Genomic DNA, 57671 nt, shown 5'->3' with positions numbered 1-57671 from the left:
TCAGGGGAGTTCGCATGAAAGCCACCATTTCGACGAAAAAAAGGTCCGTGAAAAAGGGAGTTCTGTTAGCAATGGCGTTATCTTCCGTCATGATCTCCAGCGCTCATGCGCTGACCGTTTACACCGCAGGTCCGGGATCGCTTGCCAAAAATCTCGCCAGCGGATTCGAAAAGAAAACCGGCGTTAAAGTGGATATTTTCCAGGCGACCACCGGTAAAGTGATGGCGCGTCTGGAGGCGGAGCAGGCCAATCCACAGGCCGACATTCTGATTTCTGCTTCATGGGACACCGCTGAAGATCTGCACAACCGCGGCTGGCTGCTGCCGTATCAGAGCGGCAATGCCGCCCACGTCCCGGCCGATCTGAAGTCTGCCGATTTTGTCGCGCAGGGCGTCTCCGCCCTCGGGATTGTGTGGAACACCAAAAGCGGTACCCCGGAACCCAAAGAGTGGCAGGATCTGACGACCGACGCGTTTAAAGATAACGTCACCACGCCCGATCCGGCTCTGTCGGGCGCATCGCTGGATTTGCTGATCGGTCTGCAAAATGGCATGGGCGACAAGGCCTGGACGCTGTTCGATGCGCTGAAAAAGAACGGTATGGTGGTCAGCGGCCCGAACGCTCAGGCGGTAACGCCAGTGATGCAAGGGGCCAAAGCGGCGGTGTTTGGCGCGGTGGACTATGTCTCTTTCGGCAATATCCATCAGGGTGAATCCCTGAAAGTGATCTTCCCGGCCAGCGGAACGGTGATTGCTCCACGGCCAATGATGATTTTGAAATCGACACCGCACGCTGACGACGCCAAAGCCTTTGTTGACTATGTGCTGTCGCCGGAAGGCCAGGCGATGGTAGCCGACGCCTGGCTGATGCCCGCACGTGACGACGTTCAGGCCAGGCGACCGCTCCTCAATGAGCTGAAAATCCTCCCGACCAAAAGTGATGGCGCCAGCGAACGCAGCGCTATTCTCAAGCGCTTTAACACGCTTTTCTCTCTGTAATTCATCCGGCGGGGGCAACCCCGTCTTCAGGATCTTCTCGTGAAACAGCGATTGATTTCGGTTACGACGCTCGCCTTGCTCATTATCCTGGTGGCGCTGCCGCTCTCCTTTATTGTGCTGCAGGCCATATTCCCGCAGTTTAGCGCCGGTTCGTTTTCCGACCCGTTCGGGGGCGTCAGCGCGCTGTTTGCCGAGCCGCACTTGCCCGCGATGCTCGGCGGTACGTTGCAGATAGCGTTCGGGGTTGCCCTGGTAAGTGCGCTAATCGGATTTCCGCTGGGGGTGGCGAGGGGCTTATTGACGCTACCGCTGCCACGCCTGTGGGATCTGCTTTTCCTGATCCCGTTTTTAACGCCACCCTATATCGCGGCGCTCTCCTGGATGCTGGTGCTCCAGACCAACGGCTATTTGCAGCAGTTAACGGGTATTTCGCTAAACGATCTGCTGTTCAGTAAAACCGGGATTGTGCTGGTGATGGCGCTGAATATTTTCCCGGTGGTCTATTTTGCGGTCTCACGGAGCCTGCTCGCCAGCGGTCAGCGTCTGGCGCTGGTGGCCCGCGTCCACGGGGCCAGCGCGGGAAGGGCATTCTGGCACATTACGCTGCCCATGCTCTCGCCCGCGCTGGCAGCGGGGATGCTGCTGGCGTTTACGCTGGCGATTGAAGAGTTTGGCGTGCCCGCCGCGCTGGGAACCCGCGCCGGGGTGGTGATGCTCACAACCGACATCGAAAAGAAGCTGGCGGACTGGCCGATTGATCTCTCCGGCGCGTCCATGTTATCGGTGCTGCTGGTCGCCATCGCATTGTGCGCCTGGGGCGTGCAGAAAAAGCTGACCGGTCATCACGACGTCACCAGTATTACCGGCAAGCCAACGGAAAATATGGGGGCCAATGCGGGAGGGTGGACGTTTCCTGTGGTGGCCGGGATGGCGCTCACCGGTTTCGTCGCGGTAATTTTACCTGGCGCATCAATGGCGCTGTCCGGGGTGTTGGGTACGTTGTCCGCGGGTGTGACGCTTGAAAATGTGACGTTGTCACATTATGCGGCGCTCTTTAGCCAGCAGGGCGATGCGCTGTCTGCGCTGGGAACCAGTCTGTCTCTGGCGCTGGGGGCGGCATCTGTTACCGGGCTGCTCGGGTTGTTGGCCTCCTGGCTGGTTGTGGTGCAGAAGATCAACGGGCGAGCATGGATCGACGCGCTGTCACTGATGCCGGCAGCTCTGCCAGGGGTGGTCGTTGGGGTCGGTTTGATCCTGCTGTGGAACCGACCCTTCTGGTGGGTTTCGCCCTACAACAGCTGGGCGATTCTGCTACTTTCGTATTGCTGCTTACTGCTGCCCTGGCCGGTGCGCTATATCGGCAGCGCGTTACGCCAGCTTGGCGGTAATCTGGAACCCGCTGCCCGCGTACATGGCGCATCGGCATTACAGGCGCTGCGTTATATCGTGTTGCCGCTGGTTTCACCCGCCATGCTGGCGGCGATGCTGATGGTGTTTGCAATCGCATCGCGCGAGCTGGTGACGTCGCTGTTGCTTGCCCCGGCGGGAACGCAGACGGTTTCTGTGTTTATCTGGCGGCAGTTTGAACAGGGATCGGTTGGACAAGGCATGGCAATGGCGACGCTCACGCTGCTCACCGGACTGTTCCTGATGCTGACGGCGCTCAACATTATGCAGCGCAGCGCGCGTGGGTAAAAAAGCACATTTGCGCCAGTGGGACGGCCAAAATAGTTTATAAACAAGGAATATTTCAAACAGGAAGCCCACTATGTCCCCATTTCTGAGTGCGTATTTTGCCCGTATCGACTGGCAGCAGCCGGTGGCTGTAGACATCGACACGCTGCGGGCGCTGCATTTAAGCCACAACTGCGCGATCCCCTTTGAAAATATCGACGTCGTTTTGCCCCGGGAAATTCAGCTCGACGATCACAGCGTGGCGGATAAGCTGGTTTCCGCCCGCCGCGGTGGCTACTGCTTTGAGCAGAATGGTCTTTTCGAACGCGTCCTGCGTGAAATCGGCTTTAACGTCCGCAGCCTGCTGGGCCGCGTGGTGCTGGCGAACCCGCCGCAAATGCCGCCGCGAACCCATCGTCTGCTGCTGGTTGAACTCAACGGCGAGCGCTGGATCGCGGATGTCGGCTTTGGCGGACAGACGCTGACGGCGCCCATCCGTTTGAGTGCCGGTGAGGAGCAGGTCACGCCGCACGGCCGGTATCGCCTGCTCAACGAGGGCAATGAGTGGGTGTTACAGTTCAGCCATCATGAGCACTGGCAGTCGATGTACCATTTTGATCTGGCGACGCAATATTCCAGCGATTACGTGATGGGAAATTTCTGGTCAGCACACTGGCCGCAATCGCATTTCCGTCATCATCTGTTGATGTGTCGGCATCTGCCCGACGGCGGCAAACTGACGCTCACCAACTATCACTTTACCCACTGGCAGGGCACGCATGCCGTTGAAACACTGAATCTACCGGATGCCGCCGCGCTATACATTCTCATGCAGGAGCGATTTGGTTTAGGGGTAAATGATGCCAGGCATGGATTTACCCTGACGGAACTGACCGCGGTAATGGCCGGATTTGATACCCATCCCGACGCGGGAAAATAGGGGGGGAATGCCCGGTGGCGTTGCGCTCACCGGGCAAAAATCAGCGGCGCGATCTCACCACCTGATAACGGCGGGTTAAATACTCCACCGGCGCGCTCCAGACGTGCACCAGCCGGGTGAACGGGAACAGCAAGAAGATAGTCATGCCCAGCACCAGATGCACGCGGAAGACAGGCGCCACGCCGTCAAGATACGCAGATGCACCGCCGTGGAAGGTCACCACCGCCTGCGCCCAGTCCACCAGTTTCAGCATTTCACTGCCGTCGGGGTGTTGCGCGGAGAACGGAATCGTCGCCAGGCCAAGAATACACTGCACCAGCAGCACGCACAGAATCAGAATATCCGCGGTGGAAGAGGTTGCGCGGATACGCGGATTGGTTAACCGCCGCACCAGTAAACCCGCACCGCCCACCAGCGTCAGCACACCGCAGACGCCGCCGAGAATCATCGCCATCAGCTGTTTTTGCGACATTGGCAGGAACCACGAATAGACCCAGTGCGGCGTTAGCATCCCGAAGGCGTGGCCGAAAAAGATCCCCAGAATGCCGATATGGAACAGATTTGACCACAGCACCATACCGCGTTTATCGAGCATCTGGCTGGACGAGGCGCGCCAGGTATATTGCCCGTAATCGTAGCGCAGCCAGCTTCCGAGCAGGAAAACCGTCCCGCACAGATACGGGTAGATGTCGTAAAAAAAGACGTTGAGAAAGTGCATCATTTCGGGCCTCCGGCACTGACGTCCACGTACTGAGGCGCGACGTCCTGGCTAAAGCGTCGTTGATATTGCTGCATCGGCGAGCTGTCGCACGCCGTGGCGTTGTCTTCGATAAACTTCACCTGTTCCTCTTCCCATACCGCATCCAGCGCCTGGCGGGTATCATCGCGCGGTTCTGTCGCCACCTGTTTGGTGACACTGTCACTTGTCAGGGGGCTTGCGGCAAGCTGAAGCAGTGCGTCAAACAGTTGATAATGCTGCACACCGCGTTGCTTTAGCCGTCCGCCGATCAGCGCCAGAATAGGGGCAATGTTCTGTAACCCCTCGCGCGCCTCGGCGTCGGAGACAATACTCAGATACTCCAGGTACAGCGGCAGATAGTCCGGCAGCTCGCGGCAATCCAGCTGTAAGCCTGCTTTTTCATACTGACTCATCAGATCGACCATCGCCTGACCGCGATCGCGCGACTCGGCGTGAACATGCTCGAATAACAGCAACGATGTCGCGCGTCCGCGTTCAAAGACCTCGCACCACTGGGCCTGTTTGTCGAGTAGCGACTCGCCAAGATGCTGCTGCGCAAACGGCAGCAGCGACGGGGCATCGAGTGCTATCAGGGAAAGGGCTTCATCGCGGTTTTCCCATAGCGCGTCGTCAGGGTATTCAATCAGCAACGCAATGATTTTGAGGATCCGCATTACTCTCCCTCCCCGTGTTCACGCACCTCGGAGATATTGATGGCATCAATGCGATGGCTGTTGAAGAGGTTGAATTTGGTGTCCGAACCGTGGCAACCGTCGCCGAAGGTAAATCCGCAGCCATTTTTCTCCGGGAAGGCGTCACGCGCCATTTCGCGGTGGCTGGTGGGGATCACAAAGCGGTCTTCGTAGTTGGCAATCGCCAGGTAGCGGTACATCTCTTCCACCTGTTCCACGCTCAGACCCACTTCTTCGATGGCGCGCGTGTCGGTGACCCCTTCGACGGTTTGCGAGCGTTTGTAATGACGCATCGCCATCATGCGTTTCAGGGCGCGCAGCACCGGGCCGGTATCGCCCGCACTCAGCATATTCGCCAGATACTGAACCGGAATACGCAGGCTTTCGACGGCGGGCAGGATGCTGTCGGTTTGCGGCAGACCGCCGGCATCGGCGTAGGACTGGATCGGTGACAGCGGCGGCACATACCAGACCATCGGCAGGGTACGGTATTCCGGGTGCAGCGGCAGGGCCAGCTTCCAGTCCATCGCCATTTTATACACCGGCGAGCGCTGGGCGGCGTCGATCACGTTCTGCGGAATGCCCTGTTTCAGCGCTTCCTCAATCACCGCCGGATCGTTCGGATTCAGGAACACATCGCACTGACGTTCATACAGATCGGTTTCGTGCTCGGTGCTCGCCGCCTCTTCGATGCGATCCGCATCGTACAGCAGCACGCCCAGATAGCGAATACGGCCCACGCAGGTTTCCGAGCAGACGGTCGGCTGGCCGGATTCGATACGCGGGTAGCAGAAGATGCATTTTTCAGACTTGCCGCTCTTCCAGTTGAAGTAGATTTTTTTATACGGGCAGCCGCTGATGCACATCCGCCAGCCGCGGCATTTGTCCTGGTCGATCAGGACAATCCCGTCCTCTTCACGTTTGTAGATCGCGCCGCTCGGGCAGGTGGCGACACAGCTTGGATTCAGACAGTGCTCGCACAGCCGCGGGAGATACATCATGAAGGTGTTTTCGAACTGGCCGTACATCTCTTTTTGCATGTTTTCGAAATTACGGTCGCGGGCGCGTTTTTCGAACTCGCCGCCGAGCAACTCTTCCCAGTTGGGGCCGCCGACGATTTTATCCATCCGCTTACCGCTGATCAGCGATCGCGGGCGGGCGGTAGGGAGGTGATCGCTATCCTTGGCGCGGTGCAGATCCTGATAGTCAAAGGTGAAGGGTTCGTAATAGTCGTCAATACCCGGCAGCGACGGGTTGGCGAAGATTTTCGACAGCACGCCGATACGTCCGCCGAGCCGCGGGGTGAGTTTGCCGGTGATGCCGCGCACCCAGCCGCCTTGCCACTCCTCCTGATCTTCCCAGTTTTTCGGATAGCCGATGCCCGGCTTGGTTTCGACGTTGTTAAACCACGCGTATTCCATGCCTTCGCGCCCGGTCCAGACGTTTTTGCACGTCACCGAGCAGGTGTGACAGCCAATGCACTTATCGAGATTCAGTACCATTCCAACCTGTGAGCGTATTTTCATTTTTTCGCCTCCTGTACCTGATCCCGACCTTCGCCATCCAGCCAGTTGATGTTTTTCATCTTGCGGATCATGATGAACTCGTCGCGGTTCGAGCCGACGGTGCCGTAATAATTAAAGCTGTACGCCAGCTGGGCGTAGCCGCCAATCATGTGCGTCGGTTTTGGGCAGACGCGGGTGACCGAGTTATGAATACCGCCGCGTCGTCCGGTGACTTCGGAACCGGGAATATTCAGAATGCGCTCCTGCGCGTGGTACATCATGGTCATGCCCGGCGGCACGCGCTGGCTCACTACCGCGCGGGCGGTGAGGGCGCCGTTGGCGTTAAAGGCTTCGATCCAGTCGTTGTCCTCAATCCCCAGCTCCCGGGCGTCGGTTTCGCTGATCCAGACAATCGGTCCGCCGCGCGACAGGGTTTGCATCAGCAGGTTTTCGCTGTAGGTGGAGTGAATGCCCCATTTCTGGTGCGGCGTCAGGAAATTAAGCGCTTTCTCCGGGAAGCCGTTTGGCGGGATATCGCGCATATGCGTCACGCTGCGGGTATCAATCGGCGGACGATAGGCGACCAGGCTTTCGCCGAAGGCGCGCATCCACTGATGATCCTGATAAAGCTGCTGGCGTCCGGAGAGCGTGCGCCACGGGATCAGCTCGTGAACGTTGGTGTACCCGGCGTTATAAGAGACATGTTCACTCTCAATGCCGGACCAGGTCGGGCTGGAGATGATTTTGCGCGGCTGGGCCTGGATATCGCGAAAACGGATTTTCTCGTCTTCTTTGTTCAGCGCCAGATGGGTGTGATCTCGTCCGGTGAGCTGTCCGAGCGCCGCCCAGGCTTTGACCGCCACATGCCCGTTGGTTTCCGGCGCCAGGGCTAAAATCACCTCCGAGGCGTCAATGGCGGTATCAATCAGCGGGCGACCTTTTGCCGGGCCGTCGAGCTTGACGTAGTTGAGTTTGCCAAGAAAATCGACTTCGTCCTGGGTGTTCCATGAGATGCCTTTCCCGCCGTTACCGAGCTTGTCCATCAGCGGACCTAACGCGGTAAAACGCTCCCAGGTGTCCGGATAATGACGCTCCACCACGGCAATCGTGGGCGCGGTTTTACCGGGGATCAGATCGCATTCGCCTTTGCGCCAGTCCTGGATATCAAACGGCTGCGACAGCTCCGCCGGAGAGTCATGCTGCAAAGGTTGCAGCACCACGTCGGTTTCGGTGCCCAGATGACCGACGCACACTTGCGAAAAGACTTTGGCGATCCCTTTGTAGATTTCCCAGTCGCTGCGCGATTCCCACGCCGGATCGACGGCGGCAGAAAGTGGATGAATAAACGGATGCATGTCCGAGGTGTTCATGTCGTCTTTTTCGTACCAGGTGGCGGTCGGCAACACGATATCGGAAAACAGACAGGTACTGGACATGCGGAAATCGAGGGTCACCAGCAGATCAAGCTTGCCTTCGATGGCGGCGGTCTGCCATTCCACCTCTTCCGGTTTAACGTCATCCGTTGAGCCGAGATCGTCGCCCTGAATGCCGCTCTCGGTGCCGAGCAGGTATTTGAGCATGTATTCGTGGCCTTTCCCGGACGACCCCAGCAGGTTAGATCGCCAGACAAACAGATTGCGCGGATGGTTTTTGCCGTTGTCCGGCTGTTCGCAGGCGAAGCGTATATCGCCCGATTTTAGCGCCTGTACGGTGTACTCCTGCGGTGACATCCCGGCGGCGTCGGCCCGCGCTTTAATGTGCAGCGGATTGATATCGAGCTGCGGGGCGGAGGGCAGCCAGCCCATGCGTTCCGCGCGCACGTTGAAGTCGATCAGGTGGCCGGTAAATTTAGAGGTATCCGCCAGCGGGGAGAGCAGTTCGCGGGCGGTTAGTTTTTCATAACGCCACTGGCTGGCGTGATTGTAGAAATACGACGTGCTGTTCATCTGGCGCGGCGGGCGGTTCCAGTCGAGGGCAAAGGCCAGCGGCAGCCAGCCGGTTTGGGGCCGCAGCTTTTCCTGACCCACATAGTGCGACCAGCCGCCACCGCTTTTACCGACACAGCCGCAGAACACCAGCATGTTGATCATCCCACGGTAGTTCATGTCCATGTGATACCAGTGGTTAACGCCCGCGCCGAGAATGATCATCGACCGCCCGTGGGTTTTGTGGGCGGTATCGGCAAACTCTCGGGCAATTTGCTCAATATGCCGACGCGGAACGCCGGTGATCTGCTCGCCCCAGGCCGGAGAATAGGCTTTGATCTCGGCGTAATCTTTTACGGCATTGTCGTCTTCCAGACCGCGGTCCAGGCCATAGTTCGCCAGGATCAGATCGTAAACGCTGGCGACCTGCTGCTGGCGACCATCGGCAAGTGTCAGGGTTTTGGTCGGTACTTTACGCAGCAGCACCGGCTCTTGTTTGACGCTGCGAAAATGCGGATTTTCATTGCCGCCGAAATAGGGGAACGCCACATTCGCGACCTGATCGTGGGTGATGAGCAAAGAGAGCGTCAGCTCGGTTTCCTGACCGGCGGCCAGAGGCTCAAGGTTCCATTTGCCTTTTTCGCCCCAGCGGAAACCAATCGAGCCGTTCGGCGCCACCAGGCCCCCGGCGATATCGAAGGCGACCGTTTTCCACTCCGGATTATTCTCTTCGCCAAGGCCGTCCGCCAAATCGGAAGCACGCAGCATTCGTCCCGGCACCAGGCTGCCATTTTCGCCCGCATCCAGCATCACCAGCATCGGCATATCGGTGTAGCGACGGCAGTAGTTGAGGAAATAGTCGCTCGGGTTATCGAGGTGAAACTCTTTCAGGATTACATGGCCCATTGCCATCGCCAGCGCGCTGTCCGTGCCTTGCTTCGGTGCCAGCCACTGATCGCTCAGTTTGGCGACTTCCGAGAAGTCCGGCGTAATGGCGATGGTTTTGGTGCCTTTGTAGCGCACTTCGGTAAAGAAATGGGCGTCCGGGGTACGCGTCTGCGGCACGTTAGAGCCCCAGGCGATGATGTAGCTGGAGTTGTACCAGTCGGCCGATTCCGGCACATCGGTTTGCTCGCCCCAGGTCATCGGCGAGGCGGGCGGTAAATCGCAGTACCAGTCGTAAAAACTCAGACAGGTGCCGCCGAGCAGGGAAAGATAGCGCGTGCCCGCGGCGTAAGAGACCATCGACATCGCCGGGATCGGTGAAAAACCCGCAACCCGATCCGGGCCGAAATGTTTAATCGTCCAGACGTTAGCGGCCGCGATCAGCTGGTTGAGCTCTTTCCAGTTCGAGCGGACGAAGCCGCCATGGCCGCGGGCCTGTTTGTAGCTTTTGGTTTTTTGCGGATCGCTCATGATCGCGTTCCACGCCAGCACCGGGTCGCTATGCTGGCCCAGCGCTTCGCGCCACAGCTCGATCAATTTGCGGCGCACCAGCGGGTATTTCAGGCGGTTGGCGCTGTACAGATACCAGGAGTAACTCGCGCCGCGCGGGCATCCACGCGGTTCATGGTTGGGCAGATCGGGGCGGGTGCGCGGATAGTCTGTTTGCTGGGTTTCCCACGTCACCAGGCCGTTTTTGACATAAATCTTCCAGCTGCAGGAGCCGGTACAGTTCACGCCGTGAGTGGAACGCACAATTTTATCGAACTGCCAGCGCTGGCGATAGCTGTCTTCCCAGTCGCGGTTGGTGTGCATCACCTGTCCGTGCCCGTCGGCGAAGGTATCGCCTTTTTGTTTGAAATAGCGAAAGCGGTCCAACAGTTTACTCATGACGTTTCTCCTGACGGGGCGACGCCCACCCCGTGGTTACACTGCTCACAAAGTATCGAATACTCTTTCCCGGTCCTGCTTCAGCGGGTATGTACGGCGGCTGTCGCCCTGAAATATTCAGGGTCTGATTATGATTTGACGTGCTTCTGACGGCGGCCATAGACCAGCCAGGTGACAAACACGCAGACGATGTAGAACACTAAAAAGACTTTCATGGCGCCCACCGGCGAACCGGTCATCGCCAGCGAAGTGCCAAAGGCTTTAGGAATGAAGAATCCGCCGACGGCGCCAATGGCTGAGATAAAACCCAGCGCCGCCGCGGTATCGGTCACGGCTTCGTGCTGCGCCTGCTCATCCGTACCGCCGCGCATTTTCACTTTATAAAGCGTGATCTGCCGGAAAATTACGGCGATCATCTGGAACGTGGAGCCGCTACCCAAACCGGCGGTCAGGAACAGTCCCATAAAGACGAGGTAAAATGCGGTGAAGTTCCCGGAGCCGGAACCCGGCAGAGTCAGGAACAGCAGGGCGCTGAAAACCGCCATGAGGATAAAGTTCACCAGCGTCACGCGCACGCCGCCGAGCTTATCCGACACCACGCCACCCGCCGAGCGCGCCAGCGCCCCGATTAACGGGCCGAAAAAGGCGAGATGCAGAATATTCACGTCCGGGAACTGGGTTTTAGCCAGCATCGCAAAACCGGCGGAGAAGCCGATAAAAGAGCCAAATGTCGCCAGATAGAGCAGGCTCAGCAGCCACAGGTGCGGCTGTTTCAGCACGGGAAGCTGGCTGGCAATGGAGGCTTTGGAGCTGGCGATATCGTTCATGCCAAAAAAAGCGGCGATCGTGGCCAGCAGCAGCAGCGGTGCCCAGATCCAGGCCGCATTGGCAAGCGAAAGGGTGGAACCATCATCCTGCGGCACGCCGTGTACGCCGAGAAAAGCGAACATCGGCAGAAAAATGACAACCGGAGCCACCATTTGCATCACGCTGACGCCCAAATTCCCCAGGCCACCGTTAATCCCCAGCGCGCTGCCTTGTTTTGATTTGGGGAAGAAAAAGCTGATGTTACCCATGCTGGAGGCAAAGTTAGCGCCTGCAAAGCCGCACAATAGCGCGATGGTGATAAATACCCAATAAGGCGTGGCGGTATTCTGGACGGCAATCCCCAGCCAGACGCAGGGAATAATCAAAATAACGGTGCTTAATACGGTCCAGTAGCGTCCGCCGAATATGGGCACCATAAAGGAATAGGGGACACGCAATATTGCGCCGGAGAGAGAAGGTAACGCCGTTAACATGAAAAGCTGATCGGTGGTGAAATTAAATCCCACCTTATTAAGATTCACCGCAACAGCGCTAAATAACATCCACACGCAGAAGGCCAGAAGCAGGCACGCGACGGAGATCCATAGGTTTCGTCGGGCGATGTGTTTCCCTTTATTCTCCCAAAATGCGGCGTTTTCTGGTTTCCAGTTATTTAAAAGATAATGATTATTTTTCTCGTTTTGTTGTGACATATCGCCCTCGGACTTACCCGTAAATTACAGAAAAGTGAAGTGAAAACAGGCGGATGCCTGACGTTATGTATGAATATTTTATTGGGTGTTTTCGGATGCTTCTGAAAGGATAGATAAGAAAGCGAATCCCTGAAATTAAGAGGGGAAAGATGATTCGCTTAATGTGTTACTAATTGTAAAATGTTGCAGTTTTAAATACTCAGGAAGGAGTATTAAAACAATTCCAGCGTGATTAATTTATCCAGATGGTTATTAAACGCCGCATCGTCCATTTCTGGCATATTTAACACGTAGATACCGTCGAGACCGCAGACTAAACCAATCAAGCGCCAGGCAATATTTTCTGCGCTGTCTGTCAGCGTAAATGCATTTGCCGCCGCGCCGGCGCGAATAATCGCGACCGTTTCCTGATGCCACATTTCCATGGTCAGCACATAGGCGCTTTTCAGTTCGGGATCGCGGCTCGCCAGAATCTGGGCTTCGCGCCACAGGCGAATATAGGGTTCAAATGTGCCGCTGTCGCTGCCCAGCATAGAGTGCAATCGTTGCCGCCAGCCTGCGTTTTCCGCCTCGAGATCCGCATCAAGCAGGTCACGAATGAGCCGTACGAATGCCAGCGATTTTAACTCCCCGGCGCTGGCAAAGTGGTGGTGGACCTGGCCGGTGGCCACCCCGGCTTCGGCGGCGATATGCCTGACCGTCATCGCATTAAACCCCTCGTTTAATGCAATACGCATAGCCGCCTGAAGGATCTCTTCCCGACGCTGGTCCTTGCTTAAATAGCTCATGCTGACTCTCTCTCAATGGCGACGCAAAGAGTGTAACAAAGAGCTGGACATGCGTTCAACTTTCCGTAGGATCGCATTCTGGACACGTGTCCAGTTTAAAGTGAAAGGGAAATTTATGTTTCAAAGGTGGTTAGCCTTAGTGATTATCGTGCTGGTGTATATCCCGGTGGCGATAGACGCAACGGTGCTGCACGTCGCCGCGCCCACGTTGAGTATGACGCTCGGTGCCAGCGGCAACGAATTGCTGTGGATTATTGATATTTACTCGCTGGTGATGGCTGGCATGGTGTTACCGATGGGCGCGTTAGGCGATCGTATCGGTTTCAAACGCCTGTTAATCCTCGGCAGCGTTTTGTTTGGACTCTCTTCTCTGGCGGCCGCGTTTGCCCCTACGGCGGGCTGGCTGATTGCCGCGCGTGCGACGCTGGCGATTGGCGCGGCGATGATTATTCCGGCCACGCTTGCGGGGATTCGGACTCTGTTTGTCGAGGCGCGCCATCGAAATATCGCGCTGGGAGTCTGGGCCGCGGTAGGCTCGGGCGGTGCGGCTTTTGGTCCGCTGGTTGGGGGCCTGCTGCTGGAGCATTTTTACTGGGGATCGGTCTTTTTAATCAACGTGCCTGTCGTGCTGGTGGTTGTCGCGCTGGCGGCACGCTTTGTGCCAAAACAGCAGGGGCGGCCGGAACAGACGTTGAATATCACCCATGCGGTGATGTTGATCGTGGCGATTTTGCTGCTGGTGTACAGCGCCAAGACGGCGTTGAAGGGCGCTGTTTCACCGGTGTGGGTGGCAGGAACGCTGGTGATCGGGGCTGTACTGCTGCTGCTTTTTATTCGCATCCAGCTGCGAGCCGACAAGCCGATGATCGATATGCGTCTGTTCTGCCATCGCATTATTTTAAGCGGCGTGGTGATGGCGATGACCGCAATGATTGCGCTGGTTGGTTTTGAGCTGTTAATGGCGCAGGAACTGCAGTTTGTCCACGGTTTCACGCCCTTTGAGGCGGGAATGTTTATGCTGCCGCTGATGGTCGCCAGTGGATTTAGCGGCCCGATTGCCGGGGTGCTTGTCGGGCGGCTGGGGCTGCGAATTGTCGCCGCTGGCGGCATGGGGCTGAGTGCCGTCAGCTTCCTGGGACTGTCGATGCTCGACTTCAGCACACAGCAGTGGCAGGCGTGGGGTCTGATGGTATTGCTCGGCTTCAGTGCGGCAAGTGCGCTGCTGGCCTCCACGGCGGCCATTATGGCGGCGGCGCCCAAAGAAAAAGCCGCGGCGGCAGGGGCGATCGAAACCATGTCTTACGAGCTGGGAGCGGGACTCGGAATCGCTATTTTTGGTCTGTTGCTGACCCACAGTTTCTCCGCCTCGATCGTTCTGCCACAGGGTCTGAACGACACGCTGGCCGCAAAGGCGTCGTCCTCGATTGGCGAAGCGGTTAAGGCCGCGCAGGAACTGACGCCCGCGCTGGCTGAGTCTGTGATCGCTGCAGCCAGAACGGCGTTTACGGCGTCGCACAGCATCGCACTCGGCAGTGCCGGAGTGATGTTGCTGATTCTGGCCACCGGGATTTGGTTTAGCCTGGCGAATGTACTGACCCCAAAAAGTGAGACGGAATAGCCGAGAGATGAAAGAAAGAGCCCATGTGATGCACGGGCTCTTTTTTTTCCTGCACCTCTGAATAATCAATTCCGCGGGTTTCCTACTTCTCAGGGTCCGCCTGGAAAATGGAAAATATCCTACGTTAAGCCCGCTTTTTAATCAGGCATGACCGGCAGCCTCGAGCGAAAAGCAGACATTCGGCTCTCTGCTATATGCCATAATTAAGCGCACGCCTGAAATAAATGGATTGTGCTAGTGCGCCTTACTGTTTTGAAGAGATGTGACGTAAGTCATCGCTGCCGCCCCCAGCAGTAATAACCCACTCAAGCCGAAAGCACTTTGCCATCCCAGACTGTCGAATACCAATCCTCCTGCCGTTGAACCAAGTGCAATCGAAAGCTGGATCACCGCAACCATGAGACCACCACCCGCCTCTGCATCTTCAGGCAGCGCCCGTGCAATCCATGTCCACCATCCCGTTGGCGCCGCCGTGGCCAGTAACCCCCACAGGCTTAGCAAAACTGTAACCGCCCAGATGCTGTGTCCGAACAGCAATAATGTACCGGCTACCGTTGCCATAAGCAGGGGAATCATTATTAAAATTTGATACAACCTGGCATTCAGGAATATCGATACGGCTAATGTGCCGACAAAACCTGCTGCGCCTATTGCGAGCAAAATCAGTGAGAACCCAGCAGGACCTACGTTGGTCACGTTCTCAAGAAAGGGGCGCACATAGGTAAATAAGGCAAACTGCCCAATAAAGAAGAGCCCGCAGGCTAGCAGTCCTGTTAGTACAATGGCGTCGCTGAACAGACGAAGCAGAGTTCCCTCTAGCTTTTGTTTTTTATCGCTTTTCATAGTGGGCAGGCTGACCCATAGCCAGATGAACGCGGCTATCGCCAGGGGGACGATGCATAAAAAGGCCCCACGCCAGCCGACAGTTGTCCCCAGATAGCTACCAAGTGGCGCAGCCACAACGGTAGCCAGCGCGTTCCCACCATTAAAAATCGCCAGCGCACGGGGAACCTGATGCTGCGGTACGAGCCGAATGGCGGTTGCAGCTGAGAGTGACCAGAATCCACCGATGACGACGCCAATCAGGGCCCTACCCAGCATATAAACCGGATAGCTGGGTGCCACGGCGATAACCAATCCAGATATGGCCATCAGGACAGCTAGCCCCAGCAGAAGATATTTACGATTCAGATCTCCGGCGATATGGGAGATAGTCAGGCTGGTCAGTACCGCCAGCGCGCCAGATATTGCAATTCCCTGGCCTGCCAGGCCTTCCGTGATGTGCAGCTCGCGGGCAATAGGCGTCAGTAGGCTGACCGGCATAAATTCGGAAGCGATTAGTACAAAAACGCAGAGCGTCATGGCAAACACGCCACCCCAGTGCGCATCTGTTTTTTTAGGTGATCTTTTAAGACTTACTATGGACATTATCAGCATCTCTTTATATGGACGCGGCGAGATTCAGAACAGCCGGGACAGACGCTATTCAGAGAATAACGAGAACATGTGGATGAGAATGGGGAGCGAACGATTAAAACCGCCTGCAATTAGCAGGCGGTTTCAGGTCGTTATCTTAAATTAGCTTTGAAAAACTGCTCAAATTTATCGAAAGGGATCTTGCCCGCAACGTTATCGTACAAATCAACGTGGTTTGCCCCCGGAACAATCACCAGCTCTTTCTCTTTACTGCCAATGGCCTTAAAGGCATCTTCGGCAAAATAGCGTGAGTGGGCTTTTTCGCCGGTCACAATAAGTGTAGGGATAGTGACTTCATTGGCGTAACTCAGAAGCGGCATATTCATAAATGACAGCGGCATCGTCGCATTCCAGGCCCCGGTTGAATTGACCGAACGCGTATGGAAACCACGCGGCATGCGATAATAATCAAAGAACTCTTTCAAAACAGGATGAGGATTAGCAGGTAACGTTTCCGGCAAAACACGATCCGATGCACTGACGTTACCCTTCTCATCAACATTAATGTCATGGCCGCCGGGCGCGTAAGTGCCATTTTCCGCATCTTTCCAACGCTGTGCGTTCAGATACTGTAGTACTGCGCGACGATCTTTAGTTGAATAGCGGTCTTTACCATCACCCACACCATGCCCCATCGCACGGCTCATGTCATACATCACGCTGGTCGCCACCGCTTTCACGCGGGTATCCATTGCGGCGTCGTTTAAGGCCATGCCGCCCCAGCCGCAAATACCGAGCAGCCCGATACGGTCGCGATCAACCTCTTTTTGCAGACCTAAGAAGTCAACTGCCGCGCTGAAATCCTCGGTATTAATATCCGGAGAGGCGACATTACGTGGAGAGCCACCGCTTTCTCCCGTATACGAAGGGTCAAACGCCAGGGTAACAAACCCCTGTTCTGCCAGCGTTTGTGCATACAGTCCGCTAGATTGCTCTTTCACTGCGCCGAAAGGCCCACTGACGGCAATGGCCGCCAGCTTACGCTCACCACGATCCTTCGGGATGTAGAGATCCCCCACTAGAGTGATCCCATAACGGTTCTGGAAGGTCACTTTACGGTGATCCACTTTCTTGCTTTCAGGGAATGTTTTGTCCCATTTTTCGACCAACGAAACAGGCGCGTTCGGATTAGTTGTATCAGCATAACTCATGTTTGTGACTCCACTTAATGATGCACATAGCAGCATGGCGGGTATCGCAGTTGCCAGTTTTTGGGTGAAAACAGTCATCAAAACTCCCCTTATAAAACGTGATTGAAACAGGTTTCATACGGACAACACTGCTGTGCTTTGTAGCAATGCGCTCATTATAGTTAGCAGAAATAGTGCTGATTAGAGGGAGTTAAGTGCTAGGATTAATACCATATTGTTCTAAATTAAGATGCGATTTTGGGAGCGGAATGATGGCGAAACGGGAAAACTATAACGATTTGTACCTGTTTATGCAGGTGGTACGGGAAGGGAGCTTTACAGCAGCAGCACATCGCCTTGGCCTGGCACAATCAGGAATAAGCCGTTCAGTTCGGGAACTTGAAGAACGACTGGGAGTTCAGCTCCTGGTGCGCACCACGCGCAGATTATCGCTCACCCATGCCGGTGAAAAGCTCTACCGGACCATTGAAGCAGGATTCGACGCTTTAGATATGGGACTGGACACGCTGGCTCATTATCGCCAGTCCCCATCGGGGACGGTACGCATCAATGCCAGTCAGCATGCTATTGATAAATTGCTTCTGCCAAAGCTTGCGGTGTTTAAGAAGAGCTACCCGGATATCCGACTGGAACTCATTAGCGAAAGCCGATTTGTCGATATTATTGCCGAGAGGTTTGATGCGGGTGTTCGCCTGGGGCCTGAAGTAAGTAGTGGCATGGTTGCTGTGCGTATTTCCCCAGACATGGAGATGGCTGTTGTCGGCACGCCTGACCACTTTCGTCGCTATGGCTTTCCGCAAGCCCCCGCAGATTTAGCGGTTCATCCCTGCATAGCTTATCAGTTTGGCGACGGGAAACTGTACTCATGGGAACTTCACCATAACGGTAAAAAAATCACCCATCGGCCGCAGGGGCAGTGGGTTTTCGCGGACAGCTATATGGAGGCCAAAGCGGCCAGGCTGGGCCTGGGACTGGCTTATGTTCCGGAAGAGTTGGTATCTGAGGATTTAGAACAGGGTTCGCTCATCAGAGTTTTACAACGTTACAGCCAACGCCTGGAAGGCTCATTTCTATATTATCCGCACCGCAATGTGTCGCCTGCTCTACGAGCGGTTATCGATACATTGAGAATTTAGGACTGAGGACGAGCTTATACACATGTAAGGGTAAAAGGTCCGCTAATGGCACTTTGCAGACAAGAGATTACTTATACTGCTCGGGCCAAAACCCAGGCCCAATCGTTGCTACAGAGAACACGATAGAAAGGTTTCACGCGGCATTTCACAAAATCAAGAATGTCTGCTTCACTCATCGCTGAGGCCTTAGAGGGATAGTCGGGCCCCCAATCATCAAAGAGTTCATCGTATATGCCGTAAAGCTGCCAGCAGATGTTGCTGACGATACGGGAACCAAAAGATAGGTGAAAAGCAGGGATTTGGTGCAACCGTAACTCTATTTCTGTGGAAGAATCAGCTTGCATCAGATACCAAGCCTTAATCCTTAGCCACGTAATTGAACTAGTGCTGATGTCAGGGATAATCATGTTTTTTTCATGCATATAGGCATGAAGGTAGCGCTCAATCGCATCTGAGTCAGGATGTTTATCTAAGTTGAGGGAGGCTAAAATTAATAAGGTTTCAGAGCTATTGAGTGAGAGTAGCTCTCTTTCTGCCCATTCGGTGATCATTCTGTCGTAATCATCGACGCGATAAGCTTCGAAAGCTTCACCGAACGTTTTTAAACACAGAATCTCGTGTAAGTCATGCGTATATTTATTTTCCATAACACCATCCAGTCCATGTTGTTTAGTGGGGCAAAAGTCTGGCTTCATTGAAATGTTCCGACGCAAAATGAGCGTATCTCATTGCCGCCTTAATGTGTAGTGGTCGACAAAATTTGGCCACGGCATGAGATATTTCTAGAACGATTAAAAGTCCACTCCTGGCGGTGAGTTCAACGGGTCGAAGCAACGCTATCTTTATTCAAGGGGGACGTTGCTATGAAACGAAGAACTCGGATCAACTACACGCCAGAGCAGAAGGCGGTTATCTGGGACGGATATAAGCAAGGTAATTCCCTGCATGATATCGCCAGAATGTTCGACAGATATCATTCTTCTATTATGCCCACTATCCACCAGACTGGTGGCTACCGTCCTCCCGTGCGAAAGCGGCACCGATTAGCGCTTTCGCTTGATGAAAGAGAGGAGAGGAACACCCCCTTTTGCTGGCGAAAAGGGGGTTGTAGAAGGCAAAAAAGAGGGCTTAACGTTCCATCGCTGCGCTTAATACGCTGTGCAGTAATACGTTCGCGCCTTTCGCCGACCACGACGGCAAAATGTTTTCGGCTTCGTTATGGCTGATGCCTTTAACGCACGGAATAAAGATCATACTGGCCGGGGCGATTTTACTGACATAGCAGGTATCGTGCCCGGCACCGGAAACCATCGGTTTTGCTGAATAACCCAGCGCGTTGACCGCATTTTCACTTCGCGCCAGGCACGCAGCATCAAAGGCTATCGGCGCATAATCGAAAATACGCTCAACGTTTGCTGACACACCGCGGGTGGAGAGCCCCTGCGCGGCGTGATGCAGAGCCTCTTCCATGGCTTCCAGCACCTCGCTTTGTGGATGACGGAACTCCACGCTGCACACCACTCGCGATGGCACGACGTTGCGGGAGTTAGGGGTAATCTGTGCCATGCCAATCGTCGCCCGTCCGTCCGGCTGGTGCTGATAGCCAATCTCTTCCACCATCAGTGCCAGCTCGGCAAAGGCGGTTAACGCATCGCGGCGGCTATGCATGGGCGTGGTCCCGGCATGGGCGGCGAATCCGTCCAGCGTCAGCGTGAACCAGCGCTGACCCATCGCCGCACGCACCAGTCCGATATCAATCGCTTCATCTTCCAGAATCGGTCCCTGTTCGATATGCAATTCATAGCACGCGTGTATGGGAAACGCCTGAGCGGGCATCGCGCCGCGGTAACCGATAGCATCGAGCGCTTCGCCCACCGTGACACCGGCGCTGTCGGCGCGGGCATGCGCGTAGGCTTCGCTAAACTGTCCGGTCCAGACGCCTGAGGAGAGCATCGCTGGCGCAAAACGCGCGCCTTCTTCATTCGTCCAGTTGACCAGCACAATATCGCGCTCGGTTTCGATATGGTTATCGTTGAGGGTACGCAGGAGCTCCAGCCCGGCCAGCACGCCGTAAACACCGTCGTAATTCCCCCCCAGCGGCTGGGTATCCACATGCGATCCGGTCATGACCGGCGCGAGCGCGCGATGGCGACCCGCCCGACGGATAAACATGTTGCCCATGCTATCCACATCACAGCTGAATCCGGCCTCCAGCGCCCAGCTTTTCAGCAGATTGCGGGCGATCCGATCCTCCTCGCTCAGCGCCAGACGTGTGACACCCCCGGCAGGCGTCCCGCCGATTTGCGCCATCATCTCAAGCGTGGACCACAGACGCGGTGCGTCAACCCGGATCATGCTTTGTCCTTCCTGACGTGGTAGCGGAAATCGCAGCATTTGCCGCCCTGCATAATGGTGGTGGTGCGCGTCAGCTCAACGTCCGGCGCATAGCCGACGATGAATTTCTCATCCCGCGCGCAGGAGAGCAGGTGGCCGATCTCGCCCAGCCCCATTTCGTGGTACATCTCGGCGTAGCGACAGCGGGTCACGTCATAATTGTATTGCTGGTCGTCAGCGTCGATCACTTTGACGTCCAGCGCGTTGTCTTTTTCCCACAGATATTGCAGGGCGATAAAACTTTTCACATCCGCGCCATTCGGTTCCTGACGGGCAAAATGCGCGCCAGCGTCGATCGCCGCCTGCTCAATCGCCTCACCAATAACCGCCTGAGCGCGCGCTTTGCCTATCTCGCGCACCAGGATCTCGTAAATGGGCTTAATAATTTCTGCTTCAATTTTGCGGCGGGCAAGAATGCCCAGCTCGTTATTATCACTCATCACATTGCCTCACTGCGTTACTTCGTTTTTGCGCCGCCCAGAACGGTTTGCGGCTGCCATTTACCCTCGACAACTTTGTAGACGGTAAAGGTCGGTGATGTCAGGTTGCCCTGCTTATCAAAGGCGATCTGTCCGGTGACGCCGGAATAACTGATGGCGCGCAGCGCAGGCAGATACTCTGACGGATCGACCGAGTCGGCTTTTTCCATCGCCGCAACCAGCACGCGGGTTGCGTCATAGGCGAACGGGGCATGCAGCTCGATATGGGTGTGGTAACGCGACTGGTACGCCTGCTCGAACGCTTTCCCGCCCGGCATCTGGTCGACCGGCAGACCCGGCTCCAGCGCGACAACGCCATCGCCTTCTTTCTGAGCCAGCTGCAGGAAGGTCTGGCTGACAAAACCGCCTGCGCCCATCAGTGTGGCATTCATGCCCAGCTGTTTGATACGACGCGCCAGCGGTGCCGCCTGGCTATCGACGCCGCCGAAGAAAATCAGGTCGGCGTTTTTGCTGCGAATAGCGGTTAACACCGCGCTGAAGTCGACGGTTTTGTCGTCAACGTACTGGCGGTCGACGATCTTCACGCCTTGCGCTTCCAGCGATTTGATAAATTCGTCTGCCAGACCCTGACCGAAAGCGGTACGGTCGTCGATCACCGCAATGCGTTTGGCTTTCAGCGTTTTGACCGCGTATTCACCGGCAAACTGACCGCCGTCATCGTCGTGGCCCATCACGCGAAAGCTGGTATCAAAACCCTGTTTGGTATAGGCATGACCGGTGGCGACGGGCGCAACCTGCGCGATCCCCGCGTCGTGATAAACACGGGCCGCCGGGATGCTGGTGCCGGTGTTCCAGTGGCCAACAACGCCAGCCACACCGCTGTCAACCAGACGCTGTGCGACGGCAACGGCGGTACGCGGATCGGACTGATCATCTTCGGACTGCAGTTTGAAGGTCACTGCTTTGCCGCCGATGGTCGGGTGTTGTTTATTGATGTCGTCAATGGCCAGCTGCGCGCCGTTTTCGAGATCTTTGCCGATACGTGCGGACGGGCCGGTCAACGGGCCTGCGAGGCCAATGATCACGGTTTCGCTGTCGGCAGACCACGCGGCGGTGGAGGCCAGGCCACTGAGCAGAATAGCGGCGCTAAGCGCACTGATTTTTAACGTTTTCATGATGTTCCCTGGTATTGGTTGGTGTGTTAAACGGGCATCTCACCCAAATAAATTTGTGCAATCTGGTCGTCGTTCAGCAGAGCTTTTGATTCGCCATGATGAACAATACTGCCGCTGTCCATGACCCAGGCCCGATCGGTGACTTCCAGCGCCAGCCGGGCATTCTGTTCAATCAGCAGCAGAGCCACGCCGCTTTCGCGCAGCCCTTTAATCACCTGAAAAATGTTCTCGACCATCTTTGGCGCCAGCCCCATTGAGGGTTCATCAAGGATCAGCAGGCGCGGGCGACTGAGCAGGGCGCGGTTAAGCGCCAGCAGCTGTTGCTCGCCGCCGGAGAGCAGTCCGGCAAGCTGATGTTGACGCTCACCGAGGCGCGGGAAACGGTCGAAAATTTCGTCCATTTCAGTTTTAACGGTGACAGTGTCACGCCGAAGCCAGGCGCCCATCTGTAAATTTTCCAGCACGGTCATGCGCGCGAAAATTCCGCGCCCCTCCGGGACCATCACCAGTCCGTCGCGCAGCAGGGCTTCTGCTTTGCGCTTACGTACCGGATGGCCGTTAAACACAATGTTGCCGCCGAAGCTTTCCAGCCCGGTGATGGCGCGCACCGTTGAGCTTTTGCCCGCGCCGTTCGCGCCTATCAGCGTCGCCTGTTCGCCTTCTTGCAGGGTGAACGAAACGTCGCGCACCGCCTGAATGCCGCCGTAGTGAACGTCAAGACGTTCCACTTTCAGTAACTCAGACATGAACGTTCCCTCCCAGCCAGGCGGCGATCACCGCCGGATCCCGACGCACGGTATCGGGTGTACCGGTCGCCAGCGTTTTGCCGTAATCCAGCACCGTCAGGCGGTCGCAGATGCCCATCACCAGTTTGACGTCGTGCTCGATCATCAGCAGGGTTTTCCCGTCATCGCGGATCCGCATCAGCAGTTCTCCGAGCGCGTTTTTTTCCGCGGCATTCATACCGGCGGCGGGTTCGTCCAGAGCCAGCAGCAGCGGGTCGGTCGCCAGCGCGCGGGCGATTTCCAGGCGGCGCTGATGCCCGTAAGCCAGATCGCAGGCGCGATAGTGGGCGAATTTCGCAATCCCGGTGTATTCCAGCCAGTGCCAGGCCTGCTCGCGAGTTTGCGCTTCTTCTTCGCGGGCGCGTCGGTGGCGGGTCAGCGCCGCCCACAGCCCATTACGGGTGCGGACGTGGCGGCCCACCATCACATTTTCCAGCACCGACATCTCATTAAACAGGCGTACGTTCTGGAACGTGCGGGCAATCCCTGCGGCGGTGACTTTCTCGATCTGCTTTGGAAAATAGGGTTGATCGGCGATCGAAAACTCGCCGCTGTCCGCCGGGTAAAGCCCGGTAATCAGGTTAAAGCAGGTGGTTTTCCCGGCGCCGTTTGGCCCGATCAGGCCATAAATTTCTCCGGCGTTGATCGACAGCGAGACATCGTCAACGGCGGTCAGGCCGCCGAAGCGTTTGGACATGTTGCGGACGCTTAACAGGCTCATGCTTTGACCTCCTTGTGGCGAACCGGCCAGATCCCGGAAGGGCGCAGCAGCATCACCAGCACCAGAGCCAGGCCGTAGAACAGCTGACGCAGAATTTCCGGATCAATCAGGACTGTGCCAAACAGCGCCTGCTGGACCGGGGCCGCCTGGCTGCGCAGGATTTCCGGCAGCGCGGTCAGCAGCACCGCGCCGAGGATCACCCCGGGGATGTGCCCCATACCGCCCAGAACCACCATCGCCAGCACGGCAATGGATTCCTGAAGAGTGAAGGATTCCGGCGATACGAAGCCCTGGAACGCGCCGAACAGCGCCCCCGCGACGCCGCCAAATGAAGCGCCCATCGCAAACGCCAGCAGCTTGTAGTTGCGCACATTGATACCCATCGCCCGCGCCACGTCTTCATCTTCACGAATGGCGTGCCACGCGCGGCCAATGCGCGAGTGTTGCAGACGCAGGCAGACAAAAATAATGGCGACGATGACCAGCATCAGCAGGTAATACCAAAGCCACAGAGCCGGCACTTTGACGCCGAACCAGTGATAAACACCGCTGAACTTGAGGCCGAACAGATTCAGCGTATCCACGCCGGTAATGCCTTTCGCGCCGTTGGTGATGTTTACCGGGCGATCGAGATTACGCATCAGAATACGGATGATCTCGCCAAAACCGAGGGTAACTATCGCCAGATAATCGCCCCGCAGTTTCAGCGTCGGCGCGCCAAGCACAATGCCGCACACCGCAGCGACCAGCGCGGCAATCGGGATAATCAGCAGATAAGAGGTGTGCAGCCCGTCCGGGAACCAGGCGGCGAGGATCGGAAACGTCTCCAGCAGATGCGGCGACGCCAGCAGGGCCGCCAGATACGCCCCGACGGCGTAGAAGGCAATAAATCCCATATCCAGCAGGCCGGTGTAGCCCACGACAATGTTCAGCCCGAGCGCCAGCATGATGTAGAGCAGGGCGAAGTCGATGACCCGCACCCAGTAGTTGCCGCCAAGCTGGCTCGCCACGACGGGGGCGATCAGCAGTGCGAGGACAAATAGGGTCATGCCGGACCAGAACCGCCGTGTGGTGGCAGGCGCCTGTAGTTGTGCCGTTGTCATAGTTTCTCCTAGGCCCTGTGCGCCACGCGTTCGCCCAGCAGACCTGCCGGACGGAAAACCAATACCAGGATCAGCACGATGAATGCGAAGACATCCTGATAGTTGCTGCCAAACACCCCGTTGGTCAGCTCGCCAAGATAGCCAGCGCCGAGGGCTTCGATAATGCCGAGCAGGATCCCGCCAATCATTGCGCCGCGAATATTGCCAATTCCGCCCAGCACCGCGGCGGTGAAGGCTTTAATTCCGGGTAAAAAACCCATTGAGAAGCTGGCGTTGCCGTAGTTGCTGGCCATCATGACGCCCGCGAGTGCGGCAAAAATGCCTCCGATGGCAAAGGTCAGGGTGATGATGGCGTTCGGGTTGACGCCCATCAGCGTGGCGACACGCGGATTTTCCGCCACCGCGCGCATCCCGCGCCCGAGACGGGTGTACTCCACCAACAGCCAGAGCGCGGTCATCACAATCAGCGCCAGCGCCACGGTCACGATGCCGGTGACGGTCACAATGGCCGGCGGGTGTGCCTCGCTGCCGGAGGTCACGGCAATCGGGTCCATAGGCAGGATTTGCGGGAACATCAGCGGATTGCGGGTCCAGATAATCATCGCCACGGTCTGCAGTAACACCGATACGCCGATGCCGGAGATCAGCGGTGCCAGACGTGGCGCGTTGCGCAGCCGACGATAGGCGAAGCGTTCGACCGCCATCGCCAGCAGCGCACAGACCGCCATCGCGATCGCCAGTGCGAAGCCCAGCTGTAACAGCAGCGGCATGTGCGGAAACGTGTTGTTGAGGGCGTTAATCGCCGACAGCGTGGTGAGCGCGCCGACCATCAGAATATCGCCGTGGGCAAAGTTAATAATGCGCAAAATGCCATACACCATGGTATAGCCCAGCGCGATCAGGGCGTAGATGCTGCCCAGCATGACGCCATTGATCAGTTGTTGTATGAGAGTGTCCAACGTTCCTACCCGACTAATTGCTCTTTCAGCGGGTAACATCCAATAATTGAATTAAATTGTAAAATACGCATATATTATTTCTTATGATATTTAGAGATTGATTTATCGCGATGATTTTAAAGAGAATAGTGAAAATGCCGTTGTGCGCTAACACACCAATGAAATCAACATATGAATAAAACAGAACAATTACCAGGGCTGCCGGCGTATGCCGAGAGCCGTCTGGCGAACGATCCTCCGTTGCGGGCGGTGCGCGCTTTCGAGGCGATAGCGCGATTAGGCAGCGTGACACAGGCGGCGCAGGAGATGGCGATTTCGCCTTCGGCGGTCAGTCATCAGCTCAAGGTGCTGGAAGGTTATCTGCAAATGCCGCTCACTGAGCGCCAGGGACGCAGGCTGATCCTGAGCCAGCAGGGGCGAGACTATTACCGCTCCATCCGCGCGGCGTTTAACGTCCTGCGTCAGGCGACGGAGCATCTGGTGGAGCAGGCCCAGACCCGGCAGGTGACGATCAGCCTGATCCCGCTGTTTGGGATGGGATGGTTTATTCCACGTCTGCCGGCTTTTATGCGGGCTAACCCGCAAACCGAGATCAATGTGGTGTATGCCAACCACCGCAACTACCTGAGCGACGCGTCAGATATGTCGATTCGCTTTGGTAACGGTCAGTGGGCGGGCTATCAAAGCGAAAAGCTGATTTCCGGTCAGATGGTGCCGGTGTGTAGCCGCGCATTTTTACGCGTACACGGACATATTGATACCCCGGAACAGCTGCTGCAAATGCCGCTACTGCACGATGAAGAACGCAGCACCTGGCAGCAGTGGTTTATCCAGCAGGGCGTTAAACGACCGCCGCGCCGCAGCGGGCCGATGTTTGAGGACGGTTTGCTGACGCTGGCAGGCGTGCAGGCCGGGCTGGGATGTGCGCTGATGCGCGAGCCGTTGATCGCGCCGTATCTTGAAAACGGCGAACTGGTCAAAATCTTTGATGCGGCCATCGAGGACGGGCGCGACTATTACCTGTGCGTCCGTCAGGATTCCGAGATGACGCAGGACGGCAAGCTGCTGCAATCCTGGATGCGCCGCGCGGCGGGCAGCAGTGAGGCTACGACGTAAATGAGCAGATCTTGTCCAGCGCTTCGATCTCGGTACCGCTGAATCGGGCGTATTGGCCGGTGAGTCGCCAGAAGGCCGGTTGTGTTTCCGTGTAAATTTCGGCGGCCAGCACCAGCCGACGGCGCTCGTCTTCGTTCAACTCCAGCAGCGTCCACGGCACAAAATAGCGACCGGTTGGGGTGAGCTCAAACCATAGCGGGCAGCCGCAGCCGGGACAAAACCAGCGTTCACCGCGAGCGGAAGAGGAAAAGTGTGACGGGGCTATCGAGCCTTGTTCCACGTCGGGTTTGCCCTGAGTTTCCAGATACATGGCAATTCCACCCGACCATTTCTGGCACAGGGTGCAGTGGCAGGCATACACATCGAGGGCGTCGATGTTCACGCTGAAATGGCTCATCCCACATAAACAGCGTCCAGTATAACGTTGCATGGCGTACTCCTTTATCACGCCAGGTGACCGCGACAAAAAAAGCCAGCCGCAAGGGCTGGCCTCTTTAACAGACAAATTCTTAGAACTGGTAGGTCAGACCCAGTGCAACGATGTTGTCGGTCGCGATTTTCGCATCGTTGGTGAATTTGTTGTCGTCCAGCAGGTTGATTTTGTAATCAACGTAGGTAGACATGTTTTTGTTGAAGTAGTAGGTTGCGCCCACTTCGATGTATTCAACCAGATCCTGGTCGCCGTAATTTTCGATGTCTTTACCTTTGGATTTCAGGTAAGCCACGGACGGACGCAGACCGAAGTCGAACTGGTACTGAGCCACCATTTCGAAGTTCTGTGCTTTGTTCGAAATGTAGTCTTTACCGAACGTCGTCATGTTACGCGTTTCGGAATAGGTGGTCGCCAGGTAGATGTTGTTCGCATCGTATTTCAGACCCGCAGCCCACACTTCTGCATTGTCACCGGACGCATTCAGAGAGTTGACTGCCGCTGCGCGAACCTGCGCATCAGTACGGTCAGATTTTGCATAGGTCGCACCTGCTGCAAAACCGTCGAATTCATAAGTTGAGGACAGACCCCAGCCATCGCCGTTCGCTTTGCTGATGTCAGCGCCGTAGTCATTGTCGTTGGTACGATCGTTTTTACCCTGGTACTGGGCCGCAAAGTTCAGACCGTCAACCAGACCGAAGAAGTCGTTGTTACGGTAAGTTGCCACGCCGGTAGTACGGCCGGTCATGAAGACGTCAGTCTGAGTCCAGGTGTCACCGCCGAATTCTGGCAGTACGTCGGTCCATGCGCCGATGTCGTATGCCACACCGTAGTTACGACCGTAGTCGAAAGAGCCGAATTCGTTGAATTTCAGACCCGCGAACGCCAGACGCGTTTTGTTGCCATCATCGCCGTTGGATTCGTCGTTATTGCCTTTGAACTCATATTCCCACTGACCGTAACCGATCAGCTGATCGTTGATCTGAGTTTCACCTTTGAAGCCCAGACGCACGTAAGTTTTGTCGCCGTCGTTGCTGGTGTCGTCAGAGAAATAGTGCAGACCTGTTACTTTACCGTACAGATCCAGCTTGTTACCGTCTTTGTTAAATACTTCGGCAGCGTTTACCGCACCGGCCGCCAACAGGGTAGTCACTGCCACTGCAACTAATTTAAGTTTCATTTTAATAATCCTTATAATTTTCTTTGGGTATTTCCTGAGCCATTCATAAACGTTTTCTAAACGAAGTCGTTCGTCAATGGCAGGCTATTTTTAAAAATCTTGTCGCCTCCTTTCAATAATAAGTTTCAAATCATTACTTATAATTTCAAAGAGTGTGATGCAGATCGGATTAAACAACCGGAATAACGCAAAATTGTTTATTTATTATTCTCATAAATATTATTTCCGGTTAATTATCATTAACCTCTATATAGTTTTGTTGAGTTTTAATTGTGGCGGGTGATTATCAGTGATAACGGATGCATCAGGCTGATTTGATTAATTTCATTGCGTTAAAACAGCAGGTTATGAAACAGGAGGGTGGGGAACAGGCAGGGTTTCGTGAAATGTTTAGTGATAAACTATTGCGCGCCTGGTTATATATGGCGGGCTTATTTTAAGGTTATTAATTCCCGTGCGTTGTCAGTTTGTGTCAGTAACAATGTAAGAAGACGTTACAGCAGGGAGAATATAAACAGATTTTAAATGTAAACACGATGTAATAAATGAATATTCTGACGCACGATCACATTTTAAGGCGCGGCTGAATAAAACTGCGGAGGGTAATCCTCCGCCGGCAGATTATTGGCGCTTATTTCGCGTGGCATACCAGCACAGCAGGGAACCCGCACACACCATCAGCGCCCCTTGCCAGAACGTGAAGGAGAGCGGGGCGTTGAGCAGAACAGCGGCCAGCGCGGCCGAGAGGACAGGGGTGAAATAGGAGGTGGTGGCCAGCACCGAAACATTGCCATGCAGAATGCCAATATTCCACGACGCGTAGCCGAAGCCCAGCGCAATACCGCACATCAACAGCTTAATCACCACCGGTAAACTAAACACCATTTCAGGCTGATCGCTGAACGCAAATTTCAGCCACAGCGCCAGCGCGGTGAGCAATACAAACAGCGTGATGCCGTTCTGGCCTTTGGCATATTTAGTGGTTACCGTGCAGTAAATCGCCCAAATAAATGCCCCCGCAAATGCCAGCCCATAGCTCAGGGGATTTGAAACAATATTGCTGATAATCTCATCAATATGCAGTCCTTGTTCACCGCCGACGACCCAGGCCACGCCCACGAGCGAAATCAATAATCCGTGGACCACCCACAGGTTCGATTTTTGACCATTAAACAGAATGGCAAACACAATCGTCAGGCTTGGCCACAGATAATTGACCATTCCCACTTCTATTGCCTGATGCCGGGTGTTGGCATAACCCAGCGAAAGGGCGAGGCATATTTCATAGCTGACAAACAACACGCTACCGGCAATAAGATAGCCCTTTGAGAAGCGTCTGATATCGGGAAATCCGACGGTCAATAAACAGAGTAAACCACTCAGGGTATAAATCATGGCCGCACCGCCTACCGGGCCAAGTCCTTCGCTCACCCCACGAATCAGCCCCACCATTGTGCTCCATAATACAATCGCAGCCAGGCCAATCAGTGTTGCTCTTTTTTTGTCCATTACGGTTTCCACAGGCATCTCAATTCAGGGGCAAATTTATAGCACTCTTTCGGGCGGGGCGGCGAATGAATCTGCCGGTGGCTAACTCAAAAGGATTAATCAAATCCGCCAGGGCTGACTATTAAGGGGGCGATGATTGATGAGATTGATTTGACGCAAAAAAAACAGGGGCTTTGCTGATAGTTTGCGGCGCGAAGTCTTATTTATATAACGAGGACAACAATGGACGTCAGCCGCAGAAAGTTTTTTAAAATCTGCGCGGGCGGTATGGCCGGAACAACAGCTGCTGCACTGGGATTTATGCCCAAAATGGCGCTGGCTCAATCGCGCAACTATAAACTGCTGCGTGCCAAAGAGATCCGTAACACCTGCACATACTGCTCCGTGGGATGCGGGCTACTAATGTATAGCCTGGGCGATGGCGCGAAGAACGCCAAAGAAGCGATTTATCATATCGAAGGGGATGCGGATCATCCGGTGAGCCGCGGGGCGCTCTGCCCGAAAGGCGCGGGCCTGCTGGATTATGTCCACAGCGACAACCGTCTGCGTTACCCGGAATATCGTGCGCCGGGCTCTGATAAATGGCAGCGAATTTCCTGGAATGATGCCTTCACCCGCATCGCTAAATTAATGAAAGATGACCGCGACGCCAACTTCGTTGAGAAGAATGAGCAGGGCGTTACGGTCAATCGCTGGCTCTCCACCGGGATGCTTTGTGCCTCTGCGGCGAGTAATGAAACCGGCATGCTGACGCAAAAATTTGTGCGCTCCCTCGGCATGCTGGCGGTTGATAACCAGGCGCGCGTCTGACACGGACCAACGGTAGCAAGTCTTGCTCCAACATTTGGTCGCGGTGCGATGACCAACCACTGGGTTGATATCAAAAACGCTAACGTCGTGGTGGTGATGGGCGGTAACGCTGCCGAAGCCCATCCGGTGGGATTCCGCTGGGCGATGGAAGCCAAAAATAATAACGACGCCACGCTGATCGTCGTCGATCCGCGTTTTACACGTACGGCTTCGGTGGCGGATATCTATGCGCCGATTCGCTCCGGTACGGACATTACTTTCCTGTCCGGCGTACTGCTGTATCTGATTGAAAACGACAAAATCAACGCCGAGTACGTTAAACACTACACCAACGCCAATCTGCTGGTGCGGGACGATTTTGCCTTTGATGACGGGCTGTTCAGCGGCTATGACGAGAACAAACGCCAGTATGATAAATCGAGCTGGAACTATCAGTTCGATGAAAATGGCTATGCCAAACGCGATGAAACCCTGACCGATCCGCGCTGCGTATGGAACCTGCTGAAACAGCACGTTTCCCGTTATACGCCGGACGTCGTGGAAAACATTTGCGGTACGCCAAAAGCCGATTTCCTGAAAGTGTGTGAAGTGCTGGCCTCGACCAGTGCGGCGGACAGAACCACCACGTTCCTGTATGCGCTGGGCTGGACGCAGCACACGGTGGGTGCGCAGAACATCCGTACCATGGCGATGATCCAGCTGTTGCTGGGGAATATGGGGATGGCCGGCGGCGGCGTGAATGCGCTGCGTGGTCACTCGAATATTCAGGGCCTGACCGATCTCGGCCTGCTCTCCACCAGTCTGACCGGTTATCTGACGCTGCCTTCGGAAAAACAGACCGATCTCCAGAGCTACCTGGCGGCTAACACGCCAAAAGCGACGTTGCCCGATCAGGTGAACTACTGGAGCAACTATCCGAAGTTCTTTGTCAGCCTGATGAAATCTTTCTACGGCGATGCGGCGCAGAAAGAGAATGACTGGGGATATGAGTGGTTGCCGAAATGGGACCAGGCTTACGACGTTATTAAGTATTTCAACATGATGGATAAGGGTAACGTCACCGGCTATATCTGCCAGGGTTTTAACCCGGTCGCCTCCTTCCCGGATAAAAACAAAGTTGTCCGCAGTTTAAGCAAGCTGAAATACATGGTGGTGATTGATCCGCTGGTGACAGAAACCTCTAACTTCTGGCAGAACCACGGTGAAATGAACGATGTGGATACGGCGTCGATTCAGACTGAAGTATTCCGTCTGCCATCGACCTGTTTTGCGGAAGAAGACGGGTCTATCGCTAACTCCGGTCGCTGGCTGCAGTGGCACTGGAAAGGGCAAGATGCACCGGGTGAAGCGCGCAATGACGGCGAAATTCTTGCCGGTATTTACCATCGCCTGCGCGAGATGTATCGCAACGAAGGCGGCAAAGGCGCTGAGCCTCTGCTGAAAATGAGCTGGGATTATAAGCGCCCGGATCATCCGGAGTCGGAGGAAGTGGCCAAAGAGAACAACGGCTATGCGCTGGCAGATCTCTTTGACGCGAACGGCACGCTGCTGGCGAAGAAAGGCCAGCTGCTGAACAGCTTTGCGCTGCTGCGTGATGACGGCTCGACGGCATCATCCTGCTGGATCTACGCCGGAAGCTGGACCGAGCAGGGCAACCAGATGGCCAACCGCGATAACGCCGATCCATCCGGATTAGGCAATACGCTGGGCTGGGCCTGGGCGTGGCCGATGAACCGACGGGTGCTGTATAACCGCGCTTCTGCGGATATTAACGGTAAGCCGTGGGATCCGAAGCGAATGCTGATCGCGTGGAACGGGACGAAATGGACCGGGAACGATATCCCGGACTTTAATACCGCCGCGCCGGGCAGCGCCACCGGGCCATTTATCATGCAGCCAGAAGGGTTGGGTCGTCTGTTTGCCCTCGATAAGCTGGCGGAAGGGCCCTTCCCGGAACATTACGAACCGATGGAAACGCCGCTGGGAACTAACCCGCTGCATCCGAATGTGGTGTCAAGCCCGGTCGTTCGCCTGTATGAAGACGATGCGTTGCGTTTAGGTAAGAAAGATAAGTTCCCGTACGTCGGGACCACTTATCGTCTGACTGAACATTTCCACACCTGGACCAAGCACGCGCGGCTTAATGCCATTGCGCAGCCGGAACAGTTTGTCGAAATCAGCGAGACGCTGGCCAGTGCGAAGGGGATCGCTAATGGCGATCGCGTGAAGGTGAGCAGTAAACGCGGCTTTATTCGCGCCGTGGCGGTGGTGACCCGTCGCCTGCAAACGCTTCAGGTGAATGGTCAGCAGGTGGAAACCGTGGGGATCCCGCTGCACTGGGGCTTTGAAGGGGTGGCGCAAAAAGGTTATCTCGCCAATACCCTGACGCCCAACGTCGGCGATTCCAACTCGCAAACGCCGGAATATAAGGCGTTTCTGGTTAACATCGAGAAAGCGTAAGGAGCGATACAATGGCAATGGAAACACAAGACATTATCAAACGCTCCGCGACCAACGCCATGACTCCCGCGCCTCGTGCGCGGGATTACAAGGCGGAAGTGGCCAAGCTGATTGATGTCTCTTCCTGCGTGGGCTGCAAAGCCTGCCAGGTCGCCTGTTCAGAGTGGAATGATATTCGCGATGAGGTCGGGCACTGCGTTGGCGTTTACGATAATCCGGCGGATTTAAGCGCTAAATCCTGGACGGTCATGCGTTTTAGCGAAACCGATCAAAACGGCAAGCTTGAGTGGCTGATCCGTAAAGATGGTTGCATGCACTGCGAAGACCCTGGCTGTCTGAAAGCCTGCCCGTCGGCCGGTGCAATTATTCAGTATGCCAATGGTATCGTCGATTTTCAGCAGGACAACTGCATCGGGTGCGGCTACTGCATCGCCGGTTGCCCGTTCAATGTTCCGCGGCTGAATAAAGAGGATAACCGGGTCTACAAATGCACGCTGTGCGTGGATCGTGTCAGCGTCGGGCAGGAGCCTGCCTGCGTGAAAACCTGTCCGACCGGGGCTATTCATTTCGGTACCAAAAAAGAGATGCTTGAGGTGGCCCAGGAGCGTGTCGACAAGCTGAAAGCGCGCGGCTACGAGCATGCCGGGATTTACAACCCGCAGGGGGTAGGCGGAACCCATGTGATGTATGTCTTGCATCATAATGACCAGCCGGAGCTGTATCACAACCTGCCAAAAGATCCGGCGATTGATACGTCGATTAGTCTGTGGAAAGGGGCCTTAAAACCACTGGCCGCAGCGGGCTTTATCGCCACCTTTGCCGGGCTTATCTATCACTACATTGGCATCGGACCCAATAAAGAGGTGGATGACGACGAGGAGGAACATCATGAGTAAGTCATGGATTGTGCGCACGAAGTTTATCGACCGCGCCTGTCACTGGACGGTGGTGATCTGCTTCTTCCTGGTGGCGGTCTCGGGTATTTCGTTCTTCTTCCCGACGCTGCAATGGCTGACCGAGACCTTCGGGACGCCGCAGATGGGGCGGATCCTGCATCCTTTCTTTGGGGTGCTGATATTCGTGGCGCTGATGTTTATGTTTGTCCGCTTTGTGCATCACAACATTCCGGACAAGCAGGATATTCCGTGGGTGAAGGGCATTGTTGAAATCCTGAAAGGGAACGAACATAAAGTCGCGAAAGTCGGTAAATATAATGCCGGACAAAAGATGATGTTCTGGACCATCATGAGCATGATTTTTGTTTTGCTGGTGTCGGGCGTGATTATCTGGCGTCCGTACTTTGCTCATTATTTCCCGATTCAGGTAATTCGCTACAGCCTGCTGATCCATGCCACGTCAGCCATTATTTTGATCCATGCCATCCTGATCCATATGTATATGGCGTTCTGGGTTAAAGGGTCGATTAAAGGGATGATTGAAGGGAAGGTGAGCCGTCGTTGGGCGCAGAAACACCATCCTCGCTGGTATCGTGATGTCGAGCGCATGGAAGCGAAGAACGAGAGTACCAAAGGAATGAAGTAAATCGCTTTCAGCGATACATCAAGCGTATCCCCCGCAGCGGAAAACTATCCACTGCGGGGGATAAAAGAAAAGGGCGGCTCTTCAGTAATACGGAATGAGGGTTGTCTGTCCGCAAGTCAGGACTATTATTAATAGTCATGCATTAACAAAAATGGACAGTGTTGAATAAGAAACCATTGATATAGAAAATGAATTGATGCGCTTTAAGACAAATCTACATCAGCGGAACCTGTTAGTATTTAGCAGGTAGATTGATAATTTCTTTTAAAACTCCATTATTTAACACAATGTAGCCACCCGCTTTTAACTGGGCAAGAATGCGCATAATGCCGCTGCGTGAAAGCTGGGTTTTACTGCGAATGTATTTCTCAGCCGTAATATTGTCGCGAATCGCGGGTGACAGGCTCATTAGCTCAATCAGCTGAAAACGAATCGCTTCGTAGGCGCTGGGCGAGGTGATATGCGTCATATGCACGAAAAGCGAGCTGGCAAGCACCTGCATGTGCTTAGCGAAAATTTCCCATAAGTTATTATCTTCAATGATTTTTAGCAGATCTGGATAGCTAATGTATGCAATCTCGGAGACCGCGGCAACCCGGAAGGAAAGCTCCAGACTGCCGGTTTCCGGGACCAAACCTCTGATACTGGGTGCTTCAAATACGCCAATAAGCACATCTTCCGGCTGGCGGTAAAGATGGATAACCCCCGTGCGAACGAGGTAGCAGTGACGGACTTCGGGAGATTTCATACGTAACCATGTTCCCACAGGATACGTTTTGTAGGTTACATAAGATTCGAGCTTCTCGAAAAATATATCCGTGTAAGGAGACCTTAACATGCTTAATGGTTCAGATGGATTCATATTTTTTTTCATGGTCGCCAATTAGAGTAACCTGTTTTTCCTGTATTGTAGCATAGTCCCCAGATTGCACCAATGCCGTGCTATAGCTGGATAATCACGTGATTATTTATCATGTAAAGAGAGTTTTCAACTAGTCCGGGGGTGAAGCATTACTCTTGAGATTTAGCTTATTTCACGATAAAAACCCTTTAATTACGCTAAGATTGAAAAAATATAGTTACTGGAATTTTTTAGAACATTATATGTTTTAACGCAACATTACCACCTTTGATAAAATGATGGTGAAATGATTGATTACGTTTCCAGGGGTACGTCTTTTTAAATGAAACTGCGATTTTAAAAAAAACAATCCGAATAATTAATCGTTTTAATTGAAATAATATCCAAATCACATTAGTCCACTTGGGTATGGACGTAAGTCATTACTGTCGCTATGCCCTTCTTTAAACTATTGTCCTTAACGACGCTCTTGCCACAACCGAGGGAGCAGGTGGATATGTCACTCTGTCCCTCTTTCCGAAGCCACCTAAACGCTAGCTTTTGCATGCGTAACGATTAGCAGGCCTGCCTTTTTGTGCGCACACCCTATTAGCGCCAGAATATTCACCACACGGGCTGAAGCCATGGACAGAACGGGCAAATCAATCATTAGAACTGGCTCACCATACCAGTTTGTTTAATAATGCTTGTTGCAAAATTTTAACAAATGGCTGTGGTATGAAAAAAACCGTTTTTTCGTTGGCGCTGGGGACGTTCGGTCTCGGCATGGCTGAATTTGGCATTATGGGTGTGTTAACCGAGCTGGCCCGGGACACGAGGATCTCCATCCCCTCAGCCGGGAGCATGATCTCTTACTACGCCTTCGGCGTGGTGATGGGGGCGCCAGTCATTGCGTTATTTTCAAATAAGTTCTCGTTAAAAACCGTGCTGCTTTTTCTGGTTGCCTTGTGCGTTGTCGGCAATGCCATTTTTACCTTCTCGACGTCCTACCTCTGGCTGGCAATAGGGCGCCTGGTCTCCGGATTTCCTCACGGGGCCTTTTTTGGCGTCGGGGCCGTGATCCTGTCTAAAATCGCACCGCCCGGAAAAGTGACGCTGGCTGTTGCGGGAATGATTGCCGGGATGACGGTGGCGAATCTGGTCGGGGTTCCGCTGGGTACCTGGCTTGGACACGAATATAACTGGCGCTACACCTTTTTCCTGATCGCCGCGTTTGATGCGCTGGTTATCCTGTCGATTATTCTTTGGGTGCCCAAACTGTACGACAAATCAGAAACCAGGCTGACGGAACAATTCCACTTCTTAAAGAAACCCGAGCCGTGGCTCATTTTTGCCGCCACCATGTTCGGCAACGCGGGGGTATTTGCGTGGTTCAGCTTTGTGAAACCGTTTATGGTCAACGTCTCCGGTTTTTCCGAGGGCTTTATGACCGTGATCATGATGCTGATGGGGCTGGGCATGGTGCTGGGTAATCTGATGAGCGGTAAATTATCCGGTCGCTACAGTCCGCTGCGTATTGCTGCTACCACGGACCTGGTGATTGTTCTGTCTCTGGTGCTGCTGTTTGTCTTTGGTGAAAATAAGTCGGCATCGCTGGTGATGGGCTTTATCTGCTGCGCAGGTCTGTTTGCGCTGTCGGCCCCTCTGCAAATTATGCTGCTACAAAATGCCCGGGGTGGCGAGCTGTTAGGCGCGGCGGGTGGGCAGGTCGCGTTTAATCTCGGGAGCGCGATTGGGGCGTATTTTGGCGGCCTGATGATCACGCTCGGCTACAGCTGGAGCTATGTCACTTTGCCTGCGGCGATCCTCTCGTTCGCCGCGATGTCGTCGCTGCTGCTGTATGGCCGTCAGAAAGCAAAACGCGATCAGGCCAACGCCAGCGCGTTAGCCTGATGGGTTTTAAGGCAGGTACGGTTCGCCCAGCGAAGCACGGCTGATGGCAACCGTAACGTACCTCCAGCTCCCGTTAAGAACGGAAATCAATCACCATACGGCCACGGATCTGGCCCTGTTCCATCTCTTTGAAGATGGCATTGATGTCGCCGATTGGACGCATGGTGACTTTCGGCACGACTTTACCTTCTGCCGCGAACTGGAAGGCTTCAGTCAAATCCTGACGCGTCCCGACCAGCGAACCGACCACCTGAATGCCATCCAGCACCAGACGAGGAATATCGAGGCTCATCGCTTCTGGCGGTAGACCTACTGCCACCACGCGGCCACCGGCGCGAACTGCATCGACAGCGGAGTTAAACGCCGCTTTCGCGACCGCAGTGACGACAGCGGCGTGGGCGCCACCGGTTTTCTCCTGAACAATTTTAGCGGCATCTTTGTTACGGGAGTTAATGGTCAGATCGGCGCCCATCTCTTCAGCCAGCTTCAACTGTCCATCATTGACATCGATGGCGATAACTTTGGCGTTGAAGACGTTTTTCGCGTATTGCAGCGCCAGATTGCCCAGCCCGCCCAGACCGTAAATCGCGATCCACTGGCCCGGTTTAATATGGGAAATTTTTACCGCTTTATAGGTGGTGACGCCCGCGCAGGTGATACTGCTGGCGGCAGCGGATTCCAGTCCATCCGGGACTTTAACCGCATAGTCAGCGGTGACAATGCACTCTTCAGCCATCCCGCCATCAACAGAATAACCGGCATTTTTCACTTCGCGGCATAAGGTTTCATTGCCACTGTTACAATATTCACAGTGACCGCAACCCTGGAAGAACCACGCGACGCTGGCACGATCGCCCACTTTCAGCGAGCTGACACCAGGGCCAATCTCTTTGACGATACCAATCCCTTCGTGACCGAGGATCACCCCGGTTTTATCACCGAAATCACCATTCTTAACGTGAAGATCGGTATGGCAAACGCCACAGCATTCCATCTTCAGCAGGGCTTCGCCGTGCTGCAATGAGCGTAATGTTTTTTCGGTGACATCAATCTGATGGTCTTTCGTGACAACAGCAGCCTTCATATGTTTCTCCTTGTTCATGTTCAGTATCTGCGTAGTGTGTAAGATAAATGAGAACCGTTCTTACTCCCTAAGGATTAATGCTTTGGCAGAGATATACAAGGGCGGGGCAACATAATGTCATAATTTAGTGGCAATTTTGCGCATTAATCCGGCGAAAATCCGTTTTACCCCTTATAAACAGGGGGGAGATAAAATCTGCCAAAAAAACGTCATGGTTCTGTCATCTGCAAAACGTAACGTGTTGTCTTCTAATAACCAAAGAGTTAACGACAATGCATCTGGTAAAAAAAATCATCGCCGTCACTGTTCTTCTGTCCGCTTCCGTGCAGGCACAAAATATTCTCGAATTCCCGCAGCCGGAAAATAACCCGGAAGAGTTTTATGCGGTCACCGAAATCCCGGCGGGCGGCATCATCAAATACGAAACCGACGCTAAAACGGGTTTTATTATTGCGGACCGTTTCCAGTCGATGCCGGTGGCGTATCCGGCGAACTACGGTTCACTGACGCAGTCGCTGGCGGGCGATGGCGATCCGCTGGACGTGATCTTCTACACCCGCGCGCCAATGGCGCCCGGGACGCTGATCAAGCTGCGCGCCATTGGCGTGCTGAAGATGGTGGATGGCGGCGAGAAAGACGATAAAATCGTTGCCGTGCCGGCAAGCAAAATCGACCCGACTTATGACGATATTAAAGAGCTTAGCGATTTACCGAAGATTGAAGTTCAGCGTCTTGAATCGTTCTTCCGCGTCTACAAACAGCTGCCAGAAGGGCGCAAATCTGTAGAACTGAGCGGTTTTAACGATGCGGCGACCGCTAAGCAAGAGATCAAACAGGCATGGGATGCCTGGAAAGAGAAAAAACCACAGTAACATCAGTCGCCCGGCGGAGAGTGCCGCCGGGCGTAGCCAGATAAGCGGATGATAAACCTCGCTTATATTCAATCGAAACAGGGGTTAATTATTCAAGATGCAAACGACGCTGGCTCAATAATTATAGATAACGGAAACTAATAGCGCTTTAGGACTGTCCAGTTCGCTGATGGTGATAATTTCTTGCGGATCGTTACCCCGCCAACACACGGCTTGAATATGACAATTATCCTGTTTGTTATATCCCATTGATTCGAGATAGGCATTGATTTTGCCAGAATCGACAGCATCATAATATCTGATAGCATGTACGAGTGATGCTGGCCCCGTGATATTGACAAAGTCGAAATCATAATGAAGTGAAACTCTCGGCATATTTTTTAGAACATCGGGAGTATAAAACGCATACTCACGTTTATCCTGTTCGGTATAGTGAGCGCTACCGGCGAATTCCATTGTAACGTAGGGCCAGGCGAAACATAGCGCAATGGCGGCAATGAGAAGTGCACCACTGAGTACCTGCAGTGACTTACGCATTGAAAAGACCGACATGAATCGTTCTTACGGACACCCAACCCCATTTATTCATCCCTGAATCTCCATTTTATTAGAAATAATATTTTACTCGCCTTTCAAACGGTACATCGAAAGGATTGCTTCTTTACTGGCGATATACAAGATCACGGCAACACAATGTCATCATTTCGCGATAAATTTACGTATTCCCGTGAAGAAATCTTATTTCTCTTTTGAAAATGGGGCATGAATATGACAAGAAGAAAAGTACGCATCAGTCAGAAATACATGACATACGGGTTGATAACCGAAAAGATAATGCAAAACGCAGCTGGAAAGAGATAACCACGCTAAAATGAGTCGCCCGGCGGAGGGTGCCGCCGGGCGTAGCGTTACAGCAGGGCTTCTATACTGTCGATCTCCTTACGCCATTGTTCCTGTAGCTGAGGTTTTTGATGCTTCGGTTTCCTCGCCAAATCCTCTGCAAGCAGGTTTTCCAGCATCACCAGTCTTTCAAGCAAATCGTCACTGTCAGAGGGCTGATAGGCGGGGGCTAACGTTGAAGCGGGCGATGAGGTTAGTCCACCGCTTTGGCGCAGCCGTTCAAATACCGCTTCAGCGTCGTGCCACTCGCTGAGTCTGCCGTGTTCGATAAGCCAGAAACGGTTGCAGCTTTGGCTGATTAATTGCCGGTCGTGGCTAACCAGCAGCACACCGCCTTCAAACTGTTGCAATGTACCGGCCAGCGCCTCTTTACCTTCCATGTCCAGATGGTTCGTCGGCTCGTCAAGCATCAGCAAGCTATAGCGGGCGAGCGTCAGGCCGACAAACAGCAACCGCGATCGTTCACCTCCGCTCAGCGTACTGACTTTTTGTCCGTGACGGGCCCATGCAAAACCTGAACTTATTAGCGCCATTTTGCGATCCTGCGGGGCAGGCGCAAATGGCTCCAGGGCATCAAGCAGCGAGGCATCATCGGGCAGTTGGTGAAGCGTCTGATCGTAATAACCGAGCGTCAGACGCGGGTGTATTTTGAGCGTTTCTGCCGTTTGAGCGGCGCTAAACTGCTGCCAGATAAGCCTCATCAGGGAAGATTTTCCGCAGCCGTTACGGCCAACAATCGCCACCCGATCGCTGCTTTTAAGCCTGACGATCTCCACATTAAATAGCGTCGGCAGGCCTGGCGCGGGTGAGACATCAAGCCCCTCCAGCTCCAGCAGACGATCCGCACGAAGCGCATCGCCGCGCAGAGTTAACGTCCACTGATTGCCCGCAGTGAGCTCAGTCTGGCTCTCTTTCAGGCGGTCGACCTGTTTTTCCATCTGTTTTGCCTTGCGGGCGAGATCTTCGTTGTCGTAGACCTTGCCCCAGGTCGCGAGCCGTTTCGCGCTGGCGGCGACGCGGTCGATCTCTTTTTGCTCGGCCTTGTGCCGCAGGGCATCGGTTTCATCTTTTGCGGCCAGCGCCGCGCGTGCGGCGGTGCAGGGGAGCGCGAAGCTGTGCAAGGTTTTATCGCGCAATATCCAGCTGCCGTTGGTGACGGTATCCAGCAGTTGTCTGTCGTGCGAAACCAGCACAAAGCTACCGCACCAGTTTTGCAAAAACTGCTCCAGCCACAGCATGGTCGGAAGATCGAGGTGGTTGCTGGGTTCGTCCAGCAGCAACAAATCCGGATCGCCGATCAGCGCGCGGGCCAGCAGCAGGCGCGTGTGTTGACCGCCGCTGAGCGTTGCTGAGGGTAAATCCATATCCTGCGGCGTGAATCCCATATTTGCTAACAGTGATTCAGCTCGCCAGCGCAGGCTGTCACGCTCTGTGCCAGGCAGTTGCGCCAGTACGGCATCGAGCATCGTCAGGGGATAGATCTCATCTGGCAAATGCTGTTCCACGCGCGCCATCAGGCAATGCCCGGCCAGCGCCACGTTCCCCGTTGCAGGTGAGTCTGTGCCGTCGAGGATCTTCAACAGGGTGCTTTTGCCGCAGCCGTTATCGCCCAGCAGACCAATGCGGTCGCCTTTCTTCAGCGTAAAGGAGAGGGAGTCGAAAAGGGTGGTGAACGCCGTATCAACACGTAAAGATTGTGCAGTAAGTAATGTGCTCATTGTTGCTTACTCAAGAGTTACAGGCATGAAAATGCCTCGTCAAACATCGCTGACGATAACTCGGTAAGCCCGAGGGAAGGGATTTAGTAGCAGGTGTCTTCGCTCAAGCAGAAGTTATCGCAGCACGATACCGATAACGCTTGAGCTGGTGCGATCACCAAATGTATGTGAAAAATTGAAAATTTCACAGTACAGCATAATTGGCCTCCTTATATATTCAGTGGGTTAATGGATAAAGGGAGTGTAACGGGAGAACCCGAATTTGGCTAGTGGGTGAGGTGAGACTGTACAGCCTGATGCCCTCACCCCGACCCTCTCCCACAGGGAGAGGGAGCAGACATTAAAAAAGGCAACTTAACGTTGCCTTTTTGCTTTTGCCTTGTGCGGTCTGATGCCCTCACCCCGGCCCTCTCCCACGGGGAGAGGGAGCAGACATTAAAAAAGGCAACTTGACGTTGCCTTTTTGCTTTTGCCTTGTGCGGTCTGATGCCCTCACCCCGGCCCTCTCCCACGGGGAGAGGGAGCAGACATTAAAAAGGCAACTTAACGTTGCCTTTTTGCTTTTGCCTTGTGCGGCCTGATGCCCTCATCCCGACCCTCTCCAACAGGAAGAGGGAGCAGACATTAAAAAAGGCAACTTAACGTTGCCTTTTTGCTTTTATATGGACGTCCGGCGATAGCTCCGGTATTCCGGCATCCAGAAGTTTTCATCAATCGCCTGTTGTAGCGCGTCGGCGGACGTTTTAACCGCCACGCCCTGTTGCTGCGCCATTTTGCCAACGGCAAAGGCGATGGCACGAGAGACCTGGTGAATATCCTTCAGTTCGGGCAGAACCAGCCCTTCGCCGTTATTGACCAGCGGAGAGTGCTTCGCCAGGGTTTCACTGGCTGACATTAACATTTCATCCGTAATGCGCGACGCGCCGGAGGCAATGACGCCCAAACCAATTCCCGGGAAAATATAGGAGTTGTTACATTGGGCGATAGGATAGGTTTTGTCTTTCCAGACGACCGGATCAAATGGACTGCCGGTGGCGACCAGCGCGTTACCTTCGGTCCAGGCGATGATGTCCTGCGGGGTGGCTTCGACGCGCGAGGTCGGGTTGGAAAGCGGCATCACGATCGGGCGCGGGCAGTGCTTATGCATTTCACGGATGATCTCTTCGGTGAACAGCCCGGTCTGGCCCGACACGCCGATCAGAATATCCGGCTTAACGTTGCGCACTACGTCCAGCAGAGAGAGCACTTCGTTATCGGTATCCCAGTTTTTCAGGTTTTCGCGCTTTTGCACCAGTTTGGTCTGGAACGGCAGCAGGTTAGGCATGCCATCGGTCAGCAGGCCGAAGCGGTCCACCATGAAGACGCGTGAACGGGCCAGCTCTTCGCTTAAGCCTTCGCGCTGGGTTTGCGCAATGATCTGCTCGGCAATCCCGCAACCGGCGGAACCCGCGCCGAGGAAGACAATTTTCTGATAGCTGAGCTGGCTTCCCGCCGCGCGGCTGGCAGCGATCAACGTTCCCACGGTCACGGCGGCAGTACCCTGAATATCGTCATTGAAGGAACAGATATCATCGCGATAACGGTTCAGCAATGGCATGGCGTTTTTCTGGGCGAAGTCTTCAAACTGCAACAGCACGTTCGGCCAGCGCTGTTTGACGGCCTGGATGAAATCATCAACGAACTGATAATACTCGTCGTCAGTGATACGCGGATGACGCCAGCCCATATACAGCGGGTCGTTCAGCAACTGCTGATTATTAGTGCCGACATCCAGCACCACCGGCAGCGTGTACGCCGGGCTGATACCCCCACAGGCGGTATACAAGGAGAGTTTTCCAATAGGAATCCCCATCCCGCCGATACCCTGATCCCCCAGACCCAAAATACGCTCGCCGTCAGTCACCACGATCACTTTGATATTGTGGTTTGGCACGTTCTGCAGAATATCGTCCATGTTGTGACGGTTCTGATAAGAGATAAACACGCCGCGAGAACGACGATAAATCTCGGAGAAACGCTCACAGGCCGCGCCGACGGTCGGGGTATAAATGACGGGCATCATCTCTTCGAGGTGATTCTGGACCAGGCGGTAGAAGAGGGTTTCGTTGGTGTCCTGGATGTTGCGCAGATAAATGTGTTTATCAATTTCGGTTTTGAAGCCCTGGTACTGGATCCAGGCGCGCTCGGCTTGTTCTTCGATGGTTTCGACCACTTCCGGCAGCAGGCCGAGAAGATTGAAGTTGCTGCGCTCTTCCATGCTAAAGGCGCTGCCTTTGTTCAGCAGGGGAAATTCCAGCAGAACCGGTCCTGCGTAGGGGATATAAAGGGAACGATGCTGTTTTGCTTTGTTGTCCATGTCACTCACTCGATTTTTTTTGAATATCCGTCCCTGGCACTGCGCGGTTGTCATCTTTCTGGCTTGCTGGCAGGGGCCGACTGTCGCCAGGTATTATAGAGGAGGTGAATGCGAATTACCGCACCCCACAAACAAAAACACCATCGGTTCTCCCGATGGTGTCGTCAGTCTGTAGCGAGTATTTATTTGTCTGCGTGACGTTTTCTGCCGGTCGCATGGGAAACTACGGTTTCATTGCTGCCCTCGATCACCACTTTACGCTGGTTAGAGAGCTTGTAGTTCAGTCCCAAAATGTGACGTGCCTGACGGTTCGATTTCATCTTTACTCCTCAATCCTGTTGATAGTTTTAAGGACAAGTTCGCCGTGGCGAACGAAATGTAACCCCTTAGGTTGCAGATCCAGCATAGCAGGTTTTTACAGGGGGGTATGTTGACCACTGACCACATAGTTAATGGTCTGCTGGTAAATATCACTGAGGATGTCATTATCCGAGGCTTCGACCCAACGGGTCAGTTCCATCAAAATGTCATCTTCAGTGACCGCACCATGTTCCGCGCGCAGCCCTTGTTCAATGGCATGTACCAGCGCGGGTTGTGCGGAATGAGTCTTTGCTGCGTAGTGAGTAAACATGTCGCCTCCGTGTCGTTATCTGTTTTTATCTGTTTAATGGTTCGGCTCGCAAAACATAATTCACATTCAGAATGGCAAATAATATTGCCGCTGTGGTTCAGATTCATCCTGGAAATAAAAATATCATCATTAACGCTTTTTTCGCCATTTTAAGGTTTCCAGCGACGTCGCGAGGTATATTTTTCATAGGGCATGGGAGTGGGCCAGGATATCAATTCCACCACACTTCCCCAGGGGGTTTTACCGTAGCAAAACGCATTGCCTTCACCGCGTTCAGCAGGGAATGTGAGAGGTTTGGGTTCGGTAAACATTTCGCCACCCGCCGCGGTGAAACGGTCAATGACCTCTTTAAAGTCATCGACATAGACGGCAAAGTGTTGCAGGCCAAAATCGCTGGGACGCGCGGGAGAGTGCTGCTCGGGGCCATGCATTTCGAAGAGTTCAATGCCCGGACCGTGGGGCATCGCCAGCATTCTGATGGCACGAATTTTGGTTCCTGGAAATAAACGCAAGGTATTTTGCTGCGCTTCATCGTCGATATTTTCACTGTCTGGCTCAACCGAACGATATATTATCTGCGCCGAAAAAACAGTCTCAAAAAATAGCGTTGCCTGTTCGATGTCAGGAACCGTAATACCAATGTGGTCAATCCCTCTGACTGGGGTTTGCATAATCATCTCCTGCTATAAAAAAAGTAAATATAGCAGGAGATAGTTAGCCTGTTACCACTTCATCTCGCCGGTATTCACTTTGGCACTGAGCTCAAGCGAACTCTCTTCCGCCAGATTCGGCCACTGCTTTTTCATCGCCGTCACCACGCTTGCAGAGTCTTTGTGGGCTGAGAGTGCCTGCTCAACGTGCTGTAAATAGTCGCGGGTAAAGCGGATGGCTTCTGTACCGGCAGGCGGCGTCCCGAGATAGTGGCCAGGAATCACACGTTCAGGCTGATGCGCGGTCATGTCGTCGAGCGTGGCCTGCCACTGCTGGCGGCTCGCTTTGGTCTGCGTATCCGCGGTCCAGACGTGAATTCCCCACGACACGCCCGTTCCGCCGAGGATCGCTTTGGCTGACGGGATCCACACATACGCGGCGTAGTTTTCTGGCTGCTCAATATCAATTTTTTCGCCATCAACCAGGAAGGTCGTGGAGGCAATCACCTGCGGCACAATCAGTTCCGATGGCGCGCCGTCCTTCATCTGCGGACCCCAGAAGGCCAGTTTGGCATCTTTGGTGGCTTTGATGTGGTCAACAACCTGCTGCGTGGCCACCACTGTTGCATTCGGGAAGGCTTTTACCAGCGGCTGGAGGCCAAAGTAAAAATCCGGATCGCCCGAGGTGATCACGATTTTGGTCAGCTTTTTGCCACTCTGACGCACTTTTTCGACCAGCTGTTCGCCATCTTTTACGCTGAACTGGGCGTCAAACAGCACGGCTTCTGTCGGGCCGGACACCAGCGTTGAGGAGACCGCAAAAATCCCTTTGTCCTGCGGGTTATAGGTATCGAGCGTTAAAGGCGCGGCAAACACCGCAGGAGTGAAAAGGGCGCACAGCAGGGCAAGGCGATCAAGCTTCATCATAATGTCTCTGTTCTGGAGGAAAGTCTCTATTGTACGGATCTCTTCATTTGCCAGAATTCCTGAAACAAGACATGCTTAGTTTCATAAATCGAGCAGATGGAGCCGCAACAATGGATCGTGTTATCGCCGCCCAGGTCTATAACCGCATTTGTGAACTGGGGAGTTTGAGCGCCGCCGCCCGCGCGCTGGGCATTTCGCGCCCGATGGTCAGCCGCTATCTTGAGCAAATGGAAAAATGGGCGGGCACCCGACTGGTGCACCGGTCAACGCGTAAACTGACGCTCACGCCAGCCGGGGAAAAAGTGTTGCAGAAAACCCGCAATCTCACCCGCCTGTCGCAGGAAATTGAAGACCAGTCCGCAAAAGATCAGCCTGCGGGCACGCTGCGCGTGGCCTGCGCCCATTTCACCGCCATGCAGATTGTCGCGCCGCTGTTAGCGGATTTTCTGGCGGGTTATCCGCAGCTGCGTATCGAGATGGACGTCAATAACCATCCGGTGAGTCTGGTTGGAGAACGCATCGACGTGGCGATCCGCATTACCGATACTCCGGAGCCGGGCATGATCGCCCGCCGTTTGGGTGAGTGTCGGTCGGTACTTTGCGCATCTCCTGACTATCTTGCGTCCCGAGGCCACCCGTCCACTCTTGAGGATCTGGCTCGCCATAATTGTTTGCACTACAGCTTCTTTGCCGGGCAGTCGTGGAATTTTATCTCGCCAGAAGGGGACGCGGTGTCCGTCGCGGTGAGCGGAAATCTCAGCGCCAGTATCTCGTCGCTGCTGATGGACGCGGCAATCAACCACTGCGGTATCGCTATGCTACCGGAGCGGGAGGCTCAGTCTACGCTCGACAGCGGCGCGCTGGTGCCGGTACTGAAGGCCTTTTCGCCAAAACCGATTGGCATTTTTGGGATCTATCAGTCGCGGGATTATCAGCCAGCGGCGCTGCGCCTGTTTTTAGATGCGCTGGCCGACCGGTTGCGCTAAATATGCACAAATGGCTAAGACTGTTCTGGCTTCCTCTCAGATCTCAATCAACGATCTATACTTAACCCTTTGTAAGCCAAAAGGAGAGCAAGCATGACGATTCATAAGCACGGTTCGGCACACTGGTCTGGCGATATTAAACGCGGTAAAGGGACGGTTTCGACGGAGAGCGGCGTCCTGAATCAGCAACCCTACGGCTTTAACACCCGCTTCGAAGGCGCAAAAGGGACGAACCCGGAAGAGTTGATTGGCGCAGCGCATGCGGCCTGTTTCTCCATGGCCCTGTCGCTGATGCTGGGCGAGGCCGGATACACTGCCGATTCGATCGATACCACCGCGGATGTGTCGCTGGATAAAACAGACAGCGGTTTTGCCATCAGCAAAATTGCGCTGCAAAGCAAGGTCACCGTGCCAGGCATAGAACCCCAGCAGTTCGACGGCATTATTCAGAAAGCGAAAGCGGGTTGCCCGGTGTCGCAGGTCTTAAAAGCTGAAATTACGCTGGACTATACGCTGAACTAATCCTCAATCAGCACAGAGCCGGGCGCTGCCCGGCTTACTGCGCATAGATGAGCGTCAACTGACCGCCAAGACGGCGGTTTTTTAATGGCCGATGGGCATCTCTTAAAGCAAGAGTGACACTGTCACATTTTACAGTGCTACACCAGGGCTCCAGCCACGCGACATGCGTTTTATCCTGTGTCAAAACGTACTGCGCAAGACGCGGCAGGGCGCCGTGATTTTCCTGAACAATATCCCGCTGGTTAGCCCTGGCAAAGCTTGCGATCATCACCAGCGGCTCTAAGGCATAGTGATGGTACGCCACGGCGCGGGGACCCCGCTTTTGCTCATTGGGCAAGATGCCGTTTTCGTCTATCTGACGGGCGGCTATCCGATACTCCTTCAGCGACCAGTCGAATAAATCACGCCGGTCTGTTGCGACCGCTGCGGCCATCACTGACCAGGCGGCCCAGTAGCTATGGTTATTGGTTTTGGTCAGCGGCAGTCCGTCCCAGTCGGTGACGACCCGATCGGCCAGCTGCGAAATCCAGCGTGCGCCTTGCGGGCTGTCCTGCGGCGTAAGCTCCAGTTCCAGCCAGCTGGTCGCCAGCGTGGCCAGCGCCCATTTGCGCATCGCGCGCCCGGTATGATTCGTCTCTTTCGAGGTTAACGCCCCGGCGGAGGCCCAACGGTTAAACCCCGCCAGAATACAATTGCGCGTGTTCACATCGCCGCTCTGTTTATAGCGCCAGACCATCTCTGAAATGCCGTGTTCAAAATCGGTAATCGCCTGTGTCTGCGCGCGGAACGCTTTTTCCGCCTCCGGGTTCAGCGTCGCGCGGGCGCTGTCGGACCCTTCATATTTACTGCGAAAAACCAGGCTACCGGTCCAGGGGGCGGGAAGTGGGAGGCATTTGCCCTTTGCCGTGTGCGGCAGAGGCTGGATAAAACCCGGCGGCGGCACCAGCGGTGCCGCAAACGTAAAACCCGGTAGCAGAAGCAAGAGAAGGATCAGGCGCATCAGCTGACTTTACGCCAGCAGCGTACGCTGCGTCCACCCGCGGCGTTCTGCAAGGCCTGTGGGGCTTCACAGCCGGTCGTTGCCAGCGGACAACGATCGCGAAAATAACAGCCGACCGGCAGATGACGATTGCCCGGCAGTTCCGTTTTGCGCAGCGCCAGACTTTCATCCAGCAGCGAGCCCGTTTTGGGGACGGAATCGAGCAGTAACTGCGTATACGGATGGGACGGAGAGCCCAACACCTGCTGTGTGTCGCCCAGCTCGACGATTTGCCCGAGATACATAACCGCCACGCGATCGCTCATATGACGCACCACCGAAACGTTATGCGATATCAGCACATAGGTGAGCGTGCGCTGGCGCTGCAGGTTAACCAACAGATTCAGGATCTGCGCCTGCACGGAAATATCGAGTGCGCTGGTGGGTTCATCCAGCACGATGATGTCCGGATCGGAAGAGAGCGCGCGGGCAATGGCGATGCGCTGGCGTTGTCCACCGGAAAAGGCATGCGGCAGACGATCGAGATATTCTGCGCGGATCCCCACCAGCTCGGCTAACGTTTCCGCCAGCTGTCGGCGTTCCCGTTCGCTGCTGCGTTTTTTAATCCATACCGGCTCGGTGATGATTCGCCAGACGGGCAGGCGCGGGTCAAGTGACGAGAGAGGGTCCTGAAACACCATCTGCATTCCGTCCCCCGTGCGCTGGCACTGGCCGCTGCTCGGCTTCAGCATCCCCATTAACAGCTGCGCGAGCGTGCTTTTACCGCAGCCCGATTCACCGACGATACCTAACGTTTCTCCCCGACGAATCTGCAGGTCCATACCGTTGAGCGCATGGACCTGCTCCGTCACGCGGCCCAGCCAGTTTTTGCGTGCCGGAAAGTTCACATGCACGCTGTTCAGTTCAAGCAAAATATCAGACATGACGATCCTCCCGCTGCGGATACCAGCAGGCGACGCGCTGGCCCTCGGCTCCATCAGGCGTTAATTCCGGGGTTTGGCTGCATTTTGTGCCGGCGGCGAAACAGCGTTCGCGAAACGCGCAGCCGGGCGGTAATCGGGTCAGGTTAGGCACGGTCCCGGGGATGGCCGGAAGCATCTCGCGCGGTTGGCCATTTTCCGGGGCACATTTCAGCAGGCCGATAGAATAAGGATGTACCGGATGATGGATCAGCGTTTGCGTGGTGCCGCTTTCAATCACGCTGCCCGCATACATCACGTACAGCCGGTCGCACAGCTGCGAAACCACCGCCATATCATGGCTGATAAACAGCACCGAGGTCCCGCTGGCGCGCGCTTTGTGGCGCAGTAAACGCAGCACCTGAAGCTGGACGGTCACATCCAGTGCGGTGGTCGGTTCATCGGCAATGATCAGTTCTGGCTCGCAGGAGAAGGCCAGGGCAATCATCACTCTCTGGCGCATTCCGCCGGAGAGTTCAAACGGATAGCGCTCCATCACCTCTCTGGCATCCGGGATCTGCATCTCTTCCAGCAGCGCAATCGCCTTTAGCTGCGCTGCGCTGCGCGATAACGGCTGATGCTGGCGGATCACCTCCACCATCTGTTTACCGATTCGGCGGGTGGGATTCAGGGCGGTCATTGGCTCCTGGAAGATCATCGCGACTTTGGCCCCGCGCCACTGGCGTAGCTGTTTTTCGCTGGCCGTCAGGACATTTTCACCCAGCAAATTCACCTGACCGCCGTGAATGTGATAGCTGCCTTCCGGCAGCAGGCGCATTGCCAGCATGGCGGTAACGGATTTTCCTGAACCCGACTCCCCAACCACGCCCACGATTTCGCCCCGTTTGATCTCCAGCGAGACGCGATTGAGCGCATGGACCTCACCGCGGAAAACGGGAAAACTCAGGTGTAAATCCTCGATAGATAAGACCGTATCGCTCATCACTGTTTTCCTCCTGATTTTGGGTCCAGCAGATCGCGAATGCCATCGCCAAACAGATTAAAGCCGACGGCGGTGATCAGGATTGCCGCACCGGGAAACGCGCAGTACCACCACTGGTCGAGCACATAGTTGCGACCCACCGCCACCATCGCCCCCCATTCTGCGGTGGGTTGCTGCGCGCCGAGACCAATAAATCCGAGCGTGGCGGCCATCAGAATGGCGCTGCCGATATCCAGAGAGGCCTGCACAATCAGCGGCGGCAGAGCGTTACGCAAAATATGCCAGCTGATCAGATGCCAGCGAGACGCGCCAAAGGTGCGGGCCGCCTGGACGTAGGTAAACTGGCGGACGACCAGCGTCTGGCCCCGCGCCAGGCGCACATAAAACGGGATACGGACAATGGCAATGGCGAGCATGGCATTAAACAGGCTCGGCCCCAGCGCGGCGGCTAACGCCATCGTCAATACCAGCGACGGAATGGAGAGCATAATATCCATCACGCGCATGATAACGGCGTCACCGCGCCCCCCGATCACACCGGACAAACAGCCCAGCAGCGAACCGATGCCGCCCGCGATGATCACCACCGCCAGTCCCGCGGCAATCGACTGCTGGCTGCCGACCAGCACCCGGCTGAAGAGGTCGCGCCCGACTTCGTCAGTGCCAAACCAGTGCGTCGCCGAAGGAGCCTGCAGACGGGCGGTCAGATCCAGGGCGTTAGGATCGTGAGGCACAATCCACGGCGAGAGGATCATCAGCGCCAGCATAATGAGCATAATCACGCCGCCTACCAGCGTCAGCGGGCTTTTACGCAGCATCCAGAACCATTTTGCCCAGTTAAGGCGGGGTTTGGCTGCCTGAGCCGGGACGGACGTTTCCTGCGTTAACATCATTCATCACCTCCGCGCCCGATGCGTGGATCAATCCACAGATAGAGCAAATCAACCACCAGGTTCACCAGCACATACGCCAGCGACACCACCACGGCAAAACCCATCACCGCCGGGAAATCGAGCGCCTGAATAGAGGTCACGACCCAGGCGCCCATGCCGGGCCAGGCGAAAACCGTCTCCGTGAGGACAGCACCATACAACAGATCGCCCAGCGCCAGCCCGAGAACGGTAATGGAAGGGATCATCGCGTTAGGCAGGGCGTAACGCATAATGATGTACCAGCCCGGTAAACCACTGGCGCGGGCTGTACGGATATAATCCTCACTCAGCTGTTCCAGCATCGCCGAACGAACCTGGCGCGCCACGATGCCCAGATGGACAAATGCCAGCGTCAGCGACGGCAAAATGAGGTGTTGCAGGGCATTGAAAAACACCTCGCCATTGCCCTCCAGCAGGGCGTCCAGCAGATAAAAACCGGTGACATGGGTCGGGGGATCGAGCCAGTCGTCCAGCCTGCCGCCGCCTGGCAGAATTTGCAGATGACCGTAAAACAGAACGATCACCCCTAAACCCAGCCAGAACGCGGGCGTCGAGATGCCGGTGATCGCCATCAGCCGCACCAGATGGTCCAGCCAGCGATTGCGATAGACTGCCGAGAGGATCCCGAGCGGCACGCCAATAAAGAGCGCAAGGACCAAAGAACAAAATGCCAGCTCCAGCGTGGCCGGGAAAAACGCTTTTAGCTCTTCAGCCACCGGGCGACCGGTGCGAATTGAGGTGCCCAAATCACCGTGCGCCAGAGCATCCACATAGCGAGCAAACTGGACATACAACGGCTGGTCCAGGCCAAGCTGCTGGCGAATGCTCTGGACAATCTCTTCGCTGGCGCGATCGCCTGCCAGCAGGCGTGCCGGGTCGCCTGGGATCATGTGCGAGATAATAAAAGTAATGATGCAAACACCGGCAACCACCAGGATGAGTCCCCAGCAGCGCTGGCGCACAATGCTCCAGAACGTCATACTTTTTCTCCCGGGCGCCGGATAACCGGCGCCATTGGCCTTACTTGCTCATGGTGCCGATATTGAACACCTGCTCAAGCATCGGATTGAAGACGAAGCCTTTCACCTCTTTGTTCATCGCCAGCTGGTAGTTTTTCTGGAACAGATAAACGTAGGCCGCCTCATCGATCACGGTCTTCTGCGCCTGCTGGTAATCTTTGGTACGTTGCGCCTGATCGGTGGTTTTCAACGCATTTCGCAGCAGGGTATCGACATCGTTGTTCTGATAATACGAGCGGTTACCCGGCAACCCTTTTTTGTCCGACTCGAACCAGTAGTTCATGAACATGTACGGGTCGGCGAAGTCCGGGCTCCAGTTACCAATCGCGATGTCATAATCCCCTTTACCCACGCGGTCGCGCATGGTGGCGTTAGCCAGTTTTTCCAGTTTGACGTTAATTCCCAGTTTGCTAAGACTGGCCTGAGTGGAAAGGGCAATCGGCTCCCAGTTCGGGTCGTTGTCGGAATAGAGGAAGGTGAGGCTGGCGGGTTTGTCTTTGACTTTCTCCAGCGCCGCTTTGGCTTTGGCCTCATCAAAGCTGTACTGCATCGCCGTGGCGTCATAGCCCCACATGCCTTCCGGGATCGGGCCGCGCATCTGTTTACCGTTGCCGCTCAGAATCCCTTTCACCATGCCGTTGTAATCCGTAGCCCACGAAACCGCCCGGCGCAGATCGACCTGATTCATCGGGGCTTTACTGTTGTTGAGATACAGATAGGTGACGCGCAGCGACGGATATTCAGCCACCGTGACTTTGCCTTCCTTTTTCAGCGCCGTCAGCTGATCGACCGGCAGGGCATCGGCGATATCGAGATCGCCACGGGAGAGTTGCAGACGTCGCGAGGCGCTTTCACCGATAATTTTCACCGACACGCGTTTGAAGTGCGGCTTTTCTCCGGCCCAGTGTGGGTTAGGCACCAGAATCAGCTGCTGACCTTTTTGCCAGCTTTTCAGCATAAACGGCCCGGAACCGGCGGTGTTTTGTGCCAGAAAACCGCGCGCATCGTCAGCAGCATTGGCTTTCAGCACCGCCGGGTTAATGATCGACGCGCCGTCGTTAGCGAGCGTATACAGGAACGGCGCAAAAGGCTGGCTCAGGGTGAATTTCACCGTATGCTCATCGACCGCGTCGATTTTTAAATCTTTCGGGAAGGCTTCAGCCGGCCCCTGGCTGATTTTCAGCAGACGCTCAAACGACAGTTTGACCGCTTCTGCCGTCACCGGCGTCCCGTCGGCAAATTTGGCGTTATCTTTCAGCGTGAAGGTCCACTCTTTCTGAGCGTCCGAGGCTTTCCAGCCGGTGGAGAGATCGCCTTCGACTTCCGTTGTGCCCGGTTTGTACTGCACCAGCCGCTGATAGGCCGGGTAGGTCACCGTCCAGTCGTTATTATCAATAGTGACCGCCGGATCCAGCGTTTGCGGATCGGCCGCTTTACCAATCACCAGCATATCTTTAGGAACGGCGGCGTGCGCAGCCGGAAGACTCAGCGCCAGCGCAGTGGCAATCAGGGTAGTGAGAAGCGTTGTTTTCATGGCAAAACTCCAGTTAAAGGGGGGAGTGCGTCGTTGAGAAACAGGCAAAGCGATCTTCTAATAACGGGTAACTGGCGGCAGAGGGCAATTCAAAATGCCACCATTCGCTGCTGATACCGACAAAGCCGCCGCCGAACATCACGGCGTTGAGTAACAGTCGATTGCGCTGCGCCTGAGGCGCAACCGAGGGGTGATACTGATGCGAGCGATCGTGCATTTCGTCAAAACCCGCGCCCATATCCAGCACCTTGCCGTGCTCATCCATCAGCGTGACGTCAATGGCGGTTCCCCGGCTGTGATTCGAGCCAATCGACACATCCACCACGTACTGCGGATCGGGGCAGGCTTCCCACAGCAGCGCCTGTGCCTGCTGCGGGCGGTAGGCGTCGTACACCACCAGTTTTAAGCCCGCAAGCGTCGCAATGCCGATCGCTTTCGCCAGCGCAGTAATCGCCTCGGGATGCAGCAGGCACAGGGCCTCCTGATAAATGGGCCGTCCGGTGATGTTGTCGGCGGTGGCGTATTTCAGATCGATATGCAGGGCGGGAAAGGTCTTCGCCACATCAATCAGTTGACACTCTTCGGGCATAGCTGCGCTCCTTAACGTTCGAATTGACCAAACTCTTGCTGTAGTTGGCGGTTTGCCGCCAGCCGCAGCGGAAGCGCGTCACCTAACGCCTCCACCACGCCAGACAGCAGCAGGTTGAATAAACAGCTCACCGGGGCCAGTGAATCCCAGAAATGGCCGGTATCCGTTTTCACCTGTAATAGGTCGATGGGATAATCGCGCGCCCAGGGACACCAGATATCGGTGATCAACGCCATCGGAATCGCTTTTTCGCTCGCCACCCGACAGTACTGGCGGGCAATGGCGGAATAAGCGCGGGTATCGGTCAGTACCACATACGGGCGCGCGAATTCTGAATTGAGTGATTCCACCCAGCTGCCGGATAAGCCTTCGGAATAACTCACGCGTGGCCGCAGATACTCCAGATGGCTGAAAAAGGCATTCGCAATCCCGCGCGTCGACTGGATCCCCAGTACATAGACGGCATCGGCATGCGTTAACTGATACACGATGCGCTGGAAGGCCGCGCTCTGCGCCAGCTGATAAACCTGCTGAATGGCGTCGAGCTCCAGCGAGAGGGAGTGCTGAACCCGGCCTGACAGCGCGCGCTGTTGTTGCCACGAATCGAGACGCTCGTTCATTCCCCACGGCTGATAGGGGGTTTGCGGCACGTCGCGCAGGCTGTTTTTGGCATCGTCCAGATTGCGATAGCCCAGTTTGCGCAGGAAGCGGCCCACGGTAATGCCGCTGGTTCCTGTCGCAAGCGCCACGCTCTCCGCCGTTTCAAACGGGATTTGCGCCATATTGGCCTGCAGCCAGCTCGCGACCCGTTTTTCACTGGGTGTCAGCTGGCTGAATATCGCTTCGATTCTGGTCAGCAGTTCTGGTTGTGTCACCGTGCCGCCTCGCTGTTAATGGGTTGTCATTGGCCCGCTACGTGTTACCAGACTAACAATGCACGACGCGTGCCATATCCACATGACGCGCTGGAACGCCTGTGCTGGCGAATTTATGCAATATTTAATTAACCTATGATCAACATTTGTGCAGCGTAGTTCACTTTTGGTGCAGGAGTCGGTATCAATGGCGAATACGCCGGAGCCTTCACACTTTTGGCATCGCGCGTTTTCTCTTTTAAGATAAGGCTCATTTTTGAAGAAAGGGGCATGGAATGGCGACTCTGCCGTGGCGGATCCGAACGCGTTTACTGGCTGTATTAAAAAGGACCGCCATCGTGTTGGGCATAGTGGTGTTCATTCTGCTGGCGGGCAGGATCTATAAAACGCAGACCGGCCCCGCGCTGCATCCCTGGCACACCTGGACGGCGCACGAGATGTCGGCGCAGGAGATCGACCACGCCAGCTTTAGCGACTATCTGCAACGCGAAACCGCTATCTTTCACGATCTGCGCACGGAGGTCACGGATCGGCTGGACGAAAATGACAAAACGCCGTTGAACCGCTTCTACCTGCACAGCCCGGTCTGTCCCGGGCAGTTTCCCGATGACGGTAATCGCTCCTTTGTGCTGATGCCAGCGGGCAAACCGAAAGGGGTGGCGGTGCTGCTGCACGGGCTGACCGATTCGCCCTATAGCGTCAAAAGCCTGGCCGTCAATTATCAACAGCGTGGATTTGTGGCCATCGCGCCGCGTTTGCCCGGGCATGGCACGGCGCCCGGCGCGCTAACCGATGTCAGCCGCGAGGCGTGGCAGGCAGTGGTACGGCTGGCGGTACGGGAGGCCACGCGTCTTGCGGGTAACGATGTGCCGCTGCATCTGGTGGGCTACTCCAACGGAGGGGCGCTGGCGCTGAACTATGCCCTGGACGCCACAGGCGATCCGCATCTGCGTCAACCGCAGCAGCTGGTTTTATTGTCGCCGATGATCCGTGTGAACGCCTTTGCCCGTTTTGCCGGGCTGGCAGGCCTGCCGGCGCTGCTGCCGCCGTTTGCCAAAGCCGCCTGGCTGAGCGTGTTACCGGAATATAATCCGTTTAAATATAATTCGTTTCCGGTGAATGCGGCCCGTCAGTCCTGGCTGTTAACGCAGACGTTACAGACCCAGCTGACTCGTGCGGCGCGCAATCACACGCTGACGTCGCTGCCGCCGATTCTGGCTTTTCAGTCGGTGATGGACTCCACCGTGAGCGCGCGTGGGGTGGTGGATTCGCTGTTTACTCTGTTGCCGGATAATGGCAACGAGCTCGTTATCTACGATATCAACCAGGCGGCGACGCTTCGACCGCTGTTCAGACCGGGCGCCTATGTAGCGGTCGATGCGTTGTTACCTGCGCCACCGCGCCGTTTTACCGCGACGGTGGTGACCAATGCCTCACCTCAGAGCTTACAGACCGTCGCGCGAACCCAGCCAGCAGGCAAGACAGACGTTGATGTCCAGCCTCTGACTTCCGCCTGGCCGCGCGATCTCTACTCGCTGTCGCACGTTGCGATACCTTTTCCACCGACTGACGATCTGTACGGGAGCCAGCCTGAAGATCCCCGTCGCTACGGGATAAACCTCGGCAACATCTCTCTGCGCGGTGAAACCGCGGTGCTGGTGGTAGGCATGGATTCGCTGATGCGTGTGACCTCGAATCCCTTTTACGACGATATGATCGAGCGAATTAATCAGCGGATCGACTGTGCAGGCGTCTGTCGAACAGCCGCCAGTAAAGCAGCGCCAGCCCGCTGATTAAGCG

At 55.1% G+C, this 57671-nt stretch carries 51 protein-coding genes and 1 pseudogene (1 of these 52 running past the window's edge); 16 read left to right on the top strand and 36 right to left on the bottom strand.

The window, feature by feature from the left end; genetic code table 11:
• The 4 genes from SOM82_RS10550 to nhoA all read left to right on the top strand — a co-directional run.
• Positions 1-18, top strand: partial view of an ABC transporter ATP-binding protein gene (locus SOM82_RS10550; RefSeq protein WP_154125521.1) — the 3' end only. Its footprint begins 675 nt before the window's first position; 18 of the gene's 693 nt are visible here — the last part of the coding sequence; its start codon lies off the left edge, out of view; its stop codon occupies positions 16-18.
• Positions 15-998 carry an ABC transporter substrate-binding protein gene (locus SOM82_RS10545; protein WP_154125520.1) on the top strand — a complete coding sequence of 328 codons (984 nt, stop codon included), beginning with the start codon at positions 15-17 and terminating at the stop codon, positions 996-998. The genes SOM82_RS10550 and SOM82_RS10545 overlap by 4 nt, the downstream gene beginning before the upstream one ends.
• A gap of 39 nt (positions 999-1037) precedes the next feature.
• On the top strand, positions 1038-2693 hold the full coding sequence (locus SOM82_RS10540; protein WP_320459536.1) for an ABC transporter permease: 1656 nt from the start codon (positions 1038-1040) through the stop codon (positions 2691-2693).
• A 73-nt stretch (positions 2694-2766) separates the two neighbouring features.
• Positions 2767-3612, top strand: a complete 846-nt coding sequence (gene nhoA / locus SOM82_RS10535; protein ID WP_320459535.1) for an N-hydroxyarylamine O-acetyltransferase — start codon at positions 2767-2769, stop codon at positions 3610-3612.
• A gap of 40 nt (positions 3613-3652) precedes the next feature.
• Here the strand turns inward: nhoA and narI are convergent, their stop codons facing one another.
• The 6 genes from narI to SOM82_RS10505 form a co-directional block, all read right to left on the bottom strand.
• Positions 3653-4333 (bottom strand): respiratory nitrate reductase subunit gamma, encoded by a 681-nt coding sequence (gene narI / locus SOM82_RS10530; protein WP_154125518.1) that lies wholly within the window; start codon positions 4331-4333, stop codon positions 3653-3655.
• On the bottom strand, positions 4330-5025 hold the full coding sequence (gene narW / locus SOM82_RS10525; RefSeq protein WP_320459534.1) for a nitrate reductase molybdenum cofactor assembly chaperone: 696 nt from the start codon (positions 5023-5025) through the stop codon (positions 4330-4332). Before narW ends, narI begins: the two co-directional genes overlap by 4 nt.
• On the bottom strand, positions 5025-6569 hold the full coding sequence (narH, locus tag SOM82_RS10520) for a nitrate reductase subunit beta (RefSeq protein WP_320459533.1): 1545 nt from the start codon (positions 6567-6569) through the stop codon (positions 5025-5027). Before narH ends, narW begins: the two co-directional genes overlap by 1 nt.
• Positions 6566-10306, bottom strand: a complete 3741-nt coding sequence (locus tag SOM82_RS10515; protein WP_320459532.1) for a nitrate reductase subunit alpha — start codon at positions 10304-10306, stop codon at positions 6566-6568. The genes narH and SOM82_RS10515 overlap by 4 nt, the downstream gene beginning before the upstream one ends.
• A 128-nt stretch (positions 10307-10434) precedes the next feature.
• The gene (locus tag SOM82_RS10510; protein WP_154125514.1) at positions 10435-11826 is read right to left on the bottom strand and encodes a NarK family nitrate/nitrite MFS transporter; all 1392 of its coding nucleotides are present in this window, start codon (positions 11824-11826) and stop codon (positions 10435-10437) included.
• 212 nt (positions 11827-12038) lie between these two features.
• On the bottom strand, positions 12039-12614 hold the full coding sequence (locus SOM82_RS10505) for a TetR family transcriptional regulator (protein WP_320459531.1): 576 nt from the start codon (positions 12612-12614) through the stop codon (positions 12039-12041).
• A 115-nt stretch (positions 12615-12729) separates the two neighbouring features.
• On the opposite strand from SOM82_RS10505, the gene SOM82_RS10500 reads away from it, so the two are divergent.
• Complete coding sequence (locus tag SOM82_RS10500) at positions 12730-14232, top strand: MFS transporter (protein ID WP_320459530.1); 1503 nt, start codon at positions 12730-12732, stop codon at positions 14230-14232.
• 234 nt (positions 14233-14466) lie between these two features.
• On the opposite strand, the gene SOM82_RS10495 is transcribed toward SOM82_RS10500, so the two are convergent.
• Both SOM82_RS10495 and SOM82_RS10490 read right to left on the bottom strand, forming a co-directional pair.
• Complete coding sequence (locus SOM82_RS10495) at positions 14467-15660, bottom strand: MFS transporter (RefSeq protein ID WP_268196175.1); 1194 nt, start codon at positions 15658-15660, stop codon at positions 14467-14469.
• 140 nt (positions 15661-15800) lie between these two features.
• The gene (locus tag SOM82_RS10490; protein WP_123428047.1) at positions 15801-16937 is read right to left on the bottom strand and encodes an alpha/beta hydrolase; all 1137 of its coding nucleotides are present in this window, start codon (positions 16935-16937) and stop codon (positions 15801-15803) included.
• Positions 16938-17110: 173 nt separating this feature from the next.
• Here SOM82_RS10490 and SOM82_RS10485 point away from each other — a divergent pair, with 173 nt between their 5' ends.
• The gene (locus SOM82_RS10485) at positions 17111-17995 is read left to right on the top strand and encodes a LysR family transcriptional regulator (RefSeq protein ID WP_268196896.1); all 885 of its coding nucleotides are present in this window, start codon (positions 17111-17113) and stop codon (positions 17993-17995) included.
• Between the two features lie 71 nt (positions 17996-18066).
• Here SOM82_RS10485 and SOM82_RS10480 read toward each other — a convergent pair whose 3' ends face one another.
• A complete protein-coding gene (locus tag SOM82_RS10480) occupies positions 18067-18642 on the bottom strand; it encodes a hypothetical protein (RefSeq protein ID WP_320459529.1) in 576 nt (191 codons plus the stop codon).
• 216 nt (positions 18643-18858) lie between these two features.
• Here SOM82_RS10480 and SOM82_RS10475 point away from each other — a divergent pair.
• Positions 18859-19068, top strand: a pseudogene (locus SOM82_RS10475) (IS30 family transposase); the annotation flags it as partial.
• Between the two features lie 55 nt (positions 19069-19123).
• On the opposite strand, the gene SOM82_RS10470 reads toward SOM82_RS10475, so the two are convergent.
• Genes SOM82_RS10470 through SOM82_RS10440 form a run of 7 tightly spaced genes read right to left on the bottom strand, consistent with a single transcriptional unit; the run spans position 19124 to position 25572 of the window.
• A complete protein-coding gene (locus tag SOM82_RS10470; protein WP_320459528.1) occupies positions 19124-20350 on the bottom strand; it encodes a Zn-dependent hydrolase in 1227 nt (408 codons plus the stop codon).
• Positions 20347-20829: an L-2-amino-thiazoline-4-carboxylic acid hydrolase gene (locus SOM82_RS10465; RefSeq protein ID WP_154125507.1), complete on the bottom strand. Its 483-nt coding sequence runs from the start codon at positions 20827-20829 to the stop codon at positions 20347-20349. Before SOM82_RS10465 ends, SOM82_RS10470 begins: the two co-directional genes overlap by 4 nt.
• A gap of 17 nt (positions 20830-20846) precedes the next feature.
• Positions 20847-22004: a branched-chain amino acid ABC transporter substrate-binding protein gene (locus SOM82_RS10460; RefSeq protein ID WP_320459527.1), complete on the bottom strand. Its 1158-nt coding sequence runs from the start codon at positions 22002-22004 to the stop codon at positions 20847-20849.
• Positions 22005-22030: 26 nt separating this feature from the next.
• Positions 22031-22750: an ABC transporter ATP-binding protein gene (locus SOM82_RS10455; RefSeq protein WP_154125505.1), complete on the bottom strand. Its 720-nt coding sequence runs from the start codon at positions 22748-22750 to the stop codon at positions 22031-22033.
• Positions 22743-23510 (bottom strand): ABC transporter ATP-binding protein, encoded by a 768-nt coding sequence (locus SOM82_RS10450; RefSeq protein ID WP_320459526.1) that lies wholly within the window; start codon positions 23508-23510, stop codon positions 22743-22745. Before SOM82_RS10450 ends, SOM82_RS10455 begins: the two co-directional genes overlap by 8 nt.
• Positions 23507-24613: a branched-chain amino acid ABC transporter permease gene (locus tag SOM82_RS10445; RefSeq protein ID WP_320459525.1), complete on the bottom strand. Its 1107-nt coding sequence runs from the start codon at positions 24611-24613 to the stop codon at positions 23507-23509. The genes SOM82_RS10450 and SOM82_RS10445 overlap by 4 nt, the downstream gene beginning before the upstream one ends.
• An 8-nt stretch (positions 24614-24621) precedes the next feature.
• Positions 24622-25572, bottom strand: coding sequence for a branched-chain amino acid ABC transporter permease (locus SOM82_RS10440; RefSeq protein WP_154125502.1), 951 nt, complete (start codon positions 25570-25572; stop codon positions 24622-24624).
• 171 nt (positions 25573-25743) lie between these two features.
• Here SOM82_RS10440 and SOM82_RS10435 point away from each other — a divergent pair, with 171 nt between their 5' ends.
• A complete protein-coding gene (locus SOM82_RS10435) occupies positions 25744-26688 on the top strand; it encodes a LysR substrate-binding domain-containing protein (RefSeq protein WP_320459524.1) in 945 nt (314 codons plus the stop codon).
• On the opposite strand, the gene SOM82_RS10430 is transcribed toward SOM82_RS10435, so the two are convergent.
• The 3 genes from SOM82_RS10430 to yddG form a co-directional block, all read right to left on the bottom strand.
• Positions 26678-27118: a GFA family protein gene (locus SOM82_RS10430; protein WP_154125500.1), complete on the bottom strand. Its 441-nt coding sequence runs from the start codon at positions 27116-27118 to the stop codon at positions 26678-26680. The genes SOM82_RS10435 and SOM82_RS10430 overlap by 11 nt on opposite strands.
• Before the next feature lie 79 nt (positions 27119-27197).
• A complete protein-coding gene (ompC, locus tag SOM82_RS10425; protein ID WP_320459523.1) occupies positions 27198-28298 on the bottom strand; it encodes a porin OmpC in 1101 nt (366 codons plus the stop codon).
• A 621-nt stretch (positions 28299-28919) separates the two neighbouring features.
• Positions 28920-29807, bottom strand: coding sequence for an aromatic amino acid DMT transporter YddG (yddG, locus tag SOM82_RS10420; RefSeq protein WP_320459521.1), 888 nt, complete (start codon positions 29805-29807; stop codon positions 28920-28922).
• Positions 29808-30029: 222 nt separating this feature from the next.
• On the opposite strand from yddG, the gene fdnG reads away from it, so the two are divergent.
• Genes fdnG through fdnI form a run of 3 tightly spaced genes read left to right on the top strand, consistent with a single transcriptional unit; the run spans position 30030 to position 34619 of the window.
• Complete coding sequence (gene fdnG, locus SOM82_RS10415; protein WP_320459520.1) at positions 30030-33077, top strand: formate dehydrogenase-N subunit alpha; 3048 nt, start codon at positions 30030-30032, stop codon at positions 33075-33077.
• An 11-nt stretch (positions 33078-33088) separates the two neighbouring features.
• Complete coding sequence (gene fdxH / locus SOM82_RS10410) at positions 33089-33973, top strand: formate dehydrogenase subunit beta (RefSeq protein ID WP_320459519.1); 885 nt, start codon at positions 33089-33091, stop codon at positions 33971-33973.
• Positions 33966-34619 carry a formate dehydrogenase-N subunit gamma gene (gene fdnI / locus SOM82_RS10405; protein WP_320459518.1) on the top strand — a complete coding sequence of 218 codons (654 nt, stop codon included), beginning with the start codon at positions 33966-33968 and terminating at the stop codon, positions 34617-34619. Before fdxH ends, fdnI begins: the two co-directional genes overlap by 8 nt.
• A gap of 232 nt (positions 34620-34851) precedes the next feature.
• On the opposite strand, the gene SOM82_RS10400 is transcribed toward fdnI, so the two are convergent.
• Positions 34852-35493, bottom strand: coding sequence for a winged helix-turn-helix transcriptional regulator (locus SOM82_RS10400; RefSeq protein WP_320459517.1), 642 nt, complete (start codon positions 35491-35493; stop codon positions 34852-34854).
• Positions 35494-36198: 705 nt separating this feature from the next.
• Here SOM82_RS10400 and araJ point away from each other — a divergent pair.
• Positions 36199-37374: an MFS transporter AraJ gene (araJ, locus tag SOM82_RS10395; protein WP_320459516.1), complete on the top strand. Its 1176-nt coding sequence runs from the start codon at positions 36199-36201 to the stop codon at positions 37372-37374.
• A 73-nt stretch (positions 37375-37447) separates the two neighbouring features.
• On the opposite strand, the gene adhP is transcribed toward araJ, so the two are convergent.
• Entirely contained in the window at positions 37448-38458 is a 1011-nt protein-coding gene (gene adhP, locus SOM82_RS10390) for an alcohol dehydrogenase AdhP (RefSeq protein ID WP_320459515.1), read from the bottom strand.
• A gap of 272 nt (positions 38459-38730) precedes the next feature.
• Between adhP and SOM82_RS10385 the strand changes: the two genes are divergently transcribed.
• Positions 38731-39330 (top strand): inorganic diphosphatase, encoded by a 600-nt coding sequence (locus tag SOM82_RS10385; protein WP_320459514.1) that lies wholly within the window; start codon positions 38731-38733, stop codon positions 39328-39330.
• 114 nt (positions 39331-39444) lie between these two features.
• On the opposite strand, the gene SOM82_RS10380 is transcribed toward SOM82_RS10385, so the two are convergent.
• The 7 genes from SOM82_RS10380 to SOM82_RS10350 form a co-directional block, all read right to left on the bottom strand.
• Entirely contained in the window at positions 39445-39867 is a 423-nt protein-coding gene (locus SOM82_RS10380) for a hypothetical protein (protein WP_320459513.1), read from the bottom strand.
• A 371-nt stretch (positions 39868-40238) separates the two neighbouring features.
• On the bottom strand, positions 40239-41948 hold the full coding sequence (locus SOM82_RS10375; RefSeq protein ID WP_320459512.1) for an ABC-F family ATP-binding cassette domain-containing protein: 1710 nt from the start codon (positions 41946-41948) through the stop codon (positions 40239-40241).
• 658 nt (positions 41949-42606) lie between these two features.
• A complete protein-coding gene (locus SOM82_RS10370; RefSeq protein ID WP_320459511.1) occupies positions 42607-44304 on the bottom strand; it encodes an NAD-dependent malic enzyme in 1698 nt (565 codons plus the stop codon).
• A gap of 182 nt (positions 44305-44486) precedes the next feature.
• Positions 44487-44624 (bottom strand): stationary-phase-induced ribosome-associated protein, encoded by a 138-nt coding sequence (sra, locus tag SOM82_RS10365; RefSeq protein WP_154125480.1) that lies wholly within the window; start codon positions 44622-44624, stop codon positions 44487-44489.
• A 95-nt stretch (positions 44625-44719) separates the two neighbouring features.
• Positions 44720-44935 (bottom strand): biofilm-dependent modulation protein, encoded by a 216-nt coding sequence (gene bdm / locus SOM82_RS10360; RefSeq protein ID WP_154125479.1) that lies wholly within the window; start codon positions 44933-44935, stop codon positions 44720-44722.
• Between the two features lie 149 nt (positions 44936-45084).
• Positions 45085-45606, bottom strand: a complete 522-nt coding sequence (locus tag SOM82_RS10355) for a VOC family protein (RefSeq protein WP_154125478.1) — start codon at positions 45604-45606, stop codon at positions 45085-45087.
• A gap of 51 nt (positions 45607-45657) precedes the next feature.
• Positions 45658-46509: a Vmh family MBL fold metallo-hydrolase gene (locus tag SOM82_RS10350; RefSeq protein WP_320459619.1), complete on the bottom strand. Its 852-nt coding sequence runs from the start codon at positions 46507-46509 to the stop codon at positions 45658-45660.
• A 113-nt stretch (positions 46510-46622) separates the two neighbouring features.
• On the opposite strand from SOM82_RS10350, the gene SOM82_RS10345 reads away from it, so the two are divergent.
• Together SOM82_RS10345 and SOM82_RS10340 are read left to right on the top strand one after the other, a co-directional pair.
• The gene (locus SOM82_RS10345; protein WP_320459510.1) at positions 46623-47498 is read left to right on the top strand and encodes a LysR family transcriptional regulator; all 876 of its coding nucleotides are present in this window, start codon (positions 46623-46625) and stop codon (positions 47496-47498) included.
• A 93-nt stretch (positions 47499-47591) separates the two neighbouring features.
• Positions 47592-48020 carry an OsmC family protein gene (locus tag SOM82_RS10340; protein ID WP_154125476.1) on the top strand — a complete coding sequence of 143 codons (429 nt, stop codon included), beginning with the start codon at positions 47592-47594 and terminating at the stop codon, positions 48018-48020.
• Positions 48021-48054: 34 nt separating this feature from the next.
• On the opposite strand, the gene SOM82_RS10335 is transcribed toward SOM82_RS10340, so the two are convergent.
• From SOM82_RS10335 to SOM82_RS10300, 8 genes are read right to left on the bottom strand one after another with little or no spacing between them, the layout of a single operon-like run.
• Positions 48055-49020, bottom strand: a complete 966-nt coding sequence (locus tag SOM82_RS10335) for a mannuronate-specific alginate lyase (RefSeq protein ID WP_320459509.1) — start codon at positions 49018-49020, stop codon at positions 48055-48057.
• On the bottom strand, positions 49020-49943 hold the full coding sequence (locus tag SOM82_RS10330) for an oligopeptide/dipeptide ABC transporter ATP-binding protein (protein ID WP_154125474.1): 924 nt from the start codon (positions 49941-49943) through the stop codon (positions 49020-49022). Before SOM82_RS10330 ends, SOM82_RS10335 begins: the two co-directional genes overlap by 1 nt.
• Complete coding sequence (locus tag SOM82_RS10325; RefSeq protein WP_320459508.1) at positions 49936-50922, bottom strand: ABC transporter ATP-binding protein; 987 nt, start codon at positions 50920-50922, stop codon at positions 49936-49938. The genes SOM82_RS10330 and SOM82_RS10325 overlap by 8 nt, the downstream gene beginning before the upstream one ends.
• Positions 50922-51815, bottom strand: coding sequence for a D,D-dipeptide ABC transporter permease (ddpC, locus tag SOM82_RS10320; protein WP_320459507.1), 894 nt, complete (start codon positions 51813-51815; stop codon positions 50922-50924). The genes SOM82_RS10325 and ddpC overlap by 1 nt, the downstream gene beginning before the upstream one ends.
• The gene (locus SOM82_RS10315) at positions 51812-52834 is read right to left on the bottom strand and encodes an ABC transporter permease (protein ID WP_320459506.1); all 1023 of its coding nucleotides are present in this window, start codon (positions 52832-52834) and stop codon (positions 51812-51814) included. Before SOM82_RS10315 ends, ddpC begins: the two co-directional genes overlap by 4 nt.
• Before the next feature lie 40 nt (positions 52835-52874).
• On the bottom strand, positions 52875-54407 hold the full coding sequence (locus tag SOM82_RS10310; RefSeq protein ID WP_320459505.1) for an ABC transporter substrate-binding protein: 1533 nt from the start codon (positions 54405-54407) through the stop codon (positions 52875-52877).
• A 13-nt stretch (positions 54408-54420) separates the two neighbouring features.
• Positions 54421-54996, bottom strand: a complete 576-nt coding sequence (gene ddpX / locus SOM82_RS10305) for a D-alanyl-D-alanine dipeptidase (RefSeq protein WP_154125469.1) — start codon at positions 54994-54996, stop codon at positions 54421-54423.
• A gap of 11 nt (positions 54997-55007) precedes the next feature.
• Positions 55008-55871: a MurR/RpiR family transcriptional regulator gene (locus tag SOM82_RS10300; RefSeq protein ID WP_320459504.1), complete on the bottom strand. Its 864-nt coding sequence runs from the start codon at positions 55869-55871 to the stop codon at positions 55008-55010.
• 275 nt (positions 55872-56146) lie between these two features.
• Between SOM82_RS10300 and SOM82_RS10295 the strand changes: the two genes are divergently transcribed.
• Positions 56147-57664, top strand: a complete 1518-nt coding sequence (locus SOM82_RS10295; RefSeq protein WP_320459503.1) for an alpha/beta hydrolase — start codon at positions 56147-56149, stop codon at positions 57662-57664.
• Positions 57665-57671 lie beyond the last annotated feature (7 nt).

It is taken from the genome of Lelliottia sp. CFBP8978 (assembly GCF_034046055.2).
GTDB lineage: Bacteria > Pseudomonadota > Gammaproteobacteria > Enterobacterales > Enterobacteriaceae > Enterobacter.
The sequence above is the reverse complement of the archived record's forward strand: the minus strand, read 5'-3'. Positions and strand labels throughout refer to the sequence as shown.

Bases quoted from the DNA above. Each gene is read 5' to 3' on its own strand.
- SOM82_RS10545 (WP_154125520.1), top strand. From the start codon at position 15: ATGAAAGCCACCATTTCGACGAAAAAAAGGTCCGTGAAAAAGGGAGTT.
- nhoA (WP_320459535.1), top strand. From the start codon at position 2,767: ATGTCCCCATTTCTGAGTGCGTATTTTGCCCGTATCGACTGGCAGCAG.
- narI (WP_154125518.1), bottom strand. From the start codon at position 4,333: ATGATGCACTTTCTCAACGTCTTTTTTTACGACATCTACCCGTATCTG.
- narW (WP_320459534.1), bottom strand. From the start codon at position 5,025: ATGCGGATCCTCAAAATCATTGCGTTGCTGATTGAATACCCTGACGAC.
- narH (WP_320459533.1), bottom strand. From the start codon at position 6,569: ATGAAAATACGCTCACAGGTTGGAATGGTACTGAATCTCGATAAGTGC.
- SOM82_RS10515 (WP_320459532.1), bottom strand. From the start codon at position 10,306: ATGAGTAAACTGTTGGACCGCTTTCGCTATTTCAAACAAAAAGGCGAT.
- SOM82_RS10510 (WP_154125514.1), bottom strand. From the start codon at position 11,826: ATGTCACAACAAAACGAGAAAAATAATCATTATCTTTTAAATAACTGG.
- SOM82_RS10505 (WP_320459531.1), bottom strand. From the start codon at position 12,614: ATGAGCTATTTAAGCAAGGACCAGCGTCGGGAAGAGATCCTTCAGGCG.
- SOM82_RS10500 (WP_320459530.1), top strand. From the start codon at position 12,730: ATGTTTCAAAGGTGGTTAGCCTTAGTGATTATCGTGCTGGTGTATATC.
- SOM82_RS10495 (WP_268196175.1), bottom strand. From the start codon at position 15,660: ATGTCCATAGTAAGTCTTAAAAGATCACCTAAAAAAACAGATGCGCAC.
- SOM82_RS10490 (WP_123428047.1), bottom strand. From the start codon at position 16,937: ATGACTGTTTTCACCCAAAAACTGGCAACTGCGATACCCGCCATGCTG.
- SOM82_RS10485 (WP_268196896.1), top strand. From the start codon at position 17,111: ATGGCGAAACGGGAAAACTATAACGATTTGTACCTGTTTATGCAGGTG.
- SOM82_RS10480 (WP_320459529.1), bottom strand. From the start codon at position 18,642: ATGGAAAATAAATATACGCATGACTTACACGAGATTCTGTGTTTAAAA.
- SOM82_RS10470 (WP_320459528.1), bottom strand. From the start codon at position 20,350: ATGATCCGGGTTGACGCACCGCGTCTGTGGTCCACGCTTGAGATGATG.
- SOM82_RS10465 (WP_154125507.1), bottom strand. From the start codon at position 20,829: ATGAGTGATAATAACGAGCTGGGCATTCTTGCCCGCCGCAAAATTGAA.
- SOM82_RS10460 (WP_320459527.1), bottom strand. From the start codon at position 22,004: ATGAAAACGTTAAAAATCAGTGCGCTTAGCGCCGCTATTCTGCTCAGT.
- SOM82_RS10455 (WP_154125505.1), bottom strand. From the start codon at position 22,750: ATGTCTGAGTTACTGAAAGTGGAACGTCTTGACGTTCACTACGGCGGC.
- SOM82_RS10450 (WP_320459526.1), bottom strand. From the start codon at position 23,510: ATGAGCCTGTTAAGCGTCCGCAACATGTCCAAACGCTTCGGCGGCCTG.
- SOM82_RS10445 (WP_320459525.1), bottom strand. From the start codon at position 24,613: ATGACAACGGCACAACTACAGGCGCCTGCCACCACACGGCGGTTCTGG.
- SOM82_RS10435 (WP_320459524.1), top strand. From the start codon at position 25,744: ATGAATAAAACAGAACAATTACCAGGGCTGCCGGCGTATGCCGAGAGC.
- SOM82_RS10430 (WP_154125500.1), bottom strand. From the start codon at position 27,118: ATGCAACGTTATACTGGACGCTGTTTATGTGGGATGAGCCATTTCAGC.
- ompC (WP_320459523.1), bottom strand. From the start codon at position 28,298: ATGAAACTTAAATTAGTTGCAGTGGCAGTGACTACCCTGTTGGCGGCC.
- yddG (WP_320459521.1), bottom strand. From the start codon at position 29,807: ATGGACAAAAAAAGAGCAACACTGATTGGCCTGGCTGCGATTGTATTA.
- fdxH (WP_320459519.1), top strand. From the start codon at position 33,089: ATGGCAATGGAAACACAAGACATTATCAAACGCTCCGCGACCAACGCC.
- fdnI (WP_320459518.1), top strand. From the start codon at position 33,966: ATGAGTAAGTCATGGATTGTGCGCACGAAGTTTATCGACCGCGCCTGT.
- SOM82_RS10400 (WP_320459517.1), bottom strand. From the start codon at position 35,493: ATGAAAAAAAATATGAATCCATCTGAACCATTAAGCATGTTAAGGTCT.
- araJ (WP_320459516.1), top strand. From the start codon at position 36,199: ATGAAAAAAACCGTTTTTTCGTTGGCGCTGGGGACGTTCGGTCTCGGC.
- adhP (WP_320459515.1), bottom strand. From the start codon at position 38,458: ATGAAGGCTGCTGTTGTCACGAAAGACCATCAGATTGATGTCACCGAA.
- SOM82_RS10385 (WP_320459514.1), top strand. From the start codon at position 38,731: ATGCATCTGGTAAAAAAAATCATCGCCGTCACTGTTCTTCTGTCCGCT.
- SOM82_RS10380 (WP_320459513.1), bottom strand. From the start codon at position 39,867: ATGCGTAAGTCACTGCAGGTACTCAGTGGTGCACTTCTCATTGCCGCC.
- SOM82_RS10375 (WP_320459512.1), bottom strand. From the start codon at position 41,948: ATGAGCACATTACTTACTGCACAATCTTTACGTGTTGATACGGCGTTC.
- SOM82_RS10370 (WP_320459511.1), bottom strand. From the start codon at position 44,304: ATGGACAACAAAGCAAAACAGCATCGTTCCCTTTATATCCCCTACGCA.
- sra (WP_154125480.1), bottom strand. From the start codon at position 44,624: ATGAAATCGAACCGTCAGGCACGTCACATTTTGGGACTGAACTACAAG.
- bdm (WP_154125479.1), bottom strand. From the start codon at position 44,935: ATGTTTACTCACTACGCAGCAAAGACTCATTCCGCACAACCCGCGCTG.
- SOM82_RS10355 (WP_154125478.1), bottom strand. From the start codon at position 45,606: ATGCAAACCCCAGTCAGAGGGATTGACCACATTGGTATTACGGTTCCT.
- SOM82_RS10350 (WP_320459619.1), bottom strand. From the start codon at position 46,509: ATGAAGCTTGATCGCCTTGCCCTGCTGTGCGCCCTTTTCACTCCTGCG.
- SOM82_RS10345 (WP_320459510.1), top strand. From the start codon at position 46,623: ATGGATCGTGTTATCGCCGCCCAGGTCTATAACCGCATTTGTGAACTG.
- SOM82_RS10340 (WP_154125476.1), top strand. From the start codon at position 47,592: ATGACGATTCATAAGCACGGTTCGGCACACTGGTCTGGCGATATTAAA.
- SOM82_RS10335 (WP_320459509.1), bottom strand. From the start codon at position 49,020: ATGCGCCTGATCCTTCTCTTGCTTCTGCTACCGGGTTTTACGTTTGCG.
- SOM82_RS10330 (WP_154125474.1), bottom strand. From the start codon at position 49,943: ATGTCTGATATTTTGCTTGAACTGAACAGCGTGCATGTGAACTTTCCG.
- SOM82_RS10325 (WP_320459508.1), bottom strand. From the start codon at position 50,922: ATGAGCGATACGGTCTTATCTATCGAGGATTTACACCTGAGTTTTCCC.
- ddpC (WP_320459507.1), bottom strand. From the start codon at position 51,815: ATGATGTTAACGCAGGAAACGTCCGTCCCGGCTCAGGCAGCCAAACCC.
- SOM82_RS10315 (WP_320459506.1), bottom strand. From the start codon at position 52,834: ATGACGTTCTGGAGCATTGTGCGCCAGCGCTGCTGGGGACTCATCCTG.
- SOM82_RS10310 (WP_320459505.1), bottom strand. From the start codon at position 54,407: ATGAAAACAACGCTTCTCACTACCCTGATTGCCACTGCGCTGGCGCTG.
- ddpX (WP_154125469.1), bottom strand. From the start codon at position 54,996: ATGCCCGAAGAGTGTCAACTGATTGATGTGGCGAAGACCTTTCCCGCC.
- SOM82_RS10295 (WP_320459503.1), top strand. From the start codon at position 56,147: ATGGCGACTCTGCCGTGGCGGATCCGAACGCGTTTACTGGCTGTATTA.